Source organism: Alsobacter metallidurans (genome assembly GCF_014636935.1).
GTDB classification, from domain to species: Bacteria; Pseudomonadota; Alphaproteobacteria; order Rhizobiales; family Beijerinckiaceae; genus Alsobacter; species Alsobacter metallidurans.
On record NZ_BMES01000002.1, the window covers coordinates 1,648,291 to 1,704,915 of the forward strand.

52 protein-coding genes and 1 other annotated feature (2 of these 53 cut by a window edge) are annotated in these 56,625 nt (G+C 67.9%); of the genes, 31 read left to right on the forward strand and 21 right to left on the reverse strand.

From position 1 onward, the window contains the following. Positions 1-129: the 5' portion of a hypothetical protein gene (locus tag IEV99_RS18120; protein ID WP_188519119.1), read on the reverse strand. The gene continues 225 nt to the left of window position 1, outside the view; the window shows 129 of its 354 coding nt (coding positions 1-129); its start codon is at positions 127-129; its stop codon lies beyond the left edge, outside the window. A 925-nt stretch (positions 130-1,054) separates the two neighbouring features. Here IEV99_RS18120 and IEV99_RS18125 point away from each other — a divergent pair. Continuing rightward, positions 1,055-2,212, forward strand: coding sequence for a tyrosine-type recombinase/integrase (locus tag IEV99_RS18125; RefSeq protein ID WP_188519120.1), 1,158 nt, complete (start codon positions 1,055-1,057; stop codon positions 2,210-2,212). A 416-nt stretch (positions 2,213-2,628) separates the two neighbouring features. Here the strand turns inward: IEV99_RS18125 and IEV99_RS18130 are convergent, their stop codons facing one another. From IEV99_RS18130 to IEV99_RS18155, 6 genes are all read right to left on the reverse strand, one after another. Beyond that, positions 2,629-3,711: an ABC transporter ATP-binding protein gene (locus tag IEV99_RS18130; protein ID WP_188519121.1), complete on the reverse strand. Its 1,083-nt coding sequence runs from the start codon at positions 3,709-3,711 to the stop codon at positions 2,629-2,631. Then, positions 3,708-5,648 (reverse strand): glycoside hydrolase family 127 protein, encoded by a 1,941-nt coding sequence (locus tag IEV99_RS18135; protein ID WP_188519122.1) that lies wholly within the window; start codon positions 5,646-5,648, stop codon positions 3,708-3,710. Before IEV99_RS18135 ends, IEV99_RS18130 begins: the two co-directional genes overlap by 4 nt. A gap of 35 nt (positions 5,649-5,683) precedes the next feature. Then, complete coding sequence (locus tag IEV99_RS18140; protein WP_188519123.1) at positions 5,684-6,544, reverse strand: carbohydrate ABC transporter permease; 861 nt, start codon at positions 6,542-6,544, stop codon at positions 5,684-5,686. Further along, positions 6,544-7,467, reverse strand: coding sequence for a carbohydrate ABC transporter permease (locus tag IEV99_RS18145; RefSeq protein ID WP_188519124.1), 924 nt, complete (start codon positions 7,465-7,467; stop codon positions 6,544-6,546). Before IEV99_RS18145 ends, IEV99_RS18140 begins: the two co-directional genes overlap by 1 nt. A gap of 89 nt (positions 7,468-7,556) precedes the next feature. Continuing rightward, positions 7,557-8,801: an ABC transporter substrate-binding protein gene (locus IEV99_RS18150; protein ID WP_188519125.1), complete on the reverse strand. Its 1,245-nt coding sequence runs from the start codon at positions 8,799-8,801 to the stop codon at positions 7,557-7,559. Positions 8,802-8,864: 63 nt separating this feature from the next. Then, entirely contained in the window at positions 8,865-9,872 is a 1,008-nt protein-coding gene (locus IEV99_RS18155) for a LacI family DNA-binding transcriptional regulator (RefSeq protein ID WP_244643920.1), read from the reverse strand. 231 nt (positions 9,873-10,103) lie between these two features. On the opposite strand from IEV99_RS18155, the gene IEV99_RS18160 reads away from it, so the two are divergent. The 20 genes from IEV99_RS18160 to IEV99_RS18255 all read left to right on the forward strand — a co-directional run bounded on the left by IEV99_RS18160 (position 10,104) and on the right by IEV99_RS18255 (position 29,579). Next, positions 10,104-11,327, forward strand: a complete 1,224-nt coding sequence (locus tag IEV99_RS18160; RefSeq protein WP_188519126.1) for a threonine synthase — start codon at positions 10,104-10,106, stop codon at positions 11,325-11,327. Between the two features lie 162 nt (positions 11,328-11,489). Continuing rightward, positions 11,490-12,278, forward strand: a complete 789-nt coding sequence (locus IEV99_RS18165) for an enoyl-CoA hydratase/isomerase family protein (RefSeq protein WP_188519127.1) — start codon at positions 11,490-11,492, stop codon at positions 12,276-12,278. A 10-nt stretch (positions 12,279-12,288) separates the two neighbouring features. Next, positions 12,289-13,446, forward strand: a complete 1,158-nt coding sequence (locus tag IEV99_RS18170; protein ID WP_188519128.1) for a thiolase C-terminal domain-containing protein — start codon at positions 12,289-12,291, stop codon at positions 13,444-13,446. Positions 13,447-13,451: 5 nt separating this feature from the next. Next, positions 13,452-13,865: a Zn-ribbon domain-containing OB-fold protein gene (locus IEV99_RS18175; RefSeq protein WP_188519129.1), complete on the forward strand. Its 414-nt coding sequence runs from the start codon at positions 13,452-13,454 to the stop codon at positions 13,863-13,865. A 3-nt stretch (positions 13,866-13,868) separates the two neighbouring features. Then, complete coding sequence (locus IEV99_RS18180) at positions 13,869-15,281, forward strand: phenylacetate--CoA ligase family protein (protein WP_188519130.1); 1,413 nt, start codon at positions 13,869-13,871, stop codon at positions 15,279-15,281. Beyond that, positions 15,278-15,472: a hypothetical protein gene (locus IEV99_RS18185; RefSeq protein WP_188519131.1), complete on the forward strand. Its 195-nt coding sequence runs from the start codon at positions 15,278-15,280 to the stop codon at positions 15,470-15,472. The genes IEV99_RS18180 and IEV99_RS18185 overlap by 4 nt, the downstream gene beginning before the upstream one ends. Beyond that, complete coding sequence (locus IEV99_RS18190; RefSeq protein ID WP_188519132.1) at positions 15,469-16,251, forward strand: SDR family NAD(P)-dependent oxidoreductase; 783 nt, start codon at positions 15,469-15,471, stop codon at positions 16,249-16,251. The genes IEV99_RS18185 and IEV99_RS18190 overlap by 4 nt, the downstream gene beginning before the upstream one ends. A gap of 10 nt (positions 16,252-16,261) precedes the next feature. After that, positions 16,262-17,026, forward strand: coding sequence for an SDR family NAD(P)-dependent oxidoreductase (locus IEV99_RS18195; RefSeq protein WP_188519133.1), 765 nt, complete (start codon positions 16,262-16,264; stop codon positions 17,024-17,026). A gap of 165 nt (positions 17,027-17,191) precedes the next feature. Continuing rightward, entirely contained in the window at positions 17,192-18,415 is a 1,224-nt protein-coding gene (locus IEV99_RS18200; protein ID WP_188519134.1) for an ABC transporter substrate-binding protein, read from the forward strand. A 49-nt stretch (positions 18,416-18,464) separates the two neighbouring features. Further along, on the forward strand, positions 18,465-19,337 hold the full coding sequence (locus tag IEV99_RS18205; protein ID WP_188519135.1) for a branched-chain amino acid ABC transporter permease: 873 nt from the start codon (positions 18,465-18,467) through the stop codon (positions 19,335-19,337). 1 nt (position 19,338) lies between these two features. After that, positions 19,339-20,328 carry a branched-chain amino acid ABC transporter permease gene (locus tag IEV99_RS18210; protein ID WP_188519136.1) on the forward strand — a complete coding sequence of 330 codons (990 nt, stop codon included), beginning with the start codon at positions 19,339-19,341 and terminating at the stop codon, positions 20,326-20,328. After that, positions 20,325-21,080 carry an ABC transporter ATP-binding protein gene (locus tag IEV99_RS18215; RefSeq protein ID WP_188519137.1) on the forward strand — a complete coding sequence of 252 codons (756 nt, stop codon included), beginning with the start codon at positions 20,325-20,327 and terminating at the stop codon, positions 21,078-21,080. Before IEV99_RS18210 ends, IEV99_RS18215 begins: the two co-directional genes overlap by 4 nt. Beyond that, on the forward strand, positions 21,073-21,771 hold the full coding sequence (locus IEV99_RS18220; RefSeq protein WP_188519138.1) for an ABC transporter ATP-binding protein: 699 nt from the start codon (positions 21,073-21,075) through the stop codon (positions 21,769-21,771). The genes IEV99_RS18215 and IEV99_RS18220 overlap by 8 nt, the downstream gene beginning before the upstream one ends. A 10-nt stretch (positions 21,772-21,781) precedes the next feature. Beyond that, a complete protein-coding gene (locus IEV99_RS18225) occupies positions 21,782-23,404 on the forward strand; it encodes an AMP-binding protein (RefSeq protein WP_188519139.1) in 1,623 nt (540 codons plus the stop codon). Further along, on the forward strand, positions 23,401-24,150 hold the full coding sequence (locus IEV99_RS18230) for an SDR family oxidoreductase (protein WP_188519140.1): 750 nt from the start codon (positions 23,401-23,403) through the stop codon (positions 24,148-24,150). Before IEV99_RS18225 ends, IEV99_RS18230 begins: the two co-directional genes overlap by 4 nt. Before the next feature lie 5 nt (positions 24,151-24,155). Further along, positions 24,156-25,214: an SDR family oxidoreductase gene (locus tag IEV99_RS18235; protein WP_188519141.1), complete on the forward strand. Its 1,059-nt coding sequence runs from the start codon at positions 24,156-24,158 to the stop codon at positions 25,212-25,214. An 84-nt stretch (positions 25,215-25,298) separates the two neighbouring features. Continuing rightward, positions 25,299-26,129: a FadR/GntR family transcriptional regulator gene (locus IEV99_RS18240; protein ID WP_188519142.1), complete on the forward strand. Its 831-nt coding sequence runs from the start codon at positions 25,299-25,301 to the stop codon at positions 26,127-26,129. A 123-nt stretch (positions 26,130-26,252) separates the two neighbouring features. Then, positions 26,253-27,227, forward strand: coding sequence for a phosphotransferase family protein (locus IEV99_RS18245; protein WP_210318672.1), 975 nt, complete (start codon positions 26,253-26,255; stop codon positions 27,225-27,227). Between the two features lie 48 nt (positions 27,228-27,275). Further along, positions 27,276-29,078 carry an acyl-CoA dehydrogenase gene (locus IEV99_RS18250; protein ID WP_188519144.1) on the forward strand — a complete coding sequence of 601 codons (1,803 nt, stop codon included), beginning with the start codon at positions 27,276-27,278 and terminating at the stop codon, positions 29,076-29,078. 30 nt (positions 29,079-29,108) lie between these two features. After that, on the forward strand, positions 29,109-29,579 hold the full coding sequence (locus IEV99_RS18255) for a MaoC family dehydratase (protein ID WP_188519145.1): 471 nt from the start codon (positions 29,109-29,111) through the stop codon (positions 29,577-29,579). 25 nt (positions 29,580-29,604) lie between these two features. Here IEV99_RS18255 and IEV99_RS18260 read toward each other — a convergent pair whose 3' ends face one another. From IEV99_RS18260 to IEV99_RS18300, 9 genes are read right to left on the reverse strand one after another with little or no spacing between them, the layout of a single operon-like run. Next, on the reverse strand, positions 29,605-29,937 hold the full coding sequence (locus tag IEV99_RS18260) for a cupin domain-containing protein (RefSeq protein WP_188519146.1): 333 nt from the start codon (positions 29,935-29,937) through the stop codon (positions 29,605-29,607). A 26-nt stretch (positions 29,938-29,963) separates the two neighbouring features. Then, the gene (locus IEV99_RS18265) at positions 29,964-30,842 is read right to left on the reverse strand and encodes a branched-chain amino acid ABC transporter permease (RefSeq protein ID WP_188519147.1); all 879 of its coding nucleotides are present in this window, start codon (positions 30,840-30,842) and stop codon (positions 29,964-29,966) included. Then, positions 30,835-31,608, reverse strand: coding sequence for an ABC transporter ATP-binding protein (locus IEV99_RS18270; protein ID WP_188519148.1), 774 nt, complete (start codon positions 31,606-31,608; stop codon positions 30,835-30,837). The genes IEV99_RS18265 and IEV99_RS18270 overlap by 8 nt, the downstream gene beginning before the upstream one ends. Continuing rightward, entirely contained in the window at positions 31,605-32,582 is a 978-nt protein-coding gene (locus tag IEV99_RS18275) for a branched-chain amino acid ABC transporter permease (RefSeq protein WP_188519149.1), read from the reverse strand. Before IEV99_RS18275 ends, IEV99_RS18270 begins: the two co-directional genes overlap by 4 nt. Beyond that, a complete protein-coding gene (locus IEV99_RS18280; protein ID WP_188519150.1) occupies positions 32,551-33,282 on the reverse strand; it encodes an ABC transporter ATP-binding protein in 732 nt (243 codons plus the stop codon). The genes IEV99_RS18275 and IEV99_RS18280 overlap by 32 nt, the downstream gene beginning before the upstream one ends. Beyond that, entirely contained in the window at positions 33,279-34,418 is a 1,140-nt protein-coding gene (locus IEV99_RS18285; RefSeq protein WP_188519151.1) for an ABC transporter substrate-binding protein, read from the reverse strand. The genes IEV99_RS18280 and IEV99_RS18285 overlap by 4 nt, the downstream gene beginning before the upstream one ends. A 35-nt stretch (positions 34,419-34,453) precedes the next feature. Continuing rightward, positions 34,454-36,001, reverse strand: a complete 1,548-nt coding sequence (locus IEV99_RS18290; RefSeq protein ID WP_188519152.1) for a hydantoinase B/oxoprolinase family protein — start codon at positions 35,999-36,001, stop codon at positions 34,454-34,456. A gap of 4 nt (positions 36,002-36,005) precedes the next feature. Further along, a complete protein-coding gene (locus IEV99_RS18295) occupies positions 36,006-38,069 on the reverse strand; it encodes a hydantoinase/oxoprolinase family protein (RefSeq protein WP_188519153.1) in 2,064 nt (687 codons plus the stop codon). Between the two features lie 5 nt (positions 38,070-38,074). After that, positions 38,075-38,857, reverse strand: a complete 783-nt coding sequence (locus IEV99_RS18300) for an IclR family transcriptional regulator (RefSeq protein WP_188519154.1) — start codon at positions 38,855-38,857, stop codon at positions 38,075-38,077. A 174-nt stretch (positions 38,858-39,031) separates the two neighbouring features. Between IEV99_RS18300 and IEV99_RS18305 the strand changes: the two genes are divergently transcribed. Both IEV99_RS18305 and IEV99_RS18310 read left to right on the forward strand, forming a co-directional pair. Continuing rightward, complete coding sequence (locus IEV99_RS18305; RefSeq protein ID WP_188519155.1) at positions 39,032-40,528, forward strand: class I adenylate-forming enzyme family protein; 1,497 nt, start codon at positions 39,032-39,034, stop codon at positions 40,526-40,528. A 147-nt stretch (positions 40,529-40,675) separates the two neighbouring features. Continuing rightward, positions 40,676-40,731: a sequence feature (sul1 is cis-regulatory element that is thought to sense ions involved in sulfur or methionine metabolism; They are found in Alphaproteobacteria), on the forward strand. A 232-nt stretch (positions 40,732-40,963) separates the two neighbouring features. Further along, positions 40,964-41,938 carry a class I SAM-dependent methyltransferase gene (locus tag IEV99_RS18310; protein WP_188519156.1) on the forward strand — a complete coding sequence of 325 codons (975 nt, stop codon included), beginning with the start codon at positions 40,964-40,966 and terminating at the stop codon, positions 41,936-41,938. A gap of 7 nt (positions 41,939-41,945) precedes the next feature. On the opposite strand, the gene IEV99_RS18315 is transcribed toward IEV99_RS18310, so the two are convergent. From IEV99_RS18315 to IEV99_RS18330, 4 genes are all read right to left on the reverse strand, one after another. Next, the gene (locus IEV99_RS18315) at positions 41,946-42,977 is read right to left on the reverse strand and encodes a transketolase family protein (protein ID WP_188519157.1); all 1,032 of its coding nucleotides are present in this window, start codon (positions 42,975-42,977) and stop codon (positions 41,946-41,948) included. After that, positions 42,977-43,831: a transketolase gene (locus tag IEV99_RS18320; protein WP_188519158.1), complete on the reverse strand. Its 855-nt coding sequence runs from the start codon at positions 43,829-43,831 to the stop codon at positions 42,977-42,979. The genes IEV99_RS18315 and IEV99_RS18320 overlap by 1 nt, the downstream gene beginning before the upstream one ends. 13 nt (positions 43,832-43,844) lie before the next feature. After that, on the reverse strand, positions 43,845-44,594 hold the full coding sequence (locus IEV99_RS18325) for an SDR family NAD(P)-dependent oxidoreductase (RefSeq protein ID WP_188519159.1): 750 nt from the start codon (positions 44,592-44,594) through the stop codon (positions 43,845-43,847). Between the two features lie 207 nt (positions 44,595-44,801). Beyond that, positions 44,802-45,524: a winged helix-turn-helix transcriptional regulator gene (locus tag IEV99_RS18330; RefSeq protein ID WP_188519160.1), complete on the reverse strand. Its 723-nt coding sequence runs from the start codon at positions 45,522-45,524 to the stop codon at positions 44,802-44,804. A 73-nt stretch (positions 45,525-45,597) separates the two neighbouring features. Between IEV99_RS18330 and IEV99_RS18335 the strand changes: the two genes are divergently transcribed. The 8 genes from IEV99_RS18335 (at position 45,598) to IEV99_RS18370 (ending at position 55,951) form a co-directional block, all read left to right on the forward strand. Next, positions 45,598-46,032: a VOC family protein gene (locus tag IEV99_RS18335; RefSeq protein ID WP_188519161.1), complete on the forward strand. Its 435-nt coding sequence runs from the start codon at positions 45,598-45,600 to the stop codon at positions 46,030-46,032. 10 nt (positions 46,033-46,042) lie between these two features. Continuing rightward, entirely contained in the window at positions 46,043-46,528 is a 486-nt protein-coding gene (locus tag IEV99_RS18340) for a VOC family protein (protein ID WP_188519162.1), read from the forward strand. Positions 46,529-46,559: 31 nt separating this feature from the next. Beyond that, positions 46,560-47,336 carry a VOC family protein gene (locus tag IEV99_RS18345; RefSeq protein WP_188519163.1) on the forward strand — a complete coding sequence of 259 codons (777 nt, stop codon included), beginning with the start codon at positions 46,560-46,562 and terminating at the stop codon, positions 47,334-47,336. A 58-nt stretch (positions 47,337-47,394) separates the two neighbouring features. After that, positions 47,395-49,716, forward strand: a complete 2,322-nt coding sequence (locus tag IEV99_RS18350; RefSeq protein WP_188519164.1) for a heavy metal translocating P-type ATPase — start codon at positions 47,395-47,397, stop codon at positions 49,714-49,716. Between the two features lie 73 nt (positions 49,717-49,789). After that, positions 49,790-50,902 carry a mandelate racemase/muconate lactonizing enzyme family protein gene (locus IEV99_RS18355; RefSeq protein ID WP_188519165.1) on the forward strand — a complete coding sequence of 371 codons (1,113 nt, stop codon included), beginning with the start codon at positions 49,790-49,792 and terminating at the stop codon, positions 50,900-50,902. A 264-nt stretch (positions 50,903-51,166) separates the two neighbouring features. Continuing rightward, on the forward strand, positions 51,167-51,385 hold the full coding sequence (locus tag IEV99_RS18360) for a hypothetical protein (RefSeq protein WP_188519166.1): 219 nt from the start codon (positions 51,167-51,169) through the stop codon (positions 51,383-51,385). A gap of 98 nt (positions 51,386-51,483) precedes the next feature. Further along, positions 51,484-53,112, forward strand: a complete 1,629-nt coding sequence (locus IEV99_RS18365) for a catalase (protein WP_188519167.1) — start codon at positions 51,484-51,486, stop codon at positions 53,110-53,112. Positions 53,113-53,815: 703 nt separating this feature from the next. After that, positions 53,816-55,951 carry a methyl-accepting chemotaxis protein gene (locus IEV99_RS18370; RefSeq protein ID WP_188519168.1) on the forward strand — a complete coding sequence of 712 codons (2,136 nt, stop codon included), beginning with the start codon at positions 53,816-53,818 and terminating at the stop codon, positions 55,949-55,951. Between the two features lie 46 nt (positions 55,952-55,997). Here IEV99_RS18370 and IEV99_RS18375 read toward each other — a convergent pair whose 3' ends face one another. Further along, on the reverse strand, positions 55,998-56,625 hold the final stretch of the coding sequence (locus IEV99_RS18375; RefSeq protein WP_308469380.1) for an ATP-binding protein. The gene runs 2,090 nt beyond the window's last position; 628 of the gene's 2,718 nt are visible here — the last part of the coding sequence; its start codon lies beyond the right edge, outside the window; it ends in the stop codon at positions 55,998-56,000.

The window sequence follows — 56,625 nt, forward strand, 5'->3', positions numbered from 1 at the left end:
CTTGTCGATCCGGCCCCATACGGCCGGCAGGCCGAGCGTCTTGATCCGGCCGCCCGGTCGCGTCGTTTTCGGGAGCTCGTCGCGGAATGCCCAGGCGAGAGCTTTTTCGATTTCGAGGCGGCGAGGCATGGGGCGCGGTCCTGATTGCGCGAGGGTTCGCGAGGGTTGCGCGAGGGTTTCGGCTAAACCCTCGCGCCAAGATTTCAGTTATCTTCTAAATACTTATTATCACTTTTCAGAGAAGCGCGAGGGTTGCGAGGGTTTTCTCAGGCCAACTTTATGGAGGTCGGCCTGCCCGGCTCTAAAAGAGCACGCGCTTATGTATGTGTGCGAGGCAAACCCTCGCAACCCTCGCGCAATCGCCGTTAAGCCGCTGATTTTTCGAGCGTTTTTGGTGCGCGAGGGTTTCTCAAAAACCCTCGCGAACCCTCGCGAACCCTCGCGCATTTCGCGGCGCGAATCAGGTCGCAAGCCCAATCTAGGCCGTGGCGAGCCGGCGCGTCGACGAAAAGCGCGAGGGTTTTCAGCCTCATTCATCGCCTGCATCCCCTCGGGAGGCTGCGGAGGGATCGTGCGGGTCGCGATCCGGCCGGTCGGGCACGCGCATCAGCCGGATATCGAGATACGCGCGGACCTCGGCAGAATTTGAGCCGGCCCGCATCGTGCCCCGCTTTAACCCCTTGAGCGGAAAGGCGCGGCCGAATGCAGTTTCTTCCATGGCCGCTCGTTGTTGGCGAGGCACCAGGACAAGAACGCTTGATACACGGTGCGCGCCTGCTCTTTCTGGCCGGGCGCGTGCTTGAGACATGCCGCAATGAAATCGCCGAGCGGTTCCATTGCGTCTCGCAGCTCGGCCGTTCTCTAGGCTCGCGATCTACTTTCGCGAGGGCCTGAGAGTGCTCGACTGTTCGGCTCAAAACGGTTCTAAGACGTCAATTGCCGGCGATCGGCACTCGAACCGCGTCCTGCGTTGCGAAGCCGTTGTTGGCAGGTTCCCTTTCACCCGGCTTGCGAATAGAAACAAAGCTAGAAACTGCGAGAGCACGATCGAGAGATGCCGCGCGCCAAACAACCCGCCCGCTTGTGGCTTAGGCCGGCCAGCAAGGACCGCGCCGCCGTTTGGATCATCCGAGACAACGGCAGGATGCACTCGACCGGGTGCAGCGAAGCTGCGCGTGCAGAAGCTGAGAAGAAGCTTGCAGGATACATCGGCGGCAAACATAACCCTGTTGCCGATCAACCTGCTCCCGCCTCTGAAACGGCTGTCCTAGACGTCCTTTCGGTCTATCTCGACGACGTCGCGCCGCGACAAGCGCGCCCTGCCAAAGTAGCCGAGCGGATTGAGCGGCTTATTGATTGGTGGGACGGAAAGACGCTCGCCAATGTCTCACCGGCAAGCTGCCGGGAGTATGCAAAACGGGCGATTGTAACGACGACACCCACGGGCAAAGTCGTTATCCGTAAAGGCGTCGGCGGTGCCCGACGGGACCTCGAGGACCTCCGCGCCGCGATCAATCATCATGCCCGGCGTGGCCTGCATTCGGGTTTCGTCAGCGTTGAGTTGCCGGCTAAGGGCAAGGCACGGCAGCGTTGGCTTACGCGCGCCGAAGCAGCCCGCCTGATTTGGGCCTGCTGGCGTCATCGCGAGACGCAAACGCTTCATCGCGGTCGTCAAAAAGGCAAGCTGCAGCAGACCCAAAAGAGGCCGCTGCGCCACTTGGCGCGATTTCTGCTGATCGCTCTCTATACCGGCTCACGGCCGGGCGCGATTCTCTCGGCGTCAATAGTGGCTGAACCTGGCCGCTCGTATATCGACCTAGATTCCGGCCTGTTTTATCGGCTCGCTGAGGGAGCGCGCGAGACCAACAAGCGCCAGCCGCCGGTTCCGATGCCGCTGCGCCTGCTCGCCCACATTCGCCGCTGGGAAAAAACAGGCGCGATCGCGCGATATCCCGTCGAGTTTAATGGTCTTCCGGTGAAGTCGGTTAAGGTCGGGTTCGCTCGCGCCGTCAAGCTTGCAGCCTTGCCCGGCAATATCACACCGCATACGTTACGGCACACTGCTGCAACGTGGCTCATGCACCAGCGGGTGCCGACTTCGATTTCTGCTGCTTATCTCGGCATGAGCGAGCAAATCTTCAAATCGAATTACGAGCATCACCACCCAGACTATATGCTTGAGGCACGCGATGCGATTGTCCGCCGGCGCTAGCGGATCTCGACCGATGCCGATCCGCGGCGAGGCGCGCGGCTTCGGTCGCCCTGAAGCATTTAGGGCTGGTGCCGACGCCATTCGTGAGAAGCGCAATGCACATCGCGACTTAGCCTCCCTAGCCGTGCAGCCGGAGCTACCTCCACTTTCAGCCAAGCCACGACTAACGCAATGCAGTTGGCAGTAGTGCCTCGGCTGCACGCTGCTGCGTTGAGGCGCTTCCTGGCCAGAGTGTCGAAAACGCCATTTCGGTTTACGGCACTGATACGGCACCGATTGATCGTGAACAAACGGCGCCAAACGGCAACAAACGAAAATAAAAACCATGGCATTTCATTAACTTAGCGAAACAGAGGCTCGCTCATAACGGTCTGGTTGCAGGTTCGAGTCCTGCCGGGCCCACCACCCCTCCCGTTCTAGCTCCCCTGCCGCGCTTCGCCGGACGCCGCGAAGAACTTCACGGCCCGTTGATCGCAACGCAGCCAGAGGTTTTCGCCCGGCAGCGCTTCCGGCCCGCCGCGTTGCTCGATCGTGATCAGGTCTCCGGTCGCCAGCCGGCAATGAACGTAGCGGGTGCTGCCGAGATACTCCGCGAACTCGACCTGCGCCGGCAGCGCATTGTCCTGCGCTTGCCCGGCCGACCAGTGCTCGGGCCGAACTCCGAGCTTGATCTTTTCCGCGGCGGCGGCAGGGATCGGCGCCTCGAGCGTGATCTCGGTTCCGCCGATCGCAACGCGATTTCCGTCCAGGCAGGTTCCGTCGACGATGTTCATCCGCGGCGAGCCGATGAACCCGGCCACAAACAGGTTCGCGGGGTTCTCGTAGACCGCTCGGGGCGAGCCAACCTGCTCGATGCGGCCGTCGCGCAGCACGACGATCCGATCGGCGAGCGTCATGGCTTCGGTCTGGTCGTGGGTCACGTAGATCATCGTGTTGCCGAGCTCGCGGTGCAGCCGCGCGATCTCGGCGCGCATGCTGACCCGCAACTCGGCGTCCAGGTTGCTCAGCGGCTCGTCGAACAGGAACACCAGCGGCTTGCGCACGATCGCCCGGCCGATGGCGACCCGCTGCCGCTGCCCACCCGAGAGCTGGCCCGGGCGGCGGTCCAGCAGCGGACCAATCTTCAGAACTTCGGCCGCCGCATCCACCTGACGCCTGATCTCGGCCGCGGGCACTTTCGCGATCTCCAGGCCGAAAGCCAGGTTTTCACGAACGCTCATGTGCGGGTACAGCGCGTAGGATTGGAACACCATCGCGATGCCGCGCTTGGCGGGGTCGAGGTCGGTCACGTCGCGCCCGGCGATCAGGATGTCGCCGTCGGTGACGTCCTCGAGCCCGGCGATCATGCGCAGCAACGTGGACTTGCCGCAGCCCGACGGGCCAACGAAGACGACGAACTCGCCGCCCTTCACCAGGAGGTCGAGCTTGTGGATGACGTCCACGGGGCCAAAGGACTTGCGGACGCCGCGCAACTCGATTGTGGCTGTTTCGGCGGTCATTGGGCGGCCCTTATCCAGACCAGCATTTCGCCCGCGTCGCGATTGTCCCAGAGATGGTACGGCACCAGGCGCGCGGTGGTGTTTTCCGCTGCGGGCGGCTGCGTGCTGTAGAGCCGGCCGTCCCCGGCGCTCCAACGTTCCCGGCGCGCCGGCAGCTCGATGACCAGGGCGCCGCCCAGCTCAGGCAACGGTTCGGTGCGCGCCGCCGAGAGGTCATCCGACAGCACGAGCCCGTTCAGATTGCCGGCGTTGTCCGTCTCCTCCACGCAGTAGATCAGCGGGCCGCGTGCGATGGCCACGCGTCCAAGGTCCGCCCGCACGGCCGGATGCGCGTGGAGCGCTCGCACCCGCATGGGCAGATCGAGCTCCAGGACGTCCCCATCGCGCCACTCGCGCCTGAGCTGGATATAGCCGCCCGACATGTCGCCCGTGCTCGTGTGCTCGCCGTTGAGAGTCAGGGTCGGCGCTTCGCACCACCCGGGCGCGCGCAGCGCCAGCGCGAAGGTCGCGGGCGCGTCGAGCCCAATGCGCAGCGTCACCCGTCCATCCGCCGGATAGGCCGTGGATTGCGTCAGCGTCACTTCGCCGGACGAGAGCTTCAGCCTTGCGGTGCTGTCGCCGTAAAGATGCACCGCGACGCCGTCCGCCGAGACGCCGTACATGTAGCTCCCGATCGACGCCACCGTGCGGGCGATGTTCGGCGGGCAGCACGGGCATCGGTGCCAGGTCCAGCGATGGTGCCCTCCCCGGCTCTCCAGCGGATTGTCGTAGAAGAAGCGCGATCCGTCGATCGACAGGCCCGAGAGCGCCCCGTTGTAGAGCGCCTGCTCCATGATGTCGGCGTAACGGCGGTCAGGCCCGCGCCCGAGCATGCGGCTTGCCCACATCATCAGGCCCACGGCCGCGCAGGTCTCCGCGTAAGCGCTCTCGTTGGGGAGATCGTAGTAGTCGGTGAAGCCTTCGTTGCTGGCCGCGGGCCCGATCCCGCCCGTCACGTACATCTGCTTGGTGGTCAGGTCTTCCCAAAGCCCCTTGAGCGCGTCCGTGAGCGTATCGTCCCCGAACTCGGTCGCGACGTCGGCCATGCCGGAATAAAGGTACATGGCCCGCACCGCGTGGCCGATGACCTTGGTCTGCTCGCGCACCGGCAGATGCGACTGGTTGTACTGGTAGGTCTTGTGCCGGAATTGAGCCGGATCCGCACCACGCGCCGCCGCCTCGATGTCGAAAAAATGCGGCTGCTGGCCGCGCGCGTCGATGAAATACCGCGCGAGGTCGATGTAGCGCTGCTCGCCGGTGGCGCGGCCGAGGCGGATCAGCGCGAGCTCGATCTCCTCATGCCCGCAATAGCCGTGCTTCTGCCCGGCGCGAAGGCCGAATTCCTTGTCGATGAGGTCGGCGTAGCGACACATGACGTCGAGCAGGGTGCGCTTGCCGGTGGCGTGGAAATACGCGACCGCGCCTTCCATCAGGTGCCCGGCGCAGTAGAGTTCATGGCAATCGCGCAGGTTGGTCCATCGCAGGCCGGGCTGCATGCGGATGAACCACGAATTCACGTAGCCGTCCGGCTGCTGCAGCTTCGCGAACATTTCGATGATCGCGTCGATCTTGGCTTCGAGGTCGGCGTTGGGCTTGCGATACAGCGCGTAGGCGGCCGTCTCGATCACCTTGGCGACATCGGAATCCCAGAACATCTGCACGTTCACGGTGTCGGGCGAGCCGTCCGCGCGGGTGTGCCAGGGCATCTTCACCGGCGGAACCGGGCGCTCGGGATCGATCTGGTCGAACATGCCGGCGGCGACGCAGCGCTCGTAAAGGATCATCGCGGTCTTGTCCGCGACCGCGTCGATGCGATCGCCCCAGAAGCCGCGCACCTCGACGTCCGGAACGGCGGGAGGCCGGAATCCGCCAGCCCTCAACAGGTGTTGGGAAGTCATGTCGTCACCACTTGTTACTGGATCTCAGAGACGGGTCACTTGACGGCTCCCGCGGTCAGGCCGCGGATGTAGTAGCGCTGCAGCAGCAGGAAGAGCCCGAGGCAGGGCGCCATCATCAGCATCACGCCCGACTGCACCGCGCCCCAGTCGATGGTGCCGAACTGCCCCGAGCGAACGGCCGCCATCATCACCGGCAAGGTATATTTCCGCTGGTCTGTCAGCAGGATCAGCGCCGCCAGGAACTCGTTCCACGATGCCAGAAAGGCGAAGATCGCCACCGTGGCCACCCCCGGAAGAACGAGCGGCAGCATAACCCTGCGCAGCATCAGGAACACGGACGCGCCATCCACCCGCGCCGCGTCCTCGATCTCCTTCGGGACCGCGTCAAAGGCGTTTCGCATCATGAAAATCGAGAACGGCAGGTGCAGCGTCACATAGATCAGCACGATGCCGGGCAGCGTGTTCTGCAGTCCCAGCCGCGTCAGGATCAGGAACAAGGGCGTCAGGATGGACTGGAACGGGATCATCACGGTCGAGATGATCAGAACGAACAGCGCGTTCTTGAGCGGGAACTGGAAGCGCGAGAAGCCGTAGCCGGCCAGGAGACTGATGAACACGGTAACGACGACGGTCGCGGCCGCGACCGAGAGGCTGTTGCCCGCATAGGTCCAGATTCCGACGCCGTACTGCGCCAGGTTCTCGTAGCTTTGCGTCGTGAAGCCCTCGACCGGCCAGGGCGGCAGCGGCGGCCGCGCCGCCTCCGTGGTGGACTTGAAGCTGACCAGCATGCTCCAGGCGATCGGAGCGATGAACAGCAACGACGTCACCAGCCCGATCACGTGGTAGCGGGTCGCCGCCCAGGCGCGGCGACGGGTTGCGGCTGCTTTGCGGGACATCACGCGCCCTCCGGCGTGCGTAGCAGCCTGAGCTGGACGACGCTGATCGTGACCAGGATCGCCAGCAGCACCATCGACATCGCGGCGCCGTAGCCCAGGCGGAACGACACGAAGGACTGGCTGAAGATCCAGTACACGGCCGTGACCGTGCTGTTTTGCGGACCGCCGTCCGCGATGATGTAGAACTGGTCGAACGCCAGCACCGACCCGGCGACCGACAGGATCAACGCCAGCGCGATCGTGCGGCGCATTAGCGGCAGGGTGATGCGGAAGAAGCGCTGCCGGCCGGATGCGCCATCCATGCGCGCCGCCTCCTGCACCTCCGACGAGATCCCCTGCAGCCCCGTGAGCAGGATGATCATGTTGAAGCCAGCGGTCTTCCAAACCACCATGACGACGATGGACCAGAAGGTTGTGTCGAAGGTGGCCAGCAGGTTCACGGGCTTCTCGGTGAGGCCCAGCCGATACGCCAGCGGCGAAAACAGGCCGACATCGACGTTCATCAGCCAGGACCAGAGGAGGCTCGCCGAGCCGAAGCCGACCACCACCGGCAGAAAGATCGCCGTGCGGTAGAGTTTCGTAAGGGGCCGCGCCCGCTCCACGAACAACGCCAGCGGAAAAGCCACCGCGAAGATCGCGATCGTGACGATCACCGTGTAGTAGGCCGTGAACCGCATGGCGCCCCAAAAGCGCTGGTCGACCATCAGGGCTTCGTAGTTGGCAAGTCCGATGAAGCGCGGGCGGCCCAGCAGCGGCCAGTTGTGCAGCGACATCCAGAACGCCATGCAAAGCGGCGCGAGAAAGAACACGAGGACCAGCAGCACAGCCGGCGCGACGAACAGGAGGCCGACCAACTGCTTCCGGCGCAGCCGGGAGCCTCGGCGACGCGGAGTGTGTGGCTGAGGCGGTGTGCCCTGGATCATTGAAACCATCCCGACAAGCCGGACGCCCGGCCCAGGCGCGTCATGCGCCTGGGCTGCGGATGAGGTCGCGCGGAGGCGCTCCCGGCGCTTTACTTGCCGGACGTGTCGATGATGGACTGCATGGTCTTCTCGGCTTTGATCAGGGATCCCTCGACGTCATTGCCGAAAAAGATCTCGTTCAGCATCTGCTTCCATGGGCCGGTGCTGCTGTTGATGATGTCGTTGTAAACCGGCGACGAGGGCGTCCGCCCGATCTTCATCGCCTCGGTGGCGACGAGATATCGCTCGTCGAGCGACTTGACGGCTTCGGCCGCGATGTCGCTGCGGGTGGGCAGGCTGCCGAGCTTGGCGAGCATGGTCTGGCCTTCGAGCGAGTAAACGAAGGTCAGGAACTCGCGGACCGCCGGCAGGTTCTTGCGCCCGGCCGTCACCACGAAGTTGTCGCCGCCCGCAAAGGACGCCTTGCCGCCCGTCTTGCCGGGCAGGAAGGCGACGCCGAACTCGACCTTGGGGTAGTTTTTGACGAGGTTGCCGATCGCGAAGGCCCCGATCGGCGACATGCCGATCCTGTCGGTTGCGAACCCACCGAAGAAGTTGGCGCCTGGGTCCGTCCGCGCGCTCTCGGGCACGTAGCCCTTGGCGACCAGCCCGCGGTAGAGCGCGGCCGCGTCACGCATCTGCGGCGTGTTGAGGGTCGCGCGCTTGCCGCCGTCAACAAGGATCTCGCCTCCCGACGCCCAGACCAGCGGCATGAACGTGAACGCGTTGCATCCCCCGCAGGCGCCGGAGAAATAGAAGCCGCGGATGTCGCCGCCGATGGCGTTGACCTTGCCGGCGTACTCCTCGATTTCGGCCCAGTTCGTCGGCCCCTTCTCGGGGTCGAGTCCCGCCTGCTTGAACAGCCGCTTGTTCCACAGCATCACGGACGCATCGGCAGACATCGGCGTCCCGTAGATCCGGCCGTCATAGGTCCCGGCTCCGAGATGCGCCTTCGAGAGACTCTCGTAGAACGGGAAGCCCTTCACGAGATCGGTGAGGTCCTCGAGTTGGCCGGAAGCCGCGAACGCCGGCGTGTAGACGAGGTCCAGCGAGAGGAGATCGGGAGCCGAGCCCCCGGCGGCCGAGATCGCATATTTCTGCACCATCTCGGTGTTGGGCACGATCTGGAGATCGATCTGCGTCTTGTGGCTGGCGTTGAACGCCTTCACCAGGGCCGGCATGAACGCCTCGCTGCTGGAGCGGGACCACATCGTCAGTTTCTGCTGGGCCATGGCCCCGCCCACCGATGCGCAGGTGGCCGCGAGGGCCAGGACTGCCGCTTTCAAACCCTTCATCTGCGTCTCCTCCAATTTGGCCTGCTTGATGCGGGCCTTGTTTTGTCGCGTGCGCGGCGGCCGCTAGGACGAGCGCACGATCAAGCTGCAGGGCAGTTTCGTGACGCCCCTCACGACCTCTTCGCGGTTGACCATGCGAACAAGCGCGAGGCCCGCCTGACGTCCCAGCTCCTTCAGGTTCATGTCGATCGTGGTCAGCGGCGGGCGCGTTTCCTTGGCGACGATTTCCCAGTTGTCGAAGCCCACCACGGACACATCGCGCGGAACGTCGACGCCGCGCTCGCGCAGCGCGTCGATCACCCCGCGGGCGATCTGGTCGTTGCCGCAGAAGACGCCGTCCGGCGTCTCCGCGCGCGACCACAACTGCGCGACGGCTTCGTGCCCCCACCGTTCGGACCAGGAGCCGAACAGCGTGTCGAGAAGCCTGGCCTGCGGGGCATGTTCCAGCACCTGCGAGCACGCGCTCGCGCGCTCCCGAACGGTGCCGAACTCGCGCGGGCCGGTCACATGGGCAATGCGGCTGCGACCCTGCGACAGCAAATGCTGCACGGCCTCCCGCGCGCCCTGGCGATCGTCGGGCACGAAGGTGACGCCATTCTGCGGGCCCGTGTTCAAGGCGTACACGACCGGGACCGGAAGCTCGGACAGGTCGACAGGCAGCGGCTTGTCGATGCGCTTTCCGGTCGCGATGATGCCGTCGATCTGCTTGTCCAGCATGGCGTCGACATGGATCCGGGCGAGTTCGGGATTGTCCTCGACCGTGCAGAGGAACACCGACACGCCATGGTCGATGAGTCCCTCAGAAATGCCGGCCATGACCGGCAGCGTGAACCTGCCATAGGTGTCGTTGGTCAGGAGCCCGACCGTAAAGCTGCGCTTGCGCGTGAGGCTCCGGGCCAGCGAGTTGGGGCGGAAGCCGAGTTCGAGGGCGATGCGCTTGATGCGGTCACGCGTTTCGGCCGTCATTCTTCCCGAGCCGTTCAGCGCTTTCGACGCCGTGGCGGCGCTGACCTTCGCGGCGTCGGCCACGTCGTAGATCGTCACCCGCTCGCCCGCCGACCCTACCGACACTGCTCGACCTCATTTGCGCAACCGGTTTTTCATACCTTGTAGGCCTGAGTGTCGCAATGAGAAACCGGTTGCTCAAGCATTTTTGTGAAGGACGATCGCGGGGCAGTTCAACAGGAGCGCCACTTACGAAACACGCTTACGGTCTCGGCAGGAAGCTGCTGAAGTGAGATCCGGCGTATCGTGCGCGTCGCGTCGCGCGTTGAGCGGCGTCGCGCCTCAAGGAGGATCACCATGACTGAGACGTTCGTGTCGCACCTCGAATGCTCGTTGACGGGCAAGCGCTACGAGGCGCGCCAGGTTCACGGGCTCTCGGACGCGGGCCGCCCGCTTCTGGTGCGCTACGACCTGGAGAAAATGGGGCGCGCCTTCACCAAGGTCGACCTCGCGGCAACCCGGGAGCCGGGCTTCTGGCGCTATGCGCCCATGCTGCCCGTCGAGAGGCCGGAAAACAGGGTCTCGCTGGGCGAGGTGGTGACGCCGCTGATCCCGCTGCAGCGCTCGGCGGCGGCGCTGGGCGGCCGGCCCGGGAAAGCCATCGTCAAGGATGAAGGCCGCCTGCCCACTGGATCGTTCAAGGCCCGGGGGCTTTGCCTGGCGGTGTCGATGGCCAAGGAGTTCGGGCTGCAGCACCTCGCGATTCCCACCAACGGCAATGCGGGCGCGGCCATGGCGGCCTATGCGAGCAGGGCCGGCCTGCGCTCCACGGTGTTCTGCCCGGACGACACGCCCGAGATCAACGTGCGCGAGATCCAGCAGCTTGGCGCCCAGACCTGGCTCGTCAACGGCCTCATCAATGATTGCGGCAAGATCGTCGGCGGCGGCAAGGAGGCGGTCGGCTGGTTCGACGTCTCGACCCTCAAGGAGCCCTACCGGATCGAGGGCAAGAAGACGATGGGGCTCGAGCTCGCCGAGCAGATGGGCTGGAAGCTGCCCGACGCGATCCTCTACCCCACCGGCGGCGGCACCGGCCTCATCGGCATGTGGAAGGCCTTCCAGGAATTGCTGGCGCTCGGCTGGATCGAAGGCCACCTGCCCCGCATGATCGCCGTGCAGGCGGAAGGCTGCGCGCCCATCGTCGAGGCCTGGAAAAGCGGCGCCGAGCATGCGCCGCTGTGGGAGAACGCCCACACGGTCGCGGCCGGCATCCGCGTGCCGATCGCGGTCGGCGACTTCCTGATTATACGGGCCGTCCGGGAGTCCAACGGCTTCTGCATGGCCGTTTCCGACGACGACATCATGGCGGCCCGCGACCTCGTGGCGCGCGAGGATGGGCTGCTCCTCTGCCCCGAGGGCGCGGCGACCGCGGTCGCCTACCAGACCGCCCTTGAGACCGGCCAGATCTCCCAGGACGAGACCGTCGTTCTCTACAACTGCGCGACAGGGCTCAAATACCCGATGGCGCCGGTGGAGCGGACCATCAACCGGTTCCAGCCCGTCGCTTACGACATGTTCTGACCCGCCCGGGCGGCCTCGAGCGCGAGCTGGGCCGGGGGGCGAAAAACGTTGCGGCCTTTACCCTGTACGCCGGCCAGATTCCCCGACCGCGTCACACACCGAGGGTTGACCCGGTTGTCGGGTTGTCCGACAATACGACAACGGTCAGCGATGGAGCGCGGTGTGGCTGATGACAACCTCCTGGTGAAAACCGGCGATGGTCGGGCGTGGGTGACCTTCAACCGCCCCGACAAGTTCAATCCGCTGGATTGGGCGACGCTGAAGGAGCTGCGCCGGGCCGTTGAGGCGCTGGACGCGAACCCGGCCGTCCGGGCCGTTGTGTTCACCGGGGCGGGCCGGGCCTTCTCGGCCGGAGGCGACCTCGCCGGCTATCTGTCGCTGTATGCCGACAAGCCGGCGTTCCGCCTGTTTCTTGATGATTTCGCAGCCGTCTGCGGCCTGATGGAGCGGTCCTCCACCATCTTCATCGCGGCCGTGAACGGAACGTGCGTGGCCGGCGGGCTCGAGCTCCTGCTCGCCTGCGACCTGGCCTTCGCGGCCGATACGGCGCGGATCGGCGATGGGCACGTGAACTTCGCGCAGATCCCCGGAGCGGGCGGATCGCAGCGTCTGGCCCGCGCCATAGGCCCCATGCGCGCCAAGCACCTGATGCTCTCCGGCCGTCTCCTCGACGCGCGAGAAGCGGAGCGGATCGGTCTTGTCGCCGAGGTCGCGCCGGCCGACGCTCTCGCGGGCCACGTGAACGCCTTCGTGGACGACCTCGTCCAGCGCAGCGCGACCGTGCTGGCCTCCATGAAAAAGCTGGTCAACGACACCCGCACGTTGGAATGGCAGGCCGGGCTCGACGCCGAAATGGACGTCGTCCACGCCTACGCAACCGGCCACCCGGACGCGATGGAAGGCCTGCGGGCCTTCGCGGAGAAGCGCCGCCCCCATTTTGCCGCCGACTGAGGAGCGGACCATGTTCACCCTGCGCGACCGCTATTGCATCGCCGGCATCGGCCACACCGACTACACCAAGCGGTCCGGCCGGACCGTTCTGGACCTCGCCTCAGAGGCCTGCCTGAAGGCCTCTGCCGACGCCGGAGTTCCCGTCCAGGACATCGACGGCATCGTAAGCTTTAACTTCGGCGATTCCGTTCCGGGCATCGCGGTAGCGACGGCCCTGGGCATGCCGCACGCGCATTACTGCGTCGACATCGCGGGCGGCGGCAACGCCGCGAACCTGATCGTCATGCACGCCATTGCGGCCATCGAGGCCGGACTAGCGAAGACCGTGCTCTGCTACCGCGCCATGAACGGCCGCTCGGGCTATCGGCTCGGCGGCGGCCGGGAGCTCGCGGCTCGCGGCATCACCCAATACACGGCGCCGTTCGGCTGGATCACCTATCCGCAGGCCATGGCCATGTGGTGCCGCCGACACATGATCCGCTATGGCACCACGGCCGAGCAGCTCGGCGAAGTGGCGGTCACGTGCCGCGCCAACGCGACCCTGAACCCCCGCGCCATGCAGCGCGAGCCGATGACGATGGACGACTACATGGCGTCCCGTTTTATCGTGGAGCCGTTCAGGCTGCTCGACATCTGCCTTGAGAGCGACGGCGCCTGCGCGGTGCTGGTGACGTCGGCCGATCGCGCCAAGGACATGGCGAAGCCGCCCGTCTACGTCATGGGCGCGGCCTATGGCGGCGGCCCCAACCAGGGCGAGGACCTCTTCGACGCCATTCGCTGGCCCGAGCACGCCGAGAACTACGCGAAATACATCGCCGATGACCTCTGGGGCGGCGCGGGCGTTTCGCCGAAAGACGTCGATGTCGCGGAAATCTATGACTGCTTCACGTACAGCGTGCTGATGCAATTGGAAGGCCTCGGCTTCTGCAAGGAGGGCGAAGGCGGCTCCTTTGTTCAAGGCGGCCGCATCGCCCGGGATGGCGAGTTGCCGATCAACACCCACGGCGGCCTCCTGTCGGAGGCCTACATCCACGGCTTCAACCACGTCATCGAGGCTGTCAGCCAGTTGCGGGGCGATGCGGGCGAGCGCCAAGTGCGCGACGCCGAGATCGCCCTCACGACGGCCGGCGCGATGACGTGCGGGAGCGCCATGGTCCTTCGCAGGTGAACGACATGACCTACGCCAAGCCGCTCCCCGAGCCTGATCCCGATTCCGCGCCGTTCTGGGCAGGAACCCGGGAGCACCGCCTGATGCTGCAGAAGTGCGGCGGATGCGGGCGCTTCCGCTTCCCGTCCCAGCGCCTCTGCCCGCACTGCCATTCGCCTGAGGCCGAGTGGGTGCAGGCCAGCGGCAACGGCACGGTGTTCAGCTGGATCGTGGTGCGCCACCCCGTCCCGCGCGAGGTCTACGGGCAGGACGTGCCCTACGTGGTCGCGCTGATCGCGCTCGACGAGGGCGTGCGAATGCCCAGCAACATCGTGGGCTGCGCCCCCGAGGACGTCACCCCCGGAATGGCCGTCACAGTGCAGTTCGACGACGTGACGCCCGACGTCACCCTGCCCCGGTTCAAGCCCGGACGAGCGTGAGCGATGATCACCGGTGAAACCTTTTCGTCGGCTTCGCCGCACCTGGGGCGACTCGCCGCCATGAACAGGGCGAGCCTCGAGGCGTTGCAGCTGCGTCGCATCCAGGCTCTGCTCGAGCGGCTCTACGCGCGAAACCCGTTCTATCGCGACCGTATGGACGCCGCTGGCGTCAGGCCCGAGCACATCCGCAGCCTCGAGGATTTCCGCAAGCGCATTCCGGTCGCCACCAAGCAGGACTTCCTGGCCGACCAGGAGGCGCATCCGCCTTTTGGGCGCAGGCTGGGCGTGCCGCGCGAGGACGTCGCGCTCGTCACCCTGACGGGCGGCACCTCCGGACAGGGGCAGGAGGTCTATGGCCGGACCCAGCGCGACGTCCACATGCTGGGGTACCTGCACCAGCTTCCGTGGACGATGGCCGGCCTGCGCCCCGGCGACGTGGCGTTCAACTGCGTCCCTGCAGGCGGCATGACCACGGGCGGCTGGGGCCCTGGCGAAGGCTTCAGGATCGCGGGCGCGACCGCGTTCCACGTCGGTGGGTCGCTGGCCACCGACGCGAAGATCGACATGATGCTGCGCTTCCGGGAAGCGCATTTCATCTACGCCTCCACGAACTACCACCACACCCTGGCCGAAGGCTTCCGGCGCCGCGGAATCCGACCGGCCGAAGGCTTTCCGATGATGCGCACGCTGTTCACGGCCGCGGAGGGCTACCCCATCGAGTGGGCGCAGGAGCTGGAGGCTTTCTGGGGCTGCCGCCTTCACGAAGGCTATGGCAGCACCCAGGGCGTCGGCTTCATCGCCAGCACCTGCGAGTGCGGTGCGGTGCGCCAGGGCGGCAGCCGAGGCTGCATGCATTTTCTGGAGTGGGAGAACTACGCGGAGGTCATCGATCCCGACACCGGCGAACCTGTCGGCCCGGGCGAAGAGGGTGAGATCGTGCTCACCAACCTCGGCGTCGAGGCCTCCCCGGTGCTGCGCTTCGCGACGCGGGACCGGGCGCGGTTCATCCCGCACCACGCCTGCGGGTGTGGCCGGCCCTGGAACGGCATCGAGGCCGGCGGCATCGCGCGCTACGACGACATGATGAAGATCCGCGGCAACAACGTGTGGCCGCTCTCGGTCGACAACGCGGTGTTCAGCCACGCCCATGTCGAGGAATATGCCGGCCGGGTCTTCGTCGACCACGCGGGCCGGACCGAGGTGGAAGTGCGGCTGGCGCTGAAGAACGACGCCCCCGCCGACGAAGCCTGGCGCGAAGATCTCTGCCGGACGCTCACGGAGCGCATCAAGGCTGCGACAAACGTGCTGATGAACGTCCGCGTGATCCCGCGCGAGGACCTGCCGAGCTTCTCCTACAAGGCGCGGCGCTGGACCGACGAGCGCCGCGAAGGCATGCGCACGGAGCGCAGGACATGACCCAGGCCGAGACTCAGCCGAACCCCGCGCAGCAACGCGCCGCGCTCGAGGACATGCGACGCGCCGCCGCCGTTCTGGCGCGTGTGCAGGATCCGCTGCTGCGCGGCCAATATGCGCATCTCGCGGGCCGCATCGAGGCGCTGATCGAAATCCTGGACGCGGGCGGCGTTCCCGCAGGAGGCCAGCCATGACGAGAGCGGGACGACTGGACGGGCGCATCGCTCTGATCACGGGCGGAGCCTCGGGCCTCGGCGCCGCCACCGCGCGAGCCTTCGTGCGCGAAGGTGCCCGGGTGATGATCGCCGACATCGACGAGGGCCGGGCGGCCGAACTCGCGCGCGAACTCGGCGACGGCGCCGCCTTCGTCCCGTGCGACCACACCGACCGCGGCCAGACGGAGGCCGCCGTCGCGGCCACGCTCGCGGCTTTCGGTGCGCTCGACATTCTGCACAACAACGCCGGCGGCCCCTTTGCGGGCCCGGTGGAGAGCGCCGACGACGCCGTGCTGGCGCGGGTGATCGGCGTCAACCTGGTGGGCGTGTTCAAGATGACGCAGTCGGCGCTGCCCGCCTTGCGGGAGAGCGCTGCGCGCAGGCCGCACGGGGCCTCGATCCTTTTCACGTCCTCGCTGCAGGGCATCAAGGCGCGGCCGAACTACACGGTCTACACGGCCTCCAAGCACGGCGTCGTCGGCCTCGTGAAGGGGTTGGCGCTGGAGCTCGCGCCGGCCAACATTCGGGTGAACGCGATCTGTCCCACCGTGACAGAGACGCCGATGCTGCGCTCGTTCCTGCCCGGGATGGCCCCCGACATGGACGAGGCCCGCGCGCGGCTGAAGGCCACGATACCGCTGGGCCGGATGCCGGAGCCGGAAGACACCGCCAACGCGGCGCTGTTTCTGGCGTCGGACGAAGCCCGCATGATCACCGGCGTGGCGCTTGCGGTGGATGGCGGACAGATGGCGGGCTGAGGAGGGCGCGATGGGCTATCCGGACTTTCGACTGGATGGCCAGGTGGCCATCGTCACGGGCGGCAGCAGCGGCCTCGGCCAGGCCGGAGCGTTGGCGCTCGCGAATGCGGGGGCCGACGTGGTGGTGGCCGCGCGGCGCCTGCCCGAATGCGAGGCTGTGGCGGAGCAGATCCGCCTCATGGGCCGGCGAGCCCTCGCGGTTTCGGTCGATGTCACCGACCCCGGCTCTACCCGCGCGCTGGCGCAGGCGGCCGAAGAGTTCGGCCCGGTGAGCATCCTGTTCAACAACGCGGGCGTCATCTCGCCCAAGTCTCTGGCCGACACCTCCGCGGAGGAGTGGCGCCGCACCCTGGACGTCAGCGCGACCGGAACGTTTCTGTGCAGCCAGGCGGTGGCGCCGGCGATGAGCCGCCGCGGACGCGGCGCGATCATCAACATGGGGTCGATCCTCTCCAGCGTCGGCATGGCCAACCGCGTCGCCTACGCGACCGCAAAAACCGCCGTGATCAGCATCACCCGCTGCCTGGCCGTGGAGCTCGGGCCATCGGGAGTGCGGGTCAACGCCATCGCGCCGACGGTGATCGTCACCGATCTCAATCGCAAGCTCACCGAAACGCAGCCTGAACTCTACCGGCGCGTGCTGGAGCGCATGCCGCTCGGCCGGTTGGGCCAGACCGACGACGTCACGGGAGCTCTCGTGTTCCTGGCCTCTCCGGCGGCCTCGTTTATCACCGGGCAGACGCTTTACGTCGACGGCGGCTTCACGGCCGGTTGAGCCGCGCGCGCGGGGCGAAATTGCCCGTCCTGCGAGCTGATCCGATTGCCGGTCCCGCGTGGGGCATGGTACAAACTATTGTCGGACAATCCGACATAACCCGGCGAAATGACCGGGATAGCGAGCAGCGCCGCGAGAGCGCTTCGAGGAAACGCGAGAGGGACTATGACCAGCTTTGGGACGCTTACCCGTAGGGGAGTCACTGCGCTTTTGGCCGCCGCTCTCGGGGCCGGAGCCTTCACCGGCGCTCAGGCGCAACAGCCTCCGATCAAGATTGGTTTGACCACCGATCTCACCGGCATCGCGGCGGCTTACGCCCGTGGCCAGGTGAACGGCGTCGAGCTCGCGATCGCAGAGATCAACGCGGCGGGCGGCATCATGGGCCGCAAGCTCGAGTTGCTCGTCCGTGACAGCCAACTGCGGCCGGAGCTCGGCACGAGCCATACGCGAGACCTGATCACCCGCGAAAAGGTCGACTTCCTGATCGGGCCGGACGCGAGTTCGGTTGGCGTTGCGGTCTCGGCGGTCGCCAAGCAGTACAAGAAGGTCGTCGTCATGACGATCCCGAACACGCCGCGACTGGTGGGCGAGCTCTATCATCCGCATTTCTTCACCATCGTGCCGAGCGGCACCATGCTGGCGCGGGCTATGGCGGAGGGCCTGGACAAGAAATACAAGTCCATCGCGTTTATCGGCGGCGATTACGAAGCGTCGCATCAGGCCGTGAAGTATTTCGGCGATTGGCTTGCCAAGGTGAACCCTGAGGCCAAGATCACCAACACCCAGTGGCCCAAGCTCGGAGAGCCGGATTTCACGCCCTACATCACCCAGCTTCTCTCGAGCAAGCCGGACCTGATCTTCTCCTATCTGTGGGGTTCGGACCTGATCGCGTTCATCAAGCAGGCGAAGTCCTACGGCCTGTTCGAGCGCACCAAATTCGCCACCCTGCTCTTCCTGGACGACCTGCGGGCGCTCGGCTCGGAAATGCCCGACGGCATTCTCGGCCAGATGTACGCGCCGCCGTTCGGCACCAAGGGCGGGAAGATGGACACCTTCATCCAGGCCTTCAACGCCAAGTACAACGCCTACCCGTCGGACTGGGCCGTGATGGCATATGACGGGATGATGCTGCTGGCCCAGGGCATCAAAGCCGCGAACTCGGTCGACCAGGAAGCGGTCAGGACCGCGCTGGAGGGGATCAAGTACGAAGGCCTGCAGGGCGGCGTCACGACGTTCCGCGAGGTGGACCACCAGGGCAACGTGCCTTCGTTCCTGGGCGTCACCGGCAAGGATGACAAGCTGCCGTTCAAGACCCTCGTCGACATCAAGCGGATCGAAGCCGACAAGGTTTGGCCGACGCCGCAGGAGATCCTGGCGGAGCGCAAATAGGCGCTCCTCCGACTTCATCCCGGGCGTGGTCAAGGCGGTCTGATCTGACATGACGGATGTGCTGATTCAAATCCTGAGCGGCGTGAGCAGGGGCATGGTCCTGTTCATCGTCGCCTCGGGTCTGACCCTGATCTTCGGGGTGCTGAGGGTCGCCAACTTCGCCCATGGCTCGTTCTACATGGTGGCGGCCTTCGTCACCTACACGGTCACCCGGATGGCGGGGGGCGGCATGCCCGGCTTCCTCGCCTCCCTGGTGATCGCGCCCTTGTGCGTCGCGGCGCTCGGCGCGGCGATCGAGATGCTGCTGCTGCGGCGCATCCAGCATCGCGACCACTTCTACCAACTGATCCTCACCTTCGCGATCACCCTCATCGTGGCGGACGGGGTCAAGATGATCTGGGGCCGGGACTATCGTTCGGTGCCTCGGCCGCAATTGCTCGAGGGAAGCATTTCGATCTTTGGGTCGCCGTTCCCCAGCTACTACGTTCTGCTGATCGTGATCGGCCTCGTGATCGCCCTGGCGCTGCGGCTCATGCTCGAGCGCACGCGCTTCGGCAAGACGCTGCGGGCCGCCGTGGCGGATGGCGAGATGGTGGGAGCGCTCGGCGTCAACGTGCCGCTTCTCTACACCGGCGTGTTCACCCTCGGGGCGTGGCTGGCGGGTTTAGGCGGCGCGCTTGCCGCGCCGGTCGGATCGATCGCGATCGGGATCGACAACTCCATCATTATCGAGAGCTTCGCGGTGGTGATCATCGGCGGCGTGGGCAGCGTCTCGGGCGCGCTCGTCGGCGCTCTGGTGATCGGCGTCCTGCAGGCGATCGGCATTATGGTCGCGCCGCGGCTTGCCATCGCGTTCATCTTCATCGCCCTCTGCGCCGTGCTGCTGCTGCGGCCGCAAGGCCTGCTCGGAAGGCGCGCCTGACATGGGTTGGAGAAGAGAAGCCGCCCCGCTCCTCGTCCTTCTCGCCACCATGGCGGCGCTGCCGTTCCTGGTCGGCGAAAGCGACGTCTATCTGGCCAACGACTTCCTGATCACCGCGCTTTTCGCGATGAGCTTCAACCTGCTGCTCGGGCAGGCCGGAATGCTGTCCTTCGGGCATGCGGCCTTCTACGGGCTCGGCGCCTACACGGTCGCGCTGCTCTACAGCAAGCTCGGCGTGCCGATCGTGCCCGGCATCCTGGCGGCCCCGCTGGTCGCAGGCGTCATGGCGCTCGCGATCGGCTTCTTCGTTGTGCGGCTCGAAGGCATGTATTTCGCCATGCTCAGCCTGTCCTTCGCGCAGCTGATCTTCTCGGTGGTGTCGAGCTGGTACAGCTTCACGGGCGGCGACAACGGCCTGCCGGTGAGCCCGCCGGATTGGCTGCTGCCCACCAACGCCTACTACTACTTCACGCTCGCGGTCGTCTCCGTCTGCATCGGGCTGCTGTTCCTCGTGCGCCGCTCCACCTTCGGGGCCGCGCTGGCGGCCATTCGCGAGAACCCGCAACGCGCTGCCTATCTGGGCCTCAACGTGCGGGTTTACCAGCTCGCCGCCTTCGTGCTGGCGGGGGCGCTCGCCGGTGTGGCCGGATCCTTGCGATCGCCCCTTCAGCAGATGGCGTTCCCGTCGCTGCTCTACTGGACGCAGTCTGCCGATCCGGTGCTGATGACGCTCGCGGGCGGCGTCGGGGCCTTTATCGGGCCCATCGTGGGTGCGGCGCTGTTCGTGCTGCTGACCTTCGTGGTCACGAGCCACACCGATTATCCCCTCTTCGCTTTCGGGGCCGTGGTGCTGGTGCTCGTCCTGTTTCTGCCCAAGGGCATCGTCGGGACGGTCGAGGGCTGGTGGGATCGTCGCCGCGCCAAGCCGGCTCCGGCCACGCCACCGCAGGCCGCCCACGCGGCCGCCCAGCAGGAAGGGTCGCGGCCATGACGGACGCCGTTCTGGAACTGCGCGGCGTCAGCAAGACGTTCGGCCCGTTCAAGGCCGTCACGGACATGAGCCTGTCCGTCCTGAAAGGCGAGATCCACGCCCTGATCGGCCCGAACGGCGCCGGAAAGAGCACGCTCCTGAACATGGTGGCCGGCGGCCTGCCGCCCAGCGCCGGCGAAATCCTGTTCGCCGGGCGCAGCATCGTGGGGCTGCCGCCGCACCAGATCGTCCATGCGGGCATCGCGCGGTCGTTCCAGATCACCAGCATCTTCCCGAAGCTTTCGGTGATCGAGAATGTCCGCATCGCCCTGATGGCGCGGCAGGGCCGTTGCCGGTCGCTGTTCGCGCCCGCCGCGGGCGTGATGCAGGACGACGCGCTCGCGCTGCTGGAGCAGGTCCACATGGAGCGCGACCTGGATCGGCCGGCCGGGGAACTGGCGGCGGGCGACCGCAAGCGGCTGGAGTTCGCGATGGCGCTGGCCGGAGCGCCCGAGCTGATGCTGCTGGACGAGCCCACGGCCGGGATGAGCCCCGAGGAGCGCTCGCTCGTCACCGCCATCATCCGCAAGATCAACGCGACCCGCGGCGTCACGGTGCTGTTCACGGAGCACGATATCGACATGGTGTTTTCCACCGCGCATCGCATCACCGTGATGCACCAGGGCTCCAAGCTGACCGAGGGGGAGCCTGCGGCCGTGCGGGCCAACCCGCGCGTGCGCGAGCTCTATTTGGGCGAGGCCGCGCATGCTTGAGTGCGATCGCCTCCACACCTATTACGGCGCGGCGCACGTCCTGTTTGCCGTGTCGCTCAATGTCGCGCCCGGGACGGCGGCCTGCATTCTCGGCCGGAACGGGGTCGGGAAGTCGACGACGCTGCGCACCGTGATGGGACTGACGCCGCCGCGGGAAGGAAGCATCCTGTTCAAGGGCCGCAGGATCGACGGCCTGCCGGCCTACAAGGTGGCCCGGATGGGCTTGGGCTATGTTCCGGAGGACAGGCGCGTCTTCGCCGAGCTCAGCGTCGAGGACAACCTGCTCGTGGCGGAGCGGCAGGCCGAAGGCGGCTTCGGCTGGACGGCCGAACGGGCGTTCGAGGTGTTCCCGGCCTTGCAGGAGTTCAGGACGCGCCTCGCCGGATTCCTCAGCGGCGGCCAGCAGCAGATGCTCACCATCGCGCGGGCGCTGATGGGCAATCCCTCGATGCTGCTGCTCGACGAGCCCACCGAGGGGCTTTCGCCCGTGATGGTGAAGACCCTCGAGGAGGCGATCCTGTCCCTCAAGCGCGAGGGCCTCACCATGCTGGTCGCCGCGCAGGACATGCACTTCGCCGCCAAAGTCGCCGACCACCTCTACGTCATGAACCGCGGCGCGATCGTCTACGAGGGGCAGCGCGCCGACATGGAGCGGGATGCGGCGGTGATCCAGTCGCATCTCGTGGTTTGAGAGGCGAGACATGGCATCCGCGCCCGACGACTGGGTCATCGGCGCCATGCTGCGGCGGCAGGCGCGCGAACGCCCCGACGCCGTCTATTTGGAGCTGACCACCGGCGGCCGCATCACCTACGGCCAGATGGACGAGGACGTCGACCGGGTCGCCACCGGCCTCGGCGGAATCGGCGTGGGCTTCGGCGACCGCGTGCTCGTGATGATGCGCAACTCGGCCGCCTATCTCCAGTGCTGGCTCGCCCTGATGCGCCTGGGCGCCGTCATCGTGCCGGTGAACACCGCCTTCAGGGGCGACTTCCTGGACTATGTCGTCAACGATTCCGGCGGGACGACGCTCGTGGCCGACGCCGAATTCCTGCCCGTCGTTGAGGCCTCGGCCCCGCGCCTTCCGGGGCTGAGTTCCGTGGTGGTCGTGGGCTCGGACGCCGCGCCTCGGACTGACGGGCCCGCGGCCGTTCCGATCCGTTTCGAGGAGCTGCTGCGCGCTCCCGCGCGCGACCCGGGCGTAGTGGTCACGCCGCGCGACGCCGCATCCATCCTGTATACGTCCGGCACGACGGGACGCTCCAAGGGGGCCCTGCTCCCGCACGGACACCAGCGCCTCAACCCGCACGTCTATATCGATCGCCTGGGCCTCACCTCCGAGGATGCGATCTATTGCTGCCTGCCGCTATTTCACGCCAACGGGCTGCTGCTGCAGGCCTATGGGGCGATGATCCTGGGCGCCCGCCTCATCCTGGCTCCCGGCTTCAGCGCCAGCGGCTGGCTGGGAGACATCCGCCGCCACGGCGCCACGGCGACCAATCTTCTTGGCGCCATGACCGAGTTCGTCTGGCGGCAGCCGGAGCGGCCCGACGATTCCGAGACGCCGCTGCGCATCGCCTGCGTGGTGCCGGTCCCGAAATTCGGAGAAGCCTTCCAGCGGCGGTTCGGCATGCGCATGGTCGAACTCTACGGCGCGACGGAGATCAACTGCCCCTTCTACATGCCGCGCGACGAACCGCTACGCCCGGGCTCATGCGGCCGCATCATCGACGAGTGGTTCGAGGTGCGCATCGCCGATCCCGAAACCGACGAGCCGGTCCCGGACGGCGAGGTCGGCGAACTGCTGGTCCGGCCTAAGGCCGCCTGGACCACGATGCTGGGCTACGTCAACCAGCCGGACGCCACGGTGCGCACCTGGCGGAACCTGTGGTTCCACACCGGGGACGCCTTCCGCCGCGATCCGGACGGCTACTACGCCTTCGTGGACCGGCTCAAGGACAGCCTGCGCCGACGTGGCGAGAACATTTCGTCCTTCGAGGTCGAACAGGTGCTGCTCGCCCATCCGGGCGTCGCCGAGGCCGCCGTGGTGGGCGTGCGGTCCCCCACCGATGAGAAGGAGCAGGAGGTGATGGCCTTCGTGGTCCCGCAGGAGGGCAGCCTCGATCCCGGCGAACTGGCCGACTTCTGCGCCGGCCGCATGCCGGCCTTCGCGACGCCGCGCTACATCGAGGTTCGGGCCGCCTTGCCGAAAACCCAGACCCAGAAGGTGCTGAAACACCTGCTGCGCGAGCAGGGCGTGGGCCCGAACACCTGGGAGAACCCGGTGATCAGCAAGCCCCGCCAGGGGCCGGGGGAACGCCGATGACGGCGCCGGATCTACTAAAAGGCAAGACCGCGCTGGTGACGGGCGCGACGAGCGGCATCGGGGAAGCGCTGTCACGGCGGCTCGCCGGCCGTGGCGCGCACGTCATCCTGCTCGCGCCCGACCCCGCGCGCGTGGCGCGGCTCGCGGACGAGCTCGGCGCGAGCGCGACGGCGCTGCCGCTCGATCTCCGCGACCACGCCGCCGTCGACGCGGTCGCGTCCCGGATACCGCCCGCCGTTCGCGCCATCGACGTGCTCGTCAATTGCGCCGGCCACGACATGGGCGGCGACGTGCGGTTCCACGAGCTGGACCCGAGCGCCCTGGACGGCATCATGGCGGTCAATGTTCTCGGGCTGATGCGCCTGACGCGCGCCATCCTCCCCGCCATGGTGGAGCGCGGGCGCGGCGACATCGTGAATGTGGGATCCATCACCAGCCGGCAGCGCAGCCGCCATCTTGCCGCCTATGCCAGCAGCAAGCATGCGGTGCACGGCTTCAGCCAATCGCTCAGGGCGGACTACGCCGACACGGACCTGCGGATCATCGAGATCCTGCCCGGAGCGGTGAAAACCAACTTCGCCAGCCGGCGCCTGGGCGGCGATGACGCGCGCGCAGCCGCATTCTACGAGCGCTTCCCCGTCACGCTGAGCCCCGATGACGTTGCATCGGCCATCCTCTATGCGCTGGAGCAGCCGCTGAACGTGACCGTGTCAGAACTGGTGGTCGTGCCCACCCGAGAGCGGTGACGCCCATGCCTGATCGCAACGTCGCGCTTGTTGTCGGATCTTCGGGCCTGGTCGGCGGCAGCATCGCCGGGCATCTTCAAGGCCAGCCCGGCTGGGACGTGATCGGCGTCTCGCGCCGCGCGGGCGCCTCGCCCGCTCCGGGCTGGCGCCACGAGGCGATCGACCTGCTGGACGCCGCCGCCTGCGAGCGCGCGGCGGAGCGGCTGGGCCATGTCACGCATGTGTTCTACGCCGGCCGCGCCCCGGGAGCAGACCCCGCCGGCGAGCGCGCCGCGAATGCGGCGATGCTGCAGAACCTGATGACCGCGCTGGAGCCGGTCGCGACCGGGCTGCGGCATGTCAGCCTGCTGCACGGCACCAAGTGGTACGGCAGCCATCTGGGCCCATACCGCACGCCGGCGCGGGAGGACGACCCTCGCTCACCGCAGCCCAACTTCTACCATGACCAGGTGGATTGGCTCACCCGGCGCCAACGGGGGCGCGGCTGGACCTGGTCCAGCCTGAGGCCCCACATTGTATGCGGGGTCTCGGTCGGCTACCCGTTCAACCTCGTCACCACCCTCGGCGCCTATGCGGGCCTTTGCCGCGCGAAGCGGCGGCCCATGACCTTCCCGGGGACGCCCGAATGCTGGAATTCCGTATCGCAGGCCACGGACGTTGGCCTTCTGGCGCGCGCCGCCGCTTGGGCGGCGACGGAGCCCGGCTGCGCCGGCCAGTCGTTCAACATCGTCAACGCCGACTATTTCCGCTGGCGTGATCTGTGGCCGCGCCTGGCGGAAGCGTTCGGAGTCGAGCCTGGCGGCGTCGAGAGTCGCAGTCTGGCGGCGGAATTCGAGACGGACGCGCCGCTCTGGGACGCAATTGTCCGCCGCGAGCGTCTGCTGCCTTTCCGGCTGGAACAGGTCGCAAACGGCGCCTTCGCGGATTTCCTCTTCTCGGCGGGATGGGACGACATGTCGTCCACCGCCAAGATCCGCCGCTTCGGCTTCGGAGAGGTCGTCGAAACGGAGCCGATGTTCGACGCGATGATCTCGGAGTTGCGCCGACGGCGGATCGCGCCATGAGAAGGGCCGCCGCGTTGAACTCGGCCCGAGGCGCGCTATAGCTTCATCCGCCGCCCTGCGGTTTGTCTCAGAAGGAGATTGCGATTGGCCGTAGCTCGTTTTCAACGCCTCGAGGCGGCCCCGGCCTACAGAACGGTGGCGGCCTCCATCGAGCGTGAGATCGTCGCAGGCCGAATCAAGCCCGGCGATCAATTGCCGACCGAGATGGCGCTGGCCGAGACGTTCGGGGTCAACCGCTCCACGGTGCGCGAGGGCATCCGGCTGCTCGAGGATGGCGGCATGATCGAGAGGCGCAACGGCAAGCGGCTCTATGTATCGCTGCCCCACTTCCAGACGCTCGCGAGCCGGGCGACGCGGGCGCTGGTGGTGCACGAGGTGACGTTCCGCGAGCTCTGGGAAGCCTCGATGCCGCTGGAGCCGGAGATCGCGTTTCACGCCGCGGAACGGATCACCGCCGGGGAGATCGAGGATCTGCGCGCCAATCTCGCCGCCATGTCGGCGGCGCGCGACGACACCGAACTTTTCGTCAAGCTCGACATGGAATTCCATGAGCTTCTCGCCAAGGCGACGAAGAACCGCGTGTTCATCCTCGCCCGGGAACCCATCAGCCTGCTGTTTCTGCCGGCCGGAAAGATCATCCTGCCGCAACTGCGGACCGAGCAGCGCGTGGTCGACGCCCATGGCGAACTGATCGCCATGCTGGAGCGGCGCGACGCCGTCGGCGCGCGCACCTGGATGATGAAGCACATGGTCGATTTCAAGCGCGCCTACGACCGCACGGGGCTCGATCTGGACATGCCGCTCTACGCCGCCATGCAGCGCTCGAAGCAGCTCTACGCCAGCAACGAAGAGGCCGCCAGAACCCCGCGCCGCACGAGCCGCAAGGCGACCGCCAGGAAACCCGACGCGGCTTGACGAGCTTGTCGAGCGGAACGGGTTCGGGCTAGTTTGATTGCCCGATTGTCGGACAACACTATGCCCAGCCCGAACCCCTCCGCGCCACCCCCGCCAGCCTTTCTCGGCGCACTTTGCGAATGGTTGAAGACGCGGCTCCCGGGAGACTGGGACGGCGCAACGCTGAAGGCCTTCACGCAGGGGCAATCCAACCCGACCTACCTGCTGCAGGCCGGCGCCTGCGCCTATGTGTTGCGGGCCAGGCCCGCCGGCGTCCTGCATGCGTCCGCGCACGCGATCGACCGCGAATTCCGGGTGCTGGAAGCGCTTGCGGGCAGCGCCGTGCCGGTCCCGGCGCCGCGCCTCTACTGCGACGACGCGGGATTGATAGGCGTCGCCTTCTACGTGATGGACTACGTGCCCGGGCGGCTGTTGGCCGACCCCGCTTTGCCCGAACTGTCCCCCGATGACCGGCGCGCCGCCTACGCGTCGTTCGTGACCACGCTGGCGGAGCTCCACTCGATCGATCCAGCGTCCGTCGGCCTCGGCGACTTCGGCCGGCCCGGCCAGTACTACGAGCGGCAGATCTCGCGCTGGACGCGGCAGTACCGGGCGGCCGAGACCGAGACCATCCGGGCGATGGAGCATCTCCTCGCCTGGTTGCCGGGCAACATGCCCGGCGAAGAAACCGTCAGCCTGGTGCATGGCGACTACCGCTTCGAGAACCTGTTGTTCCACCCCACCGCCCCGACCGTCTCGGCCGTGCTGGACTGGGAGCTTTCGACCCTCGGTGACCCGCTGGCCGACCTCGCCTATGCGGCGCTCTGGCATCGGTTGCCGCCCCATGCCTTTCGGGGTCTCGCAGGTCGGGCCGCCCACTTCCCCGGTGTGCCGAGCGAGGCGGAATTCGTGGCCGACTATTGCGCGCGGGTGGGCCGGCCGCCGATCGCGAACTGGCGCTTCTACGTGGCCTTTTCGTTCTTTCGCCTCGCCGCGATCCTCCAGGGTGTGCGCAAGCGTGCGCTGGACGGCAACGCGGCCGGACCAGACGCCTTGCAACGCGGCGCGCTGGCGGGGCTCTGCGCCGAGCTGGGGTGGGACGCCGCACAGCGCGGATGATGGCTGGGCTCCGGGCCGGAGCGCCAGCCGAAAGAAAGCGGGACGGGAATGGACGAACTGATCGATCGCCGGGTTCTGGATTTCGTCCTGGGCGACTGGCTCAAGGTCGACCGGCTCTACGCCCGCGCCGCTTTCGCCGAGCACAGCCGGGAAAGCACGTCGGCGATGCTCGACGTCGCCGACCGGGTCGCGCGGACGCGGTTTTTGCCCCACTACAAGGACGCCGACCGCCAGGAGCCCTGGCTCGAAAACGGCGTCGTGCGCCTCCTGCCCCAGATCGAGGACGCGCTGGGCGCCTTCGCGGAGGCGGGGCTTTCGGCCGCGCCGTTCCCCGAGCGCTTCGGCGGTCTTGCCGCGCCCAACGTCGTTTATTCGGCCTGCATGGCGCACGTGATGGCGGCCAACATCGCCACGGCCGCCTACGCGATGCTGACCACCGCCAACGCCCGGCTGCTCTGCGCCTTCGGGTCGGAGGCTCAGGTCGACGCGCTGGCGCTTCCGCAGATCGCCGGCGACGCCTTCGGGACGATGTGCCTGTCCGAGCCGCAGGCGGGCTCATCGCTCGCCGACATCGCCACCCGCGCGGCGCCGGACGGCGAGTATCCGCTGGGATCGCGGTACCGGCTCACCGGAACCAAAATGTGGATCTCCGGCGGCGACCATCAGATGGGGCGCAACATCGTCCATCTGGTGCTGGCCAAGATCGTCGGGCCCGACGGAGTTCTTCCGGCCGGAACCCAGGGCGTCTCGCTGTTCGCCACGCCCAAGACACTGGCGGACGGACAGCGCAACGACATCGTGGTCGCCGGCCTGAACCACAAGATGGGCTACCGCGGCACGGTGAACTGCCTGCTGAATTTCGGCGAGGGCGCCGCTACGCCGGACGGCGCGCCGGGAGCGATCGGTTATCTGATCGGCCAGCCCGGGCAAGGCCTCGCAATCATGTTCCACATGATGAACGAGGCCCGCATCGGGGTGGGGTTGGGCGCCGCCGCCCTGGCGTGCCGCGGCTTCGCGCTATCGCGGCGCTATGCGCGCGAGCGGCTGCAGGGTCGGCCGCCGGGCCAGCGCGACGCCAGGGCGCAGTCGCCGCTCGTCGCTCACGCGGATGTCCGGCGCATGCTGGTCGCCCAGAAGGCCTTCGCAGAGGGCGCGCTCAGCCTCGTCCTGTTCTGCGCGATGCTGGTCGACGACGAGAAGACCGCTCTCACCGAAGAGGAGCGCAGCGACGCCGGCCGCCTGCTGGGCCTGCTCACCCCGCTCGCCAAGACATGGCCGTCCGAATGGGGCCTGGCGGCCAACGATCTCGCCATCCAGATCCACGGCGGCTACGGCTACACGCGCGATTTCGACGTTGAGCAGCTCTACCGGGACAACCGCCTCAACGCGATCCACGAAGGAACGACCGGAATTCAGGCCGCGGACCTGCTCGACCGCAAGATCCTGCGGGATGAAGGGAGAGGGCTGGCGTTGCTTGGCGCGCGGGTCGCCGACACGATTTCGCGGGCTCGGCTGGAGCCATCCCTGTCCGGTTGGGCGCACGACCTTGCCGAGCTATGGGCGGAATTCTCCCAAACCATCGCGGTTCTGGCGGAGCGTGACAACCGGCGCGCGCTGCCGCATGCGGGGCCCGTCCAAAGCGCGCTCGGGCACCTCGTGATAGCTTGGATCTGGCTCGACCAATGCGTGGTCGCCCTGCCAGGCGGCCCCCAAGACCCGAACCTCGCGGCCGGGATCACGGCTGCGGCGAACCACTTCTTCGCCTTTGAAGCCCCCCGCGTCAGGATCTGGAGCAACGCCGCCCGGAATGACGCAAGCTTGCCGCCTGCGCTCTCCGACTTCGTGCTGTAGACGCACGCTGACACAAAGACTGGCCAGACCATGAAGCTGTATTACGAAGATATCGAGAAGGGCGCCGTGTACAAAACCGGCGGCGTGACGGTGACCGAGGACGCCATCATCCGTTACGCCATGGACTATGACGTCCAGCCCTTTCACGTGGACCGGGAAGCCGCGAAGCAGTCGATCTTCGGCGAGTTGGTTGCGAGCGGCCTGCACACGCTCTCGCTCACGTTCAGGCTTTGCAATCAGGAGGGCCTGTTCACCAAAACCGCGGTCGCGGGACTGGGCTTCGACGCTGTCCGATTCCATGCCCCGGTGCGGCCCGGCAGCACGCTGCGCGCAACCGCCACGGTTCTGGACAGGCGCATGTCAGCGAGCCGGCCGCAATACGGGATCGTGACCTGGCTCATCGAGACCCACGACAACCGGGGCGACCGGGTGCTCAGCCTCACGATGTCCCATCTGCAGGAAAGCCGGGCGGCGTCCGTTCCCGCTCCCGCGGCAGGTTGACCCGTCCGCCCGCAGAGCCGACGGACTAGGCGTATTCGGGTCTCGCCGGCGTGAAGACGTCCAGGTTGAGCACCGCCTCGTCCCCGATGACCTCGCCCCAGTGCTCCACATTCGGCGGCACCACGAGAAGCTGGCCCGGGCCGAGGATGTGCTCCTCGCCGCCCACCACGAAGCGGATCCGGCCCGCCAGGATGTAGGCGATCTGCTCGTTGGGATGGGAGTGCGGCTTGGGCTCATGCCCGGGCTGGAGCCGATGCAGCGCCACGGTCGCGCCGTCGCCCGTGAAGCCCTTGCGCTCGACGCCGGGGCGAACCGGCGTCCACGGGATGTCGTTCCAGTTGATCGTGGGGATGCTCATCGGCGGATCTCCGTTTGGTGTGACGCCTACTTGGCCGCGCCCAGGATGCCGCCGGGACGCAGAAACAGGAAAACCAGCAGCATCGAGAGCGCCGCCACGTTCTTCAGGCCGGATCCCAGCGCCGCGATGGCGCCCGCCTGCACGAGCCCGAGCAGCAATCCGCCCAGAAAAGCCCCGAGCGGCCGGCCGAACCCGCCCACGATCGCGGCGATGAAGCCCGAGATCGCGAACGGCACCCCGACGTTGAACGCGGTGTACTGCGTCGGGGTGATCAGAATGCCCGCCGTGGCCCCGAGCGCCGCGCTAAGCGCAAAGGACAACGCCAGCATGCGCTTGACCGGGATGCCCTGCAGGGCGGCCGCCTCGCGATCGATCGAGCAGGCCCGCATGGCCTTGCCCGCCAGGGTGTAGCGGAAAAAGGCCGTCAGGGCCGCGATCACGAGCGCCGATGCGCCGAGGATCCAGAGCAGCTGGACGCTGATCGCGACGCGCCCGAGCATCAGGGGCGGCACGTCGGTGAACACCGGCAGCGTGCGCGGCTGGTCGCCGACCGCCAGCAGCGTGGCGCGCTCCACCACGATCTGGGCAGCGAGCGTCGCCAGGATCATCACGAACATCGTCGCGTTTCGGTCCCACAGCGGGCGCACGACGAGCCGCTCCAGCAGCATCCCCATCGCGGCCACGACCACGATGGCCACGGCGGCGGCCGGCAGCAGCGGCACGCCATAGCGCATCAGCAGAAGCTGGGTCAGCATCCCGCCCAGCATCACGAACGCGCCCTGGGCGAAATTCACGATGCCGCTCGCGTTGTAGATCACGCAAAAGCCGATGCCGATCAGGCCATAGATGCAGCCTGTGCCGAGGCCGCTCACCAGCACCTGCGCGATGTAGGTCGGGTCAGCCATCGGCGATCTCCACTCCACCAAGATAGGCGGCGATCACCGCCGGGTGGGCGCGCACCTCGGCCGGGGCGCCCTCCGCGATCTTGCGGCCGAAATCGAGCACCACGACCCGGTCGGCGACGTTCATCACCAGCGACATGTCGTGCTCGATCAGCAGCACGGTGACGCCCTGGTCCGCGATGGTGCGGATCACGGCGGCGAGGCGCTTCGACTCGGCCGCGTCCAGCCCGGCGGCGGGTTCGTCGAGCAGCACGAGCCGAGGGCCGGCGGCCAGCGCCCGAGCCACCTCGAGCAGGCGCTGCTGGCCATAGGAGAGCACCTTGGCGGGCTGGTCGGCGACGTCCAGCAGGCCAACCAACGCCAGCAACTCGCGGGCGCGCGCTGAGACGGCGGCCTCCTCGCGCCGGGTTGAGCCCGGGCGCAACACCGCCGCCAGCAGGCCGCTGCGGGTTTGCAGATGCTGGCCGACCTTGACGTTGTCGAGCGTCGTCAGGTCCGGAAAAAGCTGCACCAGCTGGAACGTGCGCACGAGGCCCCGGGCCGCGAGCCTGTCCGGCCGCATGCCGACGATGTCCTCGCCATCGAACAGGATGCGGCCCTGGTCGGGCGTCAGGAAGCCGGACACGAGGCTGAACAGCGTCGTCTTCCCAGCGCCGTTGGGGCCGATCACGGCGGTGACGCCCTTCTCGGGCACGTCGAAGCTGACGTCGCCCGTGGCGGTGACGCCGCCGAAACGCTTGGTGACGGCCTGGACGCTGAGGCGGGTCATAGGTCGGCGCTCCGCGGGCGGGCCTTGGCCCGGTCGAACAGCGAGGCGAGGCCGCGCGGCGCGTAGATGAGGATCACGATCAGGGCCGCCCCATAGGCGAGATCCTGGTAGTCCTTGAAGCCGCGGAACACCTCCGGCATCAGGCTGACGATCAGCGCGCCGACCAGCGGCCCCGCGACGCTGCCGACGCCGCCCACATACAGCATCGTGAAGCCGAGGATCACCATGTGAAGGCCGAACACCTCGGGGCTCACATAGCCGACCACGTGCACGAAGAGGCACCCGGCCAGGGCCGCGAACGCGGCCGAAACCAGAAAGGCGAGCAGCTTGGTGCGGGCGACGTCGACGCCCAGCGCCATGGCGCCGTTCTCGCTGGCGCCGAGCGCCAGAAAGGCGCGGCCCATCCGGGAGTCGCGGATGCGCGCCGAGATGAAGGTCGACGCCAGCACGATGGCCACCAGCAGCGCGAGCTGGCCGCGATCCGACGTCACCTCGTAGGACCCGACGCCGAGCGGCGGAATGCCCGAGATGCCGAGGTAGCCTTGCGTGACCGACTGCCACTCCACCGCGATCTCATACGTGATCAGGCCGATCGCCAGCGTGCCCATGGCCAGGTAGTGGCCCTTCAGCCGCAATGTCGGGTAGCCGATCACCAGCGCGAGCAGCACCGCCGCCGCCACCCCGGCCCCCATGGCGGGCACGACCGGCCATTGGTAGGTCGTGGTCAGCACCGCCGACATGTAGCCGCCTACCGCCGCGAAGGCGTTCTGCCCGAACGAGACCTGGTTGGTGTAGCCCATGAACAGGTTCAGGCCGGTGACGAACACCGCGTAGACGAGCGCAAAGCCAATCACGGTCGCCGGGTAGCCGCCGGCCACGAAGCCGTAGCCCACGAAGAGCGCCGAAAGGCCCCATGGCAGCAGGCGAAGCGCGCTGCGCCAGTCAGGTGAAGTAGTACTGCGCAAGGTCTTCATGGCTCGTGATCTGATCGGCGTCGAGGCTGGCCGCGATGCGGCCAAGGGAAAGCACATACACGCGGGTCGCCATCTTGAGCGCCGCCGGGGCCTTCTGCTCGACAAGCAGGATGGGCAGCCCCTCGTCGCGCAGGGTCGCGAGCTTCTCGAAGATCTCGGCCGTGATGCGGGGCGCGAGGCCCAGCGACGGTTCGTCGAGAAGCAGGATCTTGGGGTCGCCCATCAGGGCGCGCCCGATGGCGAGCATCTGCTGCTCGCCCCCCGACATCGAGCCGGCGAGCTGCGCGCGGCGCTCGCCGAGCCGGGGAAACAGCTCCAGCACGCGCGCCAGCCGGCGCTCGAACTCGGGCTTGTCGCGGCCCAGCCGGTAGGCGCCGAGCTGCAGGTTCTCCTCGACCGTCATCGGGCCGAAGATGCCGCGCCCCTCGGGCACCAGCACGACGCCCCGCGCGCTCACCGCCACGGCGTCGCCGCGCGGCAGCGGCTTGCCCTGGAACATCACCTGCCCGGTCGTGGAGGTGAGCCCCAGGATCGCGCGCAGCAGCGTCGACTTCCCGGCCCCGTTGGGGCCGAGAATGGCGACGAGCTCACCCGTCCGAACACGGATGTCCGTTGGGGCGAGGACGCGCACGTGCCCATAGCGGGCCGTGAGCGCCTGCGTCTCGAGGATCGCGTCGCCGGGCGCGCTCGCCAGGGTCATTGAACGACCTTGACCTTGCCGTCGCTGATCGTCGCGATGAAGAACGGGTTCTTGGTCAGGCCCTGATGCACGGTCGCGCTCATGTCGTAGACGCCGGTCGTGCCCTGGAAGCCGCTCAGCGTTTCCAACGCGTCGCGCACGGCCGGACCCTCGATCGACTTCGCCTTCTCGATCGCCGCCACGGTCAGCATCACGCCGTCCCAGCCGCGCGAGGCCCAGTTCGGGTCGCGGTCCTGGAACTTGGCCTTCCACGGCTCCAGGAACTTGCCGATCTCGCTCTTGAGCGGACCTGCCGGCAGGCCCTCGTAGACCTGCGAAGGCGAGGCCACGAACAGGAACTTGTCGCCCAGCACCTCGGCCACCGGCTTGAACACCGCGATGTCCTCCAGGCTGGTGAGCATCAGGAGGTCGCCGCCGAGCTGCTTGATGTTCTTGGCCGCCGTGAGGGTCGTTCCGCCCAGGCCGATCTTCAGGATCGCCTTGGCGCCGGCCGCCTTCATCTTGGCGATCTGGACGGAGAGGTCCGCGTCGTCCTGCTTGTACTGCTCGACGCCCACGACCTCGATGCCGTAGTCGGCCGCCGACTTCTCGGCCGCCGCCTTTTGCAGGTTGGCGTAGGGAGTGGGATCGTGCAGCACGCCGATCTTTTTGACGTCGGTCTTTTCCTTCAGGTATTCGAGCCGCTTGGTCACCTCGAAGCCAGCCGGCGGCAGGGTCGTGTAGGCCCATTTCACCTGGTCGGGCTGCTGCGGCAAAATGGAGCACAGCACCATCGGCACCTGGGCGCGCACCACGAGGCCCGCGGCCGCGAAGTTGCCGGCGGAGACGCAGCCGCTGATGAAGATGTTGACCTTGTCGGAGGTCAGCATCTTTCGATAGACCGTGACGGCCTCCTGCGGCTCGGACCGGTTGTCCTCCACGATGACTTCGAGCTTGCGCCCCGCGACGCCGCCCTTGGCGTTCACGGCCGCGACCGCGAGCTCCACGCCGTCGCGCCAGGCGCGGTCGACGGTGGCCGCGTAGCCGGTGAGCCCGGCCGAGATGCCGATCTTGTAGGGTTCCTGAGCCAATGCTGGCCCGCTGGCGACGACGCCGAGCGCAAGGCCGAGCGCGGCCATCTTCAGTGTGTTCGACATGGTTTCCCTCCCTTTATTGTTTCACGAACGCCCATTTAGTCGGGCGGTCCGAATCCTCCGCCGCCGGGCGTCTCCAGCAGCACGACGTCGTCGGCCTGCATGGTGAGCTTGCGCGGCTCGCTGACGTCGCGACCATTGATCTGGAAGCGGCCCGCCTTGCCGGGCATGCCTCCGCCGACGCCATCCGGTCCGCTGTCGAGGCGGCTCGGCACCGCGTTCAGCAGCCACGGCTGGTCGGTCAGCATCCTGAACTGGATGATCTGCCCCTCGCCGCCGCGCGAGTGGCCGGCGCCGCCCGAGCCCCGACGCAACTCCTTGCGCTCGAAGACGATCGGCATGGCGGCTTCGAGGATCTCGATCGGCACGGCCGCCACCCCGGTGGGGTAGCAGGTCGCGCTGGGCCCCGGCTTGGTGGCGCGCGCGCCCATGCCGCCGGAGTAGTTGAACATCGAGGAGGTGAAGGGCTCGCCGTCCGGCTTCTTGCCCTGGATCTGGATGGTCCACACGGCGCCCGACCCTTCGGCCAGCACGCGCTCGGGCATCACCTGGTGCAGCGCCTTCAGGATCGGCATCGGCACATACATGCCCACCACGTGCCGGGCGTTCACCGGCGCGGGGTATTTGCAGTTCACGATCGAGCCGAGCGGCGCCTTGATCTCGATGGGCGCGAGACTGCCGGTGTTGTTGGGCAGCTCCGGGTTGAGACAGCTGCGGATCGCGAAGGTCGAGTAGGCGTGCGTGTAGTTCAGCACCACGTTGATGCCCATCGGCACCTGCATGGTGGAGCCCTCGAAGTCGACCGTGATCGCGCCCTTCTGGGCGTCGATCGTGACCGCCGTCTTGAGCGTGATGACCTGCCCGCCCGGAACGTCGAACTGGCTCTCGCCATGGTAGACGCCCGGCTTCAGCTTGCGAATGGCCTCGCGCGTGGCGTCTTCGGAACGCTGGATGATCTCGTCCGACAGCGTCTCGATATCGTCGATGCCATGGCGGCGGCACAGCGCGATCAGGTGCTCGGCGGCCGCGTGCCCGCTCGAGACCTGCGCGGCGAGATCGCCGAACACCGCGTCCGGCGTGCGCACGTTGCGGCCGATGATGGCGTGCAGCACCGGATTCGGAACGCCGCGCTCATAGAGCTTCAGCGGCGGGATCCAGAGCCCCTCCTCATGGACGTCGCGCGCGCCGGCCCCGATGCCGTAGCCGCTGATGTCCGTGTGGTGGATGGTGGAGCCGATATAGGCGATCAGCCGCTCGCCGTCATAGATCGGCGTCAGGATGGTGATGTCGAAGAAGTGGCCGGCCGACAGCCACGGATCATTGGTGATCAGCACGTCGCCGGGCTCGCACTTGCCCTCGAAGAGCCGCACCAGATGCGCGCCCGCGAAGGCCAGCGAGTTGATGTGCCCGGGCGTGCCGGTGTTGGCCTGCGCCACCATGCGGCCGCGCAGATCGAACAGCGCGCAGGCGAGATCGCCCGCCTCGCGCACGATGGGGCTAAAGGCGATGCGCTGAAGCGCCTTGGAGCGCTCCGTCACGATGCCGATGAGGTTGGACCAGAGGATTTCGAGTTCGACGCCGTCCATCGGATTATCCCTTCGTGGCGACGATGCAGCCGAGGCTGTCGATGACGGCGACCCAGCCGGGCGGCAAGGCGGTGGTGGTCTCGCGCTCCTCGATGATCGCCGGGCCGGTGATCGACTGGCCCACGGCGAGATCGGCGCGATTGTAGACAGGGGTGTTCTGGCTGTCTGCCCAAGCGTGGACGAGACGGCGCCGACGCGGCTCGCCGGGCGATGAGCCCGCCCTCGGGATGGCCTTGACGCCGACCAGCGGCCCGCGCGCCGTCACCCGCCAGGTGACGATCTCGACCGGCACGTGCGAGGGGTTCATGCCGTAGAGCGTCCGGTAGGCTTCGGTGAAGCGATGTTCCACGTCTGCGAGATCGCGACCCGCGCGCGGGTCCTCGGCGAAGGTCACCGCTACTTCGTGCTGCTGGCCGACATAGCGCATGTCGGCGCCGAAACTGAAGGTGACGTCGGCTGGCGCGCAGCCGGCCTCGCCCAGAGCCGCCGTCGCCTCGGCGGTGAGCTCGTTGAGAATGGCGTCCACACGGCCCCAGTCGAGCTCGCCGAGCCGACCGAGATCACTGCGCACGAGGTCGAGCCGGACCGGCGTGACGAGGGTGCCGAAGGCCGACAACACGCTCGATTGCGGCGGCACGATCACGCTGGTGCTTTGCAGCAGGCTTGCGACCTCGCAGGCGTGGAGCGGACCTGCGCCCCCGAATGCGAACAACGGCAAGCCGCGATAGTCTACCCCGCGATCGGTCGCGTGCGTGCGCGCCGCCGACGCCATGGCCTCCGTGACGACCCGGAACACGCCGCGCGCAGCCTCAACCGGGGCGACATGGAGCTTGTCGGCCAGCGCCGCCACCGCGCGCTCGGTCGCCGGCAGGTCGAGACGCATGTCGCCGCCGAGGAAGTTCTCGGCGTCGATCAGGCCCAGCATCAGGTCGGCGTCCGTCACCGTGACGTTCTGGCCGCCGCGGCCGTAGCAGGCGGGGCCCGGCTGGGAGCCGGCGCTGTGCGGGCCGACCTTCAGCAGCCCCAGCGCGTCCACATGCGCGATGGAGCCGCCGCCGGCGCCGATCTCGATCATGTCGATGGACGGCACCGTCACCGGCAGGCCGCTGCCCTCCTTGAAGCGATAGCGCCGGTCGACCTCGAACAGGCCGGTGACGAGCGGCTGGCGGTTCTCGATCAGGCAGGCCTTGGCGGTGGTGCCGCCCATGTCAAAGGACATCAGTCGGTCGACGCCCAGCAGCTCGGCGTAGTGGCAGGCGGCCAGCGCGCCGGCGGCCGGGCCGCTCTCGATCATCCGGACGGGATTGCGCCCCGCAGTCTCGGCCCCGACGACCCCGCCCGAGCTCAGCATGATGAGCGGCGTGTTGGCGAAGCCCTCGCGGCCCAGACGCTCGGAGAGGCGGCGCAGGTAGGGCTGCGAGATCGGCATCGCGTAGGCGTTCACCGTCGTGGTCGACGCCCGGGGGTATTCTCGGATCTGCGGCGCCACGTCCGAGGAGCAGCAGATAAACAGGTCCGGCAGCGCGTCGCGCAATCCGGCGACCACCAGCCGTTCGTTCTGGGCGTTGGCGAAGCTGTTGAGAAAGCACACCGCCACGGCCTTGGCGCCGCTCGCCGCCACCTGCTCGACCAGCGTGGCGATCGCGGCCGGGGTGGGCTCCTGCGTGACGCGGCCGTCCGCCAGCGTGCGCTCCGCGACCCCGAAGGTGAGCTCCGCCGGCGCCAGCGGCTCCGGAAACTCGATCTGCGGGTCGTACATTTCGTAGCGGTGCTCGTTGCGAATGTAGAGCACGTCGCCGAAGCCCTCGGTGGTCACCAGCGCGGTGGGCTGGCCCTTGCGCTCGATCAGCGCGTTGGTCACCACCGTGGTGGCGTGCACCACCACGCCGCCGACGTCGGACGGCTGGACGCCGGCCTTGGCCAGCACCGCATGGACGCCGCCGAAAAAGCCTTCCAGCAGGTCGTGGTGCGTGGTCAGCGTCTTGTCCACCGTCAGCGCGCCGCCAGCGTGGCGCAGCACGATGTCGGTGAACGTGCCGCCGATGTCGACAGCGAGCGAGTACGTCATGGGGGTCACTCTCTCCAGCCCAAGGCCCGCGAAATGCGTCTCGCGGTCCCGACGACCGCCTCGACCTGCGCGTCGGCAGGGTCGGCGGGGATGAATTGCTTGGCGCCCACGATCGCGATCGAGGCCACGAGGCGCCCCTGGTGGTCGTAGACCGGCGCCGCAATGGTGTTGACGCCGCTGATCACCTCGTCCGGCGCCGTGGACCAGCCGCGCTCGCGCACCTTCGCGACGTCGCGCTCCAGCGTTTGCGGATCCGTGATGGTCTCGGGCGTCCAGGCCGGGAGCGGCGCCTGGCGCACGGCGTCGAGCAGCGCGGCCGGGCCGAAGGCGAGCCAGATCTTGCCGTGCGCGCTGGCGTGCAGGGCGAGCTTCGTTCCGGGTCGGGTCGCGAACTCGATCACGGTGCGGCCCTGGGTGAGCTCCAGCACCACCACGTCGCCGTCCACCAGCGCGCAGATGGTCACGGCCTGGCCGGTTTCGTCGCGCAGCTGGATCAGTTCGGGCCGCGCCGTTGTGACGATGTCGAAGCGGCTGCGGCAGGCCTCGCCGAGCACCATCAGCTTCACGCCGACATCGTAGCGCCCCGTCGCGGCGTCCTGCCGGACGAAGCCCCGGCTCGCCAGACCGCGCAGGTGCCGATGCACGGTGGCCTTCGACGCGCCGAACTCGGTTGCGATCGCGGCCAGCGTCGTCGGCCCGCTCTGATAGGCGAGGAACTCGACGATCCGCAGCGCCAGATCCAGCGTGCTCGTCGCGCCTGCCGTGGGCCTGTCCAGGACGTCGCTCATTTCCTGCCCATGTCGTTTCAAATAGTGAAACGCTGTTTCATTATTTCAAACAGTGCTGGAACTTTGCCCCGTCGTCAACCATCATGTCGGTGTGCGGGCCCGGTCGCGCGCGCCAATATCCATGACGGCGCGCAACGCCGACGCCAGGATGCGCAACGAAGGGAGATCGACGCCATGAACCTCGCCGCGATGATCCGGGACGTGGCCCGCCGCCAGCCCGACGCCCCTGCGGTGACGGATGGGGCGGTCACGCACAGCTACGCGGCCTTCGTGGATCGCGCCGCCCGTATCGGCGGAGCCCTCCGCGAGCGCGGGCTCGCGCCCGGCGACCGCGTCGTTCTCGCGATGGAGAACTGCGGCGAGTTCCTGGAGCTGCTTGTCGCCTGCTGGACGGCTGGGCTCTGCGTGGTGCCGGTGAACGCCAAGCTGCACCCGCGCGAGGTCGAGCACATCGTGCGCGACTCCGGCGCCCGCGCCGCATTCACGACGCCCGGCCTGGCCGACGGCCTCACGCCCCTCGTCTCCCAGGTGGAAACGCTGGAGACGCTGGTCTGCACCCGCACGCCGGACTACGCCAGGCTGCTGGGCTGCGACCCTTGCGCGGTTCACCCGGGCGGCGCCGAGGAGCGGGCCTGGATCTTCTACACCAGCGGAACCACCGGCCGGCCGAAGGGCGCGATTCTGAGCCACCGCAACCTGCTCTTCATGAGCTATTCCTATTACGCCGACATCGACGCGCTCGACGCCCGCGACGTGAAGCTGCATACGGCGCCGCTCTCGCATGCGTCGGGCCTGTTCGCCCTTCCGCATCTGCTCAGGGGCGGCCACCAGGTCGTGCTGCCCGGCTTCGACATCGAGGCCATCGCGGATGCGCTGCTGCGGTACTCCAACGTCACCATGTGGGCCGCCCCCACCATGCTGACCCGGTTGGTCCACAGCCCGCTCGCGTCCTCCCTCAGGACCGAGAGCATCAAGACAATCTATTACGGCGGCGGGCCAATGTACGTCGCCGACCTCCGGCGCGCCCTGGCGATCTTCGGCCCTCGCCTCTACCAGATCTACGGCCAGGGCGAGTCCCCGATGACAATCGCCGGACTGGCGAAAACCATGCACGACGCGCCTGACGATCTGCGCACCTGCGGGGTCGCCCGGACGGGCGTCCTGGTGCGGGTTGTGAACGACAGGGACGAGGACGTGCCGCCGGGGGAAATCGGCGAGGTCGTCACCCGCAGCGACTGCATGATGCAGGGCTACTGGAACAACCCGACGGCCAGCGCCGAAGCCCTGCGCGGCGGCTGGCTTCACACGGGCGATCTCGGCAGCATGGACGAACGCGGGTTCCTGACCCTGCGCGACCGGTCCAAGGACATGATCATCAGCGGCGGCAGCAACATCTATCCCCGCGAGATCGAGGAAGTGCTGCTACGCCATCCGGGCGTGCTGGAGGTCTCGGTGGTGGGTCGGCCGCATCCCGACTGGGGCGAGGAGGTGGTCGCGTTCGTGGTGGCCAAGCCCAGCGAAAGCGTCGACCCGGCTGCCCTGGACGCCCTGTGCCTCGACAACATCGCGCGCTTCAAGCGCCCGAAAAGCTACGAGTTCGTGGAAGCGCTGCCCAAGAACAACTACGGCAAGGTGCTGAAGACCGAGCTGCGGGACCGGATGAAGACATGACGCGCCGAAACCGGGACGGCCGCCAAGTGCGTGTCCTGCCGGTGAAAAAACCAGAAACCGTGGCTCTCAAGGTATAGGCTGAGCAGTAAGGCGACTCATTAAGGCGTATTGCGCCGCACGAGCGTTGCCGGTACACTTGGGGTATCGCAAGGACCCGGTGAAATTCCGGGTGGCTCTTCCGGCCGCCGATCCGCCGGACAACGCAAAATGTCTGAGACTGAGTTGTCGCCCGCGAAGCGCCACTGTCTGACTGTTGCGGTCTTCCCCCTCCAGTAGCCTTTGAGAATGGTCCGTCGTGACCAATTCTCATGCGGCGACCCACTGGGTTGATGCTCTCCCAACGCACAAAGCGGCTGGGGGAAATTCAGGGACATAGCGGTTTTCGTGGATAAAAATCTGAGCGACGCTTCGTCTCCAGCGAAAGCTGAGTGAGCGATGACGAGTGTTGAAGCAAGTGTCCGCGGTGAGGCGGCCGAAGCCGTCCATGACCACGGGCTGCCTTCGTTTGTTGTATGTCCGGCGTGCCATAGCGCGCTATCAGACGGGGCGGCGGAATTCATCTGCATGGGCTGCGGGACGGCGTATCCCCGCTCCAATGGTCAGCCCGACCTGCGGTTACGCCGGAAGATCAAAAGAACAGTGCATTACAGCCCGGACCCCACGGGCGCGTCGAAGCTCATCGACGAAATTCCGGTCGACCCTGCTGGCGCAGGCGAGTTCCTGTCCGACCTGCGTTCCACCCCAGAACTATCCTACGGGAACAGGCTGTCCGCGCCTTTGGTCAGCCACTTTCCCTGCGCCTCGCGGGACGGCGAGAAAATGCTCGACCTCGGCTGCGGCGACCGCAATTTCGAGAAAATCTGTCGTCAAGTTACGGGTTTCGACTATCTGGGCGTCGATTACGACGGCGACAAGCCGGACATGCTCGCCGATGCGCATGCGCTTCCGTTCAGCGACAGCGCTTTCGCCTTCGTGCTCTCGGTCGCCGTGCTGGAACATCTTGCCTTCCCGGACATCGCCGTGAGCGAAGCGTTTCGCGTGCTCCAGCCGGGCGGCATGTTCATCGGGACGGTCGCGTTCCTCGAGCCCTTCCACATGAACAGCCACTATCACATGACCCATCTCGGCCTGCAGGCGGTGCTGAGCCGGGCGGGCTTCGACGTGGTGGCGATCGCGCCCAATCATGACTGGAGCGGATCGCGGGCGCAGGCCGAGATGGCGCTCTATCCAGGCATGCCGACGCGCCTTCAGCAGGCGGTCGCGGCCGCGCCAAACTGGATCAGCCGAATGTGCTGGGCGGCGAAGCGTCAGCTCAAGGGGACAACCGAAGCCTCCGACCTGCTCCGGGTTGCCCGCAACGCCGGCGGCTTTCGCTTCGTGGCGCGCAGGCCCGCGACGGCGGTGAACTGAGGCTGGCTCAACCCAGCCACCCCCGCACGCGCTCCACAACCTTGGGCGTGGAAATCCCGTAGCGGTCGTGCAGCGTCGGCAGCGCGCCCGCGTCCAGAAAGGCGTCGGGCAGCGCGATCTGCTTGAACGCCGCCGGGATCACGCCGGCGCGCAGCAGCACGCCGGCCACGGCTTCGCCGAGGCCGCCCACGATGGTGTGGTTCTCGGCCACGACCATCAGCCGCCCGGTGCGGCCCGCGACCTCCAAGAGTGTCGCTTCGTCGAGCGGCTTGATCGTCGGAACATGGGTCACGCCCACGTCGACGCCGTCCCGGGCCAGCAGCGTGGCGGCCTCCAGCGCGCCCATGGTCATGAGCCCGGTGGAGACGATCATGCAGTCGCGGCCGTCGCGCAGAACCTTGGCCTTGCCGAGCTCGAACCGGTAGCCGTACTCGTCCAGCACCAGCGGAACGTGGCCGCGCAAGAGCCGCATGTAGACCGGGCCGGGATGGTCCGCGATCGCCACGGTGGCCTGCTCGATCTCGTGCGCGTCGCAAGGGTCGATGATCGTCATGTTCGGCAGGCCGCGGAAGATCGCCAGGTCCTCGGTCGCCTGGTGGCTCGGCCCGTAGCCGGTGGTCAGCCCCGGCAGGGCGCAGACGATCTTCACGTCGAGGTTCTCCTCCGCGATCGCCATGCAGATAAAGTCATAGGCGCGGCGCGACGCGAACACCGCATAGGTGGTCACGAAGGGCTGGAAGCCCTCGCGCGCCATGCCGGCGGCCGCGCCCATCAAGAGCTGCTCGGCCATGCCCATCTGGTAGAACCGGTCCGGATGCGCCTTCGCGAAGACGTGCAGGTCCGTGTACTTGCTGAGGTCGGCTGTCATGCCGACGATCTGCGGCCGCGACTGCGCCAGCGTGGCCAGCGCCTCTCCGAAGGGCGCCGGCTTGGTGCGCTGGTCCGGCCCCGCGATGGAGGCGATCATCGCAGAGGTCTTGGCCCTGCCGCCCTCCGGCGCCGGCTCGCGCACGGGGCGCTCGTATTTCGAACGGCGCATCAGGGCCTCCCGGCTTCGAGCACGTCCAGCGCCTGCGCCCATTCGTCGGGCTCCACGCGCAGGAAGTGATTGCGCTCGCGCGCTTCCAGAAAGGGCACGCCTTTCGCCATCTTGGTGTCGCAGATAATGATCCGCGGGCGCGGCTCGTCGAGGTTGCGGGCGGCGTCGAAGGCCGCCACCAGCGCCTCGATGTCGTTGCCGTCCACGCGCTGCGCATGCCAGCCGAAGGCCTCGAATTTCGGCAGCAGCGGCTCGAAGTTCAAGACGCCCCTGGAGGGCCCGTCGGCCTGCATGTTGTTGACGTCGACGATGCCGATCAGGTTGTCGAGCTTCCAGCTCCCGGCCGACATCGCGGCCTCCCAGACCGAGCCCTCGTCGAGCTCTCCGTCCGAGAACAGCGTGTACACGAAGGAGCGCGAGCGCTTGCGTTTCAGCCCGAGCGCCATGCCCACCGCCACGCTGAGTCCCTGGCCGAGCGAGCCGCCCGTGATCTCCATGCCGGGCGTATAGGCCGCCATGCCGCTCATCGGCAGGCGGCTATCGTCCGAGCCGTAGCTGTCGAGCTCGTCCTCGGGCAGCACGCCGGCCTCGATCAGCGCCGCATAGAGCGCGATGGCGTAATGGCCGATGGACAGGAGAAAGCGGTCGCGCCCCTCCCAGGCCGGGTCCTCCGGCCGGTGGTTCAGGGCGTGGAAATAGGACACGGCGAGCACGTCCGAGATGCCGAGCGCCTGCGCGATATAGCCCTGGCCCTGCACCTCGCCCATGCGCAGCGCGTGGCGGCGGATGCGCCAGGCGCGCTCGGCCAGCGAAAGGTTGGCGCGCGCCGCGCCCGGGTCGTCGTTTGGCGTCATCGGTGGCCTCAGTTCAATGGATCAGCATTCCGCCGTTCACGTCGATCACGGCCCCGGTGACATAGGCGGACAGGTCGGAGGCGAGGAACAGGTAGATCCCGGCGACGTCACGGGCTTCGCCGAGGCGCCCCAGCGGGATGCCCTTGAGAATGTCCGCCCGCATGGCGTCGGTGAGCCTGTCGCCCGTGATGTCGGTCTGCACCAAGCCGGGCGCGACGCAGTTCACCCGGATGTTGTCCGGCCCGAGCTCGCGCGCCATCGCCTTGGCGAGGCCGAGCACGCCCGCCTTGGCGGCCGAGTAATGCGGCCCGCCGAAGATGCCGCCGCCCCGCTGCGCCGAAACCGACGACATGCACACGATGGAGCCTGCCCGCCGCTCGCGCATGTGCGGAATCACGGCCTGGCTGAGGTTCAGCACGCCCGTGAGATTGACGTCGAGGATGCGCCTCCAACTCGCCTCGTCGATGTCCATGGTGCGCACCGGCTGGGTCACGCCGGCGTTGTTGAGCAGGATGTCGACTTGCCCGAAGGCGGCCAGCGCTTGCCCGATCGCCGCCTTGCACGCCTGCGCATCCGTGACGTCGCAGCCGACGCCGAGATGCCACTCGCCCAGCGAAGCCGCCGCCTCGACCGCGCCTGCCCCGTCCACGTCCAGGATCGCCACCCTCGCTCCATGTTCGGCGAACAGCCGCGCCGTCGCGAGCCCGATCCCGCGCCGACCCGCAGCCCCCGAGATCACGGCGGTCTTTCCCCTCAGCAGCATCGTCCCCTCCGGCGTTTCGGCGAGTATGGAGGAGGAAGCGCAGCGCGGGCAATGGCATAAGCCGGTCCCCCTCCGGGGCGAGCGCACAGGATAGAGTGGGCGCGAAATGTCTCCCCCGTCATTGCGAGGAGCGAAGCGACGCGGCAATCCAGATGCCGGGCGTGGCGCTCCAGGCCCGGCGGATGGATCGCTGCGCTGCGCTCGCAATCACGGAGAGAGCGAGGCCTGGCCCTGCGGCTCCGCGCCGACCTTCGGCGGCAAGGGGAACAACGTCGCGAAGCGCTCGAACAGCGCGCGGTCGCCTTCCACTCGCAGGGCGCCATGCGCCTCGAGAGCCGCGAGCGGAACCTTGCCGTAGACGGCTCCCGCAACGGCGGTGGGCTCGCCCGTCAGCACCGCCCCGCCCTCCCCGGCCGGGCCGCGGTTCGCCGCGATGCGTCCGTCCTCGACCACGACCAGGAACTCCTCCTCGCGCAGGCGAAAGCCGATCCGGGCCGACAATCCTACTGCCCGGGCGGGATCGAACATCGTCCGGAACGACAGCATCAGCGACGTGGCGCTCAGCGGCAGCGACGGATCGTGCAGGGGCGAGCGCGTCGCCCAGCGCCCGAGGGACTGCACGATCGGCTCCGCCTCGTAGCCCCAGGGCGTCAGCTCGTACACCTGCGCGGCGGCGGGCGGCGGCAGCTTGCGCCGCAGGACGAGCCCGGAGGCTTCCAGTCCTTCGAGCCGCTGCGTCAGCACGTTGGCGCTGATGCCCGGCAGGTCGGCGCGCAGGTCGCTGAAGCGCTTGGGCCCGAGCATGAGCTCGCGCATTACCAGCAGCGCCCAGCGCTCGCCGACGAGTTCCATCCCATGCGCCGTGCCGCAGGCGTCGTCATAGGTGCGCCGGGCCGGATGAGACTTTTCAGTTATTTTTTCTAACTTCATAGTTGCGTTTTATAACACACTCGGCTACTTGTCGCAAATGCTCCCCGCAGAGGAGCCGTGGAGGATCCCCCCTATGCCCAAGATGATTTTCGTGAACCTGCCCGTCGCGGACCTCGCGAGGGCGACCGCCTTCTATGAGGCGATCGGCGCGCGCAAGAACGACATGTTCAGCGACCACACTGCGGCCTGCATGGTGTTTTCCGACACCATCCACGCCATGCTGCTGACGCACGACAAGTATCGCCAGTTCACCGACAAGGCGATCGCGGACGCGCGAACCAGCGAGGTTCTGATCTGCCTGTCGGCCGAAAGCCGCCAGGAGGTGGACGACACCGTCGCGCGGGCGGCTGGCGCCGGCGGCAAGCCCGATCCCAGCGCCGTGCAGGAGCACGGCTTCATGTACGGCCGCAGCTTCGAGGACCCGGACGGCCACGGCTGGGAGATCATGTGGATGGACCTGGAAGCCTGCAAGGCCGCCATGGCGCCCGCCGAAGCCGCGCAGATCTGAGGAGCATCCGATGACCGAACTCTCGCACTGCCTCTGGTTCAACGGCCAGGCCGAGGAAGCCGCCCGCTGGTACTGCTCGGCGTTCCCCAACTCGCGCATGGGCGCGGTGATCACCACCCCGGTGGACACGCCCGCCGTGAAGCAGGGCGGCGTATTGCTGGTCGAGTTCACGCTCGCCGGCCAGCCCTACGCGGCGCTGAACGGCGGCCCCAATTTCAGCTTCACGCCCGCCGTCTCGCTGGTGCTCTCCTGCGACGGGCAGGACGAGGTCGACCGCGTCTGGAACGCCATCCTGGACGGCGGCGGCCAGCCCATGGCGTGCGGCTGGATCACGGACGGCTACGGCGTGTCCTGGCAGGTCGTGCCGGCGGAAGCCTTCACGATGCTGAAGGACCCCGACGACGCCAAGCGCCGGCGCTACATGCAGGCCATGATGGACATGGTGAAGCTGGACTTGCCAACCCTGCGCCGGGCCTTCGACGGCGCGGCGGACTGAGCCGACGCCAAACCAAAGCCAGGAGGACACCATGGCCCACCCCTTCGTCTGGTACGAGTTGATGACCAGCGATCTCGCGGCCGCGCGCGCGTTCTATGCGGCCGTGGTCGGCTGGACGCCGAACCGCTACCCCAACGGCGACCTCGAGTACTACCTGATGATGCCGCCCGGCGAGACGATGCCGGCCGTCGGGATGATGACGCTGCCCGACGAGGCCCGCCAGAACGGCGGAGCGCCGGGCTGGATCGGCTATGTGGGCGTGCCGGACGTCGACGCCGCCACCGACCAGGCGCGCGCTGGCGGCGCCAGGGTGCACCGCGAGCCGGCCGACATTCCGGACATCGGCCGCTTCTCGGTGCTGGCGGACCCGCATGGCGCGGTGTTCTGCCTGTTCGCGCCCCGCGGCGGCTCGCAGGGTCCTTGCGAGCAAAAGAACGCGCCCGGCCAGGTCGGCTGGCGCGAGCTCTACGCCGGCGACGGCCCGCAGGCCTTCGACTTCTACGCCGCCCAGTTCGGCTGGACGGTGGACCACGACATGGACATGGGCCCGATGGGCGTCTACCGCATCGTGGCGGCCGACGGCGTTCCGATGGGCGGGATCATGACCAAGCCGCCACAGATCCCGGCGCCGCACTGGCTCTACTATTTCAATGTCGCCGGGATCGACGCCGCGCTGGAACGCGTCAAAAACGGCGGCGGCCGTGTTCTCAACGGCCCGATGGACGTGCCGGGCGGCAGCCGCATCGCCCAGTGCGTGGACCCGCAGGGCGCCGCCTTCGCGCTCGTCGCCCCCGCCGGTCAGGGCTGACCCGCATTGGCGCAGCAACCGGAAACTCCCTATATCGCGGGGTAAAGGGAGTTTCCCCATGACAACCGCAGGCCACACCATCGAACTCGCCATCGAGGGCATGACCTGCGCGTCCTGCGTGAGCCATGTCGAGCGCGCGCTGCTGCGCACGCCCGGCGTCACAGCCGCTTCCGTGAACCTCGCCACCGAGCGCGCCGCCGTGACGGCCCCCGGCGTCGCGCCCGCCGCCCTGATCGAAGCGGTCGAAAACGCCGGCTACGACGCCGCGCTGGCGAGTTCCGGCCAGGAGCAGACGGACCGCGAGCGCGAGAACCGCGCCGCCGAAATCGCGGCGCTGCGCAGCGACGTCGTGCTGGCCGCCATCGGCACGCTGCCATTGCTGGTTCTCGAGATGGGGGCCCATCTCTACGCCCCGTTCCACCACTGGCTGCTGGGGACCTTCGGCGAGCAGCCGATCCGTCTCATCTCCTTCGTGCTCGCCACGCTGGTGCTGTTTGGCCCCGGCTTGCGCTTCCACCGCAAGGGCTGGCCTGCGCTGGTCCGCCTCGCCCCCGATATGAACAGCCTCGTGGCGGTGGGCGCCGCGGCCGCCTACGGCTACTCGCTGGTCGCGACCTTCGCGCCCGAGTGGCTGCCCGAGAACGCCCGCTTCACCTACTACGAAGCCGCCGCCGTGGTGGTGACCCTGATCCTGCTCGGCCGCCTGTTCGAGGCCCGGGCCCGCGGCGGCGCCGGCGAGGCTATCCGCCGCCTCCTGACGCTGGGCGCCAAAACCGCTCGCGTGATCCGCGACGGGCAGGAGCAGGACATCGCTATCGAAGCCGTGCAGGTCGGCGACATCGTGTCCGTCCGCCCCGGCGAGAAGATCCCGGTGGACGGCGTGATCGTCGAGGGCGCGTCCCACATCGACGAGGCCATGATCACCGGCGAGCCTATTCCGGCCAGCCGCCGCGTCGGCGATTCCGTGATCGGCGGCTCCGTGAACGGCGTCGGGGCCTTCCGGTTTCGCGCCGCCAGGGTGGGGGCCGACACGCTGCTCGCCCAGATCGTCCAGACCGTCCAGCGGGCCCAAGGCGCCAAGCTGCCCATCCAGGCGACCGTGGACCGCGTCACGCTCTGGTTCGTCCCCGCCGTGATGGCGTTGGCGACGCTCACCTTTGCGGCCTGGCTCACGTTCGGCCCCTCCCCGGCCCTCACTTATGCGCTGGTCAACGCCGTCGCGGTGCTGATCATCGCCTGTCCGTGCGCGATGGGGCTGGCGACGCCCACCTCCATCATGGTCGGAACCGGCAAGGCCGCCGAACTCGGCATCCTGTTCCGGCGCGGCGAGGCGCTGCAGCAGCTGCGCAACGCCACCGTGGTCGCCGTGGACAAAACCGGCACCCTGACGCGCGGCAAGCCCGAGCTCACCGACATCGAGGCCTTGCCGGGCTTCGCGGCCGACGATCTCCTGCCCCTCGTCGCCGCCGTGGAGAGCCGGTCCGAGCACCCTGTCGCGGCCGCCATCGTGGCCGAAGCGCGCCGGCGCGGCTTTGCGATTCCCGAGACAGCCGGCTTCGCGGCCGAGCCCGGCTATGGCGTGTCGGCCCAGGTCGCCGGCCGCACCGTCCAGGTCGGCGCGGATCGCTACATGCGCAAGCTCGGGCTCGATCCCGCGCCGCTGGCCGACGCCGCCGCCCGCCTTGGCCGCGACGGCAAGACCCCGCTCTACGCCGCCGTGGACGGCCGGCTCGCCGCCATCCTGGCCGTGTCGGACCCGATCAAGCCGACCACGCCCGCCGCCCTGGACGCGCTGCGCGCGCTCGGCCTGCGCATCGTGATGATCACGGGCGACAACCGCGCCACCGCGGACGCCATCGCGCGCCGCCTCGGCATCGACGAGGTGGTCGCCGAGGTGCTGCCCACCGACAAGGCCGCCGTTGTGGCGCGCCTGCAGAACGACGGCGCCGCCAAGGTGGCGTTCATCGGCGACGGCGTCAACGACGCCCCCGCGCTCGCGCAGGCCGATGTCGGCGTCGCGATCGGGGCCGGCGCGGACATCGCCATCGAGAGCGCCGACGTGGTGCTGATGTCCGGCAACCTCGCCGGCGCGGCCAACGCGATCGCGCTCAGCCGCGCCACCATCCGCAACATCCGCGAGAACCTCGCCTGGGCGTTCGGCTACAACGTGGTGCTGATCCCGGTCGCCGCCGGCGCGCTCTACCCGGCCTTCGGCATCCTGATGTCGCCGATGTTCGCCGGGCTCGCGATGGCGTTTTCCAGCGTCAGCGTGGTCGCGAACGCGCTGCGCCTTCGCGGCTTCAGGCCGGTCCTGCGCGAAGCCGAACCCGCCGCCCCGACCGGCGCGCATAGGCCGGACGCGGCTGGGGCGGTTGCGTAGGGCGAGCCTCGCACCCTAACCTCCGCTCCAACGCGCGGCCGCCCACGAGCCGCGCCCGAAAGCGGAGGACCCCATGGCGGCAGGCTCGATCATCCGGGACGTGAAGGCGAGGCTTTTCAACGTCCCGCTGGACGAGGTGCTGTCGGATTCCAAGCACTGCGACCACACGCATTTCCAGCTCGTCACGGCGACAATCCGCCTGGAGGACGGCCGCGAGGGCACGGGCTACACCTACACGGGCGGCAAGGGCGGCGCCGCCATCCTGGCCATGATCGAGCACGACCTCGCGCCATTTCTGCTTGGCCAGGACGCCGCCGACATCGACGCGCTCTATGACGGCATGCAGTGGCATATCCACTATATGGGTCGTGGCGGCGTCGCTTCCTTCGCGATCTCGGCGCTCGACATCGCGTTGTGGGACCTGAAGGGCAAGGGCGAGAACGCCCCGCTCTGGCGCATGGCGGGCGGCGCAGGGCGCACCGCCAAGGCCTATCGCGGCGGCATCGACCTCGGCTTCTCCACCGAGAAGCTCGTCGCCAGCGTCGGCTCCTACCTCGACGCCGGCTTCAACGCCGTGAAGATCAAGGTCGGCCGGCCGGACCTCGCCGACGACGTCGCCCGCGTGGCGGCCGTGCGCGAGCGCATCGGCCCGGATGTCCGGTTCGCCGTGGACGCCAATTACGCGCTCAGCGTCGAGCAATCCATCGCGGCCGCGAACGCCTTCCAGCCCTACGATCTCCTCTGGTTCGAGGAGCCCACCATCCCGGACGACTATTTCGGCTACGCCCGCATCGCCCGCGAGACCGGCATGCCGCTCGCGATGGGCGAGAACCTTCACACCATCCACGAATTCGAGCTGGCGCTTGACCATGCGGCGCTCTCCTTCATCCAGCCTGACGGCTCCAATTGCGGCGGGATCACCGGCTGGCTCCACGCCGCCGCGCTCGGTCGCCGCAAGGGCCTGCCGGTGTGCAGCCACGGCATGCAGGAGCTGCATGTCAGCCTTGTCGCCGGCCAGGACCCGCCCGGCGCTGCCCAGGCCGGCTGGATCGAGGTCCACAGTTTCCCGATCGACCGCTACACCACGCGCCCGCTCGTGATGGAAAACGGCTTCGCGGTCGCCCCTGACGAGCCCGGCACGGGCGTGTCGTTTGTGTGGGAAAAGCTGGAGCCCTACGCGGCCTGAAGCGCGTGAATCGAAGCCGCTGTCGCTCCGTCATCCCCGGCCGGAGCGGTGAAACCGCGGCAGGGAAGAGGATCCAGGAAACACCGCCAGAGACTTCGCCAAGTCTCCTGGATCCCCTTTCCGACGCCTCGCGCCGCCGGGGATAACGGGCCGAACCTTTGGCCTCCGCAGCGTCGGCGGCGCCGGAGATCACGAAAGAAGAGCACGCCGCCATGGAGACGACGTGATTGACGCACACCCTCCCCACAACTCAGAGGAGTGTTCATGATCCGAATCATCGTCCTGGCCGCGTGCGTGGCGTGCGCGCCCGTCGCGGCTTACGCCCAGAGGCAGACTGACGCCCGCGAGGCGGCCGAAATTCTGCAGCGCGACAATCTCGTCGATGAGTATTGCGGCGACCAGGCCACCGAGCCCCTGCCGGGCTTCACCGAGGAAGCCACCGACGAGGCCTGCGAAATCGTCGCGAGCGAAGACGCAGACTGAGAACGCCGCGCTTCGGCTGCCCCCCGCGGCCGGAGCGCGACAACGCTCCGGGCATCCCCCTGCCCGGCGACCCCGACCCCGACCAGTGGAGACCCCTCATGAGCGATTCAGGCCAGAAGCAACCCGGCGCCCCGGAGACCGGCAAGATTTTGACCACCCGGCAGGGCCATCCGGTGTCGGACAACCAGAGCCTGCGCAGCGTCGGCGAGCGCGGCCCCGCGACCCTCGAGAACTACCAGTTCATCGAAAAGATCACGCATTTTGACCGGGAGCGCATTCCCGAGCGCGTCGTGCATGCCCGCGGCACGGCCGCGCACGGCTATTTCGAGGCGTATGGAAAGATCGGCGACGAGCCAGCCGCCAAATACACCCGCGCGAAAGTGCTCACCCAGGCTGGGGTGAAGACGCCCGTGTTCCTGCGCTTTTCCACGGTGATCGGCGGCAAGGAGAGCCCCGAGACCGCCCGCGATCCGCGTGGGTTCGCCATCAAGTTCAAGACGGTGGACGGCAACTGGGATCTGGTCGGCAACAACCTCAAGGTCTTCTTCATACGGGACGCCATCAAGTTTCCGGACATGATCCACGCCTTCAAGCCGGACCCGGTCACCAACCGGCAGGAAGCGTGGCGCTTCTTCGACTTCGTGATGCACCACCCCGAGTCGCTGCACATGGTGGCGTGGGTGAAGAGTCCCTGGGGCATCCCGGCCGACTACCGTCACATGCAGGGCTCCAGCGTGAACACCTACAAGCTGGTCAACGACCAGGGTCAGGCCGTGCTTGTGAAGTTCTCGTTCGAGCCCAAGCTCGGCGTGAAGAACCTCACGAGCCCGCAGGCCGCCGAGATCCAGGCCCGCGACGTCGGCCACGCCACCCGCGACCTTTATGACGCGATCGACCGCGGCGACTATCCCGAGTGGGAGATGTGCGTCCAGATCATGTCGGACGACGACCACCCCGAGCTCGACTTCGATCCGCTGGACGACACAAAGCGCTGGCCCGAGGACCAGTTCCCGCTGCTGCCGGTCGGCCGACTCGTGCTGGACAAGAACCCCAACAACTTCTTCGCCGAGACCGAGCAGTCGGCCTTCGGCACCGGCGTCCTGGTCGACGGCATCGACTTCTCGGACGACAAGATGCTGCAGGGGCGCACGCTGTCCTATTCGGATACCCAGCGCTACCGCGTCGGCCCCAACTACCTGCAACTGCCGGTCAACGCCCCGCAGGAACGCGCCCGCGCGGCCACCAACCAGCGCGACGGCCAGATGACCTACCATGTCGACGGGGGCGGCGAGAACCCGCACGTCAACTACGAGCCGAGCGCCATGGGCGGCCTGAGGGAGGCGCCCAAGCCCGCCAAGGACTACCACCCCTTCGTGGAAGGCCATCTCGGCCGCTACCAGACCACCCGAACGGGCGACGACTACCGCCAGGCCGGCGAGCGTTACCGGACCTTCGAGAACTGGGAACGCGACGACCTCATCGCCAATCTGGTCGAAGACATGAAGCAATGCCCTGAGCCCATCGCCCTGCGCATGGTCTGGCACTTCTGGCACTGCGACGAGGACTACGGCCGCCGCGTCGCCGAGGGGGCGGGCATCGACCTCGAAAAGGCAAAGGCCCTGCCGCCCCTGCCCGGCCACCCCGGCCCCAACCGCCACCGCGACCGCGTCACCTACACGGACGGGAAGCCCGAAGGCGACCGCCGTTCGAGCCAGGCTGCGGAGTAAGCATCGGCGCCGGAGGGCGGCGCCCGCCCTCTCCGTCATGGCGGGACGGCGACGCCCCACCCCTCTCCGTCATGGCCGGGCTCGTCCCAACCCTCTCCGTCATGGCCGGGCTTGACCCGGCCATCCACGCGGGAGCCCAGCGCGTGGAACCCCGGGTCAAGCCCGGGGATGACGGTGGAGGGAGGACTGCATTGACTATTCAGACGGCGCTGAGCTCAGCAGCCAGCCTGTTGCATTGCCAGCCAGACCAACCGACCTGACCAGTAAGCCCAATTCTCGATCCCCTCATCCTGAGGAGCATCGCCCCTCGGCGATGCGTCTCGAAGGACGAGGACTCCAGAAATCTCGGCGACCCCGCCCTCTCCGACATGGCCGGGCGCGTCCCAACCCTCTCCGTCATGGCCGGGCTTGACCCGGCCATCCACGCGGGAGCCCAGCGCGTGGATCCCCGGGTCAAACCCGGGGATGACGGTGGAGGGATGCCTGTGTCGTCTCTCGAGACAGCAAGCGATCAGGTTCCGCGACCTTTCCAGCCGTAGTAGCAGGCAATCGGCGACTATCAACTCAAGGTTGTGAGCGTGAACGTAAAATAGGCGACTGCCTGAAACATGGACTTACGGCTCCTCGACCAAAGTCTGCATCCGCAAAGCTTTGTTCATTCCTTCCGGCCTATGAAAAACAGGTGTTTTGGCCGGAGCCCGCCATGACGTTGTCCTTCAGCAAGATTTCGATTTCCGCGCGCATGACAATTTTGAGCTGCGCATCGATCCTGGGTTTGCTGGTGGTCGGCGGGGTTTATGTTGACGGAAGTCGGCGCGTTGCGGCGGCGTTCGATGAAGCGCAGCGATTTTCGGCTATTCGCCAGCAGGCGCAGTTGTTCGGAATCGCGCAGACCGACCTGAAGAGCATCAGCCGCGACCTGCGTTTCCGGCGCGACGACGTCGACGTGGAGCAGTTCGGCGCGGCGCTGAAGCGCTCCGAGGCTGTCGCAACGGCGTGGCGTGAACTGCCCATGGCCGAGCGCTACGACGCGGAACTGAAGGCCGCCAAGCAGCACGGAGAGACTCTGGCCGCGCAATTCGCGGCTTTGCAGAAGCTCAAGACGGAGATCGGCGCAGAAGGGTTCGACGGCCGGGCCGCGGCGGTGGCGGAAGCAGGCGACAAATTCACCAGCAGCCTTCGCGGCGCGGTGGACGACGCCGATGCGGTGATGACCGAGCGCATCCTCCAGTCGCTCGCCACCATGAAGGCCGCGCGCTCCGAATACCGGCGCTCCACCGACAACAGCCAGCTCGGAGCCTTTGAGGCCAGCAAGAGCCGGATCGAACGCGCCATCGGCAAGCTGACCGTGCCGTGGTCGAAGCAGGCCGAACTGGCCACCGAGCTCGACGCCTATGGAGAGGCCTTCACGGCCTGGAGCACGGCCGAAAACGAGTTCGTCCAGGCCGCCGAGAAACTCAGCGGCGCGTTCGACGTGGTCGGCCCGATGCTGGCCGACCTCGACCAGAAGGCCGCCGCGGACGGGGACGCCGCCGCCCAGCGCTTGGCGGCCGCCCAGGGCTTTACCCAGGCCGTGATCCTGGCCGCCATCCTGGCCGGCGTGCTGGTCGGCCTGTTGTCGGCCGTTATCATGACCCGCACGACCTCCCGGCCGCTTGCGCGGCTGCGCGACGCCATGCTGGCGCTCGCCGGGGGCGCCAGGGACGTCGAGGCTCCCGGGGCGGATCGCGGCGACGAAATCGGCCAGATGGCCCAGGCGGTGCTCACCTTCCGGCAGGCCGCGATCGACCGCGAACGCCTGGAGCGCGAAGCGCAGGACGAACGCCGCATGTCGGAAGGCGAGCGCCTCGCGCGAGAAGCCGAAACCCGCCGCAACGAGGCCGAGCGCGCCGCCGCGAGCCGCGAGCAGGCCGACGTGGTCCACGTTCTGGCCGCAGCCCTGAAGGGCCTCTCAACCGGCGACCTCACGGTCCAAATCGACGCCCCCTTCCCGCCCGATTACGAAGCGCTCCGGCACGATTTCAACGAGGCGGCGCAGCAGATGCGCGCGGCCATGGGCGAGGTGCTGGCGACCGCGGGCGCCATCCGGGCGCATGTGGGCGAGCTCGCGGGCGCGTCGGACGACCTCGCGCAGCGCACGCAGACGCAGGCGGCCTCGCTCGACCTCGCGGGCGCCCGCGCGCGAGAGCTCGCCGCCTCCGTGCGCGCCTCCGCGCACGCCTCCGCGGACGCGGCCCAGGCCGCGCGCAAAGCCATGTCCGTCGCCGAGACGGGCGGGGGCGTGGTGGTGCAGGCGGTGGATGCGATGGAGCGGATCGAGGGCGCGTCCAAGCGCATCAGCGAGATCACCACGCTGATCGACGACATCGCGTTCCAGACCAACCTGCTGGCGCTGAACGCCGCCGTGGAGGCTGCCCGGGCTGGCGACGCCGGCAAGGGCTTCGCGGTGGTGGCGTCGGAAGTCCGGACGCTGGCCCAGCGGGCGGGCGCCTCCTCGCGCGACATCAGCGGCCTGATCGCGACCTCGTCGGCCGAGATCGCGCAGGGCGCCGCCCTGGTGCGCTCCACCGGGGAGGCGCTGTCGCAGATCGTCTCGGCCGCCCGCCAGGTTGCGGGCGACGTCGACGGCATCTCGACCGCGGCCGCCGACCAGATGCAGCGCATCGCCGCCATGGGCGACGCCGTGTCCGAGATGGAGCAGGTCACGCAGCAGGACGCCGCGCTGGCGGAAGAAAGCGCCGCCTCGGCCGCCACCCTCACCGAGGAAGTCGAGCGCCTCAACGCGCTGATCGGCGAGTTCCAGCTCGAAACGATCCCCCAAGCTCGCCGGGCCGCGTGAGCCAGCCGTTCGGCGGGCCTGGGCCGGCGGCTTCGGCCGCTTCGCGCTAGCCGCGGCCCTTCAGCACCGCCGCCACCTTGGCGGCGAGGCTGGTCGCCGTGAACGGCTTGGTGAGAAGCTGGACGCCCTCGTCCAGCCGGCCGTGATGCACGATGGCGTTGCGCGTGTAGCCGGTGGTGAACAGCACCTTCAGGTCGGGCCGGCGGCCCAGGGCCTCTTTGGCGACCATGCGGCCGTTCATGGGCCCGGTCAGGATCACGTCGGTGAACAGCAGGTCGATCTCCGGATGGGCGTCGAACAGCGCCAGCCCGCTCGGGCCGTCCTCGGCCGCGAGCACGCGGTAGCCTGCATCCTCCAGCGCCGCGACCGAAAAGTTGCGCACCAGCATCTCGTCCTCGACCACCAGGATCGTCTCGCCTGCGCCCAGGGCGACCTCGGCCGCGTTCTGGGGCTCCGGCAGGCTCGCCCGCTCGCCAACTGCGCGGTAGCGCGGCAGGTAGATCTTGACCGTGGTGCCCTGCCCGGGCTCCGAGTAGATCGCCGTATGGCCGTTGGACTGTTTGGCGAAGCCATAGACCTGCGACAGGCCCAGCCCCGTCCCCTTGCCGATCGCCTTGGTGGTGTAGAAAGGCTCGAACGCCTTGGCCACCACGTCCGCCGCCATGCCCGCGCCG

Excerpts from the sequence above, each read along its gene's own strand:
- IEV99_RS18125 (WP_188519120.1), top strand. The coding sequence starts at position 1,055 with ATGCCGCGCGCCAAACAACCCGCCCGCTTGTGGCTTAGGCCGGCCAGC.
- IEV99_RS18130 (WP_188519121.1), bottom strand. The coding sequence starts at position 3,711 with ATGACCGCCGAAACAGCCACAATCGAGTTGCGCGGCGTCCGCAAGTCC.
- IEV99_RS18135 (WP_188519122.1), bottom strand. The coding sequence starts at position 5,648 with ATGACTTCCCAACACCTGTTGAGGGCTGGCGGATTCCGGCCTCCCGCC.
- IEV99_RS18140 (WP_188519123.1), bottom strand. The coding sequence starts at position 6,544 with ATGTCCCGCAAAGCAGCCGCAACCCGTCGCCGCGCCTGGGCGGCGACC.
- IEV99_RS18145 (WP_188519124.1), bottom strand. The coding sequence starts at position 7,467 with ATGATCCAGGGCACACCGCCTCAGCCACACACTCCGCGTCGCCGAGGC.
- IEV99_RS18150 (WP_188519125.1), bottom strand. The coding sequence starts at position 8,801 with ATGAAGGGTTTGAAAGCGGCAGTCCTGGCCCTCGCGGCCACCTGCGCA.
- IEV99_RS18160 (WP_188519126.1), top strand. The coding sequence starts at position 10,104 with ATGACTGAGACGTTCGTGTCGCACCTCGAATGCTCGTTGACGGGCAAG.
- IEV99_RS18170 (WP_188519128.1), top strand. The coding sequence starts at position 12,289 with ATGTTCACCCTGCGCGACCGCTATTGCATCGCCGGCATCGGCCACACC.
- IEV99_RS18175 (WP_188519129.1), top strand. The coding sequence starts at position 13,452 with ATGACCTACGCCAAGCCGCTCCCCGAGCCTGATCCCGATTCCGCGCCG.
- IEV99_RS18180 (WP_188519130.1), top strand. The coding sequence starts at position 13,869 with ATGATCACCGGTGAAACCTTTTCGTCGGCTTCGCCGCACCTGGGGCGA.
- IEV99_RS18185 (WP_188519131.1), top strand. The coding sequence starts at position 15,278 with ATGACCCAGGCCGAGACTCAGCCGAACCCCGCGCAGCAACGCGCCGCG.
- IEV99_RS18190 (WP_188519132.1), top strand. The coding sequence starts at position 15,469 with ATGACGAGAGCGGGACGACTGGACGGGCGCATCGCTCTGATCACGGGC.
- IEV99_RS18195 (WP_188519133.1), top strand. The coding sequence starts at position 16,262 with ATGGGCTATCCGGACTTTCGACTGGATGGCCAGGTGGCCATCGTCACG.
- IEV99_RS18200 (WP_188519134.1), top strand. The coding sequence starts at position 17,192 with ATGACCAGCTTTGGGACGCTTACCCGTAGGGGAGTCACTGCGCTTTTG.
- IEV99_RS18205 (WP_188519135.1), top strand. The coding sequence starts at position 18,465 with ATGACGGATGTGCTGATTCAAATCCTGAGCGGCGTGAGCAGGGGCATG.
- IEV99_RS18210 (WP_188519136.1), top strand. The coding sequence starts at position 19,339 with ATGGGTTGGAGAAGAGAAGCCGCCCCGCTCCTCGTCCTTCTCGCCACC.
- IEV99_RS18215 (WP_188519137.1), top strand. The coding sequence starts at position 20,325 with ATGACGGACGCCGTTCTGGAACTGCGCGGCGTCAGCAAGACGTTCGGC.
- IEV99_RS18220 (WP_188519138.1), top strand. The coding sequence starts at position 21,073 with ATGCTTGAGTGCGATCGCCTCCACACCTATTACGGCGCGGCGCACGTC.
- IEV99_RS18225 (WP_188519139.1), top strand. The coding sequence starts at position 21,782 with ATGGCATCCGCGCCCGACGACTGGGTCATCGGCGCCATGCTGCGGCGG.
- IEV99_RS18230 (WP_188519140.1), top strand. The coding sequence starts at position 23,401 with ATGACGGCGCCGGATCTACTAAAAGGCAAGACCGCGCTGGTGACGGGC.
- IEV99_RS18235 (WP_188519141.1), top strand. The coding sequence starts at position 24,156 with ATGCCTGATCGCAACGTCGCGCTTGTTGTCGGATCTTCGGGCCTGGTC.
- IEV99_RS18250 (WP_188519144.1), top strand. The coding sequence starts at position 27,276 with ATGGACGAACTGATCGATCGCCGGGTTCTGGATTTCGTCCTGGGCGAC.
- IEV99_RS18255 (WP_188519145.1), top strand. The coding sequence starts at position 29,109 with ATGAAGCTGTATTACGAAGATATCGAGAAGGGCGCCGTGTACAAAACC.
- IEV99_RS18260 (WP_188519146.1), bottom strand. The coding sequence starts at position 29,937 with ATGAGCATCCCCACGATCAACTGGAACGACATCCCGTGGACGCCGGTT.
- IEV99_RS18265 (WP_188519147.1), bottom strand. The coding sequence starts at position 30,842 with ATGGCTGACCCGACCTACATCGCGCAGGTGCTGGTGAGCGGCCTCGGC.
- IEV99_RS18270 (WP_188519148.1), bottom strand. The coding sequence starts at position 31,608 with ATGACCCGCCTCAGCGTCCAGGCCGTCACCAAGCGTTTCGGCGGCGTC.
- IEV99_RS18275 (WP_188519149.1), bottom strand. The coding sequence starts at position 32,582 with ATGAAGACCTTGCGCAGTACTACTTCACCTGACTGGCGCAGCGCGCTT.
- IEV99_RS18280 (WP_188519150.1), bottom strand. The coding sequence starts at position 33,282 with ATGACCCTGGCGAGCGCGCCCGGCGACGCGATCCTCGAGACGCAGGCG.
- IEV99_RS18285 (WP_188519151.1), bottom strand. The coding sequence starts at position 34,418 with ATGTCGAACACACTGAAGATGGCCGCGCTCGGCCTTGCGCTCGGCGTC.
- IEV99_RS18290 (WP_188519152.1), bottom strand. The coding sequence starts at position 36,001 with ATGGACGGCGTCGAACTCGAAATCCTCTGGTCCAACCTCATCGGCATC.
- IEV99_RS18295 (WP_188519153.1), bottom strand. The coding sequence starts at position 38,069 with ATGACGTACTCGCTCGCTGTCGACATCGGCGGCACGTTCACCGACATC.
- IEV99_RS18300 (WP_188519154.1), bottom strand. The coding sequence starts at position 38,857 with ATGAGCGACGTCCTGGACAGGCCCACGGCAGGCGCGACGAGCACGCTG.
- IEV99_RS18305 (WP_188519155.1), top strand. The coding sequence starts at position 39,032 with ATGAACCTCGCCGCGATGATCCGGGACGTGGCCCGCCGCCAGCCCGAC.
- IEV99_RS18310 (WP_188519156.1), top strand. The coding sequence starts at position 40,964 with ATGACGAGTGTTGAAGCAAGTGTCCGCGGTGAGGCGGCCGAAGCCGTC.
- IEV99_RS18315 (WP_188519157.1), bottom strand. The coding sequence starts at position 42,977 with ATGCGCCGTTCGAAATACGAGCGCCCCGTGCGCGAGCCGGCGCCGGAG.
- IEV99_RS18320 (WP_188519158.1), bottom strand. The coding sequence starts at position 43,831 with ATGACGCCAAACGACGACCCGGGCGCGGCGCGCGCCAACCTTTCGCTG.
- IEV99_RS18325 (WP_188519159.1), bottom strand. The coding sequence starts at position 44,594 with ATGCTGCTGAGGGGAAAGACCGCCGTGATCTCGGGGGCTGCGGGTCGG.
- IEV99_RS18330 (WP_188519160.1), bottom strand. The coding sequence starts at position 45,524 with ATGAAGTTAGAAAAAATAACTGAAAAGTCTCATCCGGCCCGGCGCACC.
- IEV99_RS18335 (WP_188519161.1), top strand. The coding sequence starts at position 45,598 with ATGCCCAAGATGATTTTCGTGAACCTGCCCGTCGCGGACCTCGCGAGG.
- IEV99_RS18340 (WP_188519162.1), top strand. The coding sequence starts at position 46,043 with ATGACCGAACTCTCGCACTGCCTCTGGTTCAACGGCCAGGCCGAGGAA.
- IEV99_RS18345 (WP_188519163.1), top strand. The coding sequence starts at position 46,560 with ATGGCCCACCCCTTCGTCTGGTACGAGTTGATGACCAGCGATCTCGCG.
- IEV99_RS18350 (WP_188519164.1), top strand. The coding sequence starts at position 47,395 with ATGACAACCGCAGGCCACACCATCGAACTCGCCATCGAGGGCATGACC.
- IEV99_RS18355 (WP_188519165.1), top strand. The coding sequence starts at position 49,790 with ATGGCGGCAGGCTCGATCATCCGGGACGTGAAGGCGAGGCTTTTCAAC.
- IEV99_RS18360 (WP_188519166.1), top strand. The coding sequence starts at position 51,167 with ATGATCCGAATCATCGTCCTGGCCGCGTGCGTGGCGTGCGCGCCCGTC.
- IEV99_RS18365 (WP_188519167.1), top strand. The coding sequence starts at position 51,484 with ATGAGCGATTCAGGCCAGAAGCAACCCGGCGCCCCGGAGACCGGCAAG.
- IEV99_RS18370 (WP_188519168.1), top strand. The coding sequence starts at position 53,816 with ATGACGTTGTCCTTCAGCAAGATTTCGATTTCCGCGCGCATGACAATT.